The sequence below is a fragment of the Vibrio sp. 10N.247.311.51 genome (genome assembly GCF_041467855.1).
Taxonomy (GTDB): domain Bacteria; phylum Pseudomonadota; class Gammaproteobacteria; order Enterobacterales; family Vibrionaceae; genus Vibrio; species Vibrio coralliirubri.
The window spans coordinates 57,672-107,686 of sequence record NZ_JBFSVK010000022.1 but is presented as its reverse complement, the minus strand read 5'-3'; the positions used below and the strand labels follow the sequence as shown (position 1 = coordinate 107,686).

Genomic DNA, 50,015 nt, shown 5'->3' with positions numbered 1-50,015 from the left:
CTACAACGTACGTCCATTCGCCATCATCGGTTATGGTCAACATACCTAACGCGGTCTCATTGGTTGAGCCTTCTGGATTAAACGTTCCGTTGGGTTCAAAAGCAGCGACATCGTTAGCATCAACATCAGTAATCGTCAGTGTTCCCGTCGCCATCAAGTCGTTGCTTTCTGGATCGACATCGACATCTTCCGTCACATCACCCATATCAGAGTCACCTTCACCAACGGTAATCTCGGATGGATCATCGGCACCGTTGATGGTTATGGTTACTTCACTTGTGGTTCCGTCAATAGCAGTAACCGTGTAAACCTCAGTGACGACCTCATCGTCGTCAAGGTATTGCACATCATCGTTGTCCACGACGTAAGTCCATGCTCCATCATCGGTTATGGTCAACATACCCAACGCGGTATCATTGGTCGAACCTTCCGGATTAAACGTTCCGTTGGGTTCAAAAGCAGCGACATCATTGGCATCAACATCAGTGATCGTCAATGTTCCTGTCGCCATCAAGTCATTGCTTTCAGGATCGACATCGACATCTTCCGTCACTTCACCCATGTCAGAATCACCTTCACCAACAGTAATCTCTGACGGATCATCGGCACCGTTGATGGTGATGGTCACTTCACTTGTGGTTCCGTCAATCGCAGTAACTGTGTAAACCTCGGTAACGAACTCATCGTCATCAAGATATTGCACATCATCGTTGTCTACGGTGTAAGTCCATTCACCATCGTCGGTAATGGTCAACATGCCTAACGCGGTACCATTGGTTGATCCTTCAGGATTAAATACACCGTTTGGTTGAAAAGCAGCGACATCGTTATCGTCGACATCGGTGATCGTTAGTGTCCCAGAAGTCATTAAGTTGTTGCTCTCTAGGTCTACATCCACATCTTCAGTCACTTCACCAGTATCTGAATCACCTTCACCTACGGTTATATCAGATGGGTCATCGGCACCGTTAATAGTGATGATCACCTCACTCGTAGTACCGTCACTTGCTGTCACAGTATAAACTTCAGTAACGAACTCATCGTCATCCAAGTACTGAACGTCATCGTTGTTAACTACGTAAGTCCAAGCACCATCAGGGGCTATGCTCAATACACCTAGCTGTGATTCGTTTGTTGAACCAACGAGGTTAAACTCACCATCAGCTGAAAAGGTAGGAGTGTCGCTGTCTACATCTGTAATCACAATCTGACCAGACGTCACTAATTGATTGGTGATTTCATCTACATCAATGTCCTCAGTCACACTGCCCGAATCATCAGTAGCCACAGCCGCATCATCAGTACCAATTATCGTTACTGTAATGACTTGTTCGCCTCCATCGGAGGTTTGTACTGTCGTCGTGTCTTGAATTTGCTCGCCATCGGCAAGCTCATCATAAGGACTGTTGGCCACGAAAGTCCAAGTACCATCTTCGTTTACAACAAAGGTACCGAGATCATTATCTCCAGCGACCTCTTTGCCAATAAAGGTAACGTCCGGATCATCGCTGATTAAGGCGCCGCCTGTCTCAATTGGTTCATCCTGCTCAAACTCAATAACGTTAGTGTCACCTGAAATAAGCGCAAAAGCGATGACATCAAAAAGAGCAATACTTTGAGTTTCTGACAATCCTTGAGACTCAAACCCTTCAGTTTCAAAATTTGTGGCGGCTTGAGTTTCAGCTCCAGTACGTTCAATCCTACCGCTGTTGGTCAAACTCGAGCCTTCTTCACCAGCAGCAGTATCAAACTCATCTCCTAGTTCTGTTGGATCAAATCCTTCTTCAATAGCACGCTGAACTTGAGCGATCGCATCATCAGTGTCTAGCACATTTTGTTGGCCCTGGTTATCTACAAAACGTGCAGAAACACTTGGCACACTCTCTTCACTAGTATCAAAACTGATAATTACGTCGCTAGCGGCTGGTTGTTCGCCCGGAGACAAACGTCTAACTTGACCTTGAGCGTCGAGCACTACGCTCCCGCTAACAAGGCCTAGTATATTTAGGTTGATGTTTCCCATATCCATATTCCCACTTCTGCCCAGAACACGCCAAACGCGGAACCAATCCCACCCTGCGCTGTGGCTATTTCCTACAATAAATCTAGTAGTGGCACTATTGATAATCAACTCACTAAAAGTTGGTAAATCTGGTGCTTTTTAAATTAGTCAATAGCAATAGCGACTTACATTCAAAAAAAAACCTACAAACTTCGCATTTTTTTGCAAATGTCCTAAGCTTCGTTTAATACCCTTCTCTCAATTCAGCGATAAACGTAGGTTGGGAAACGGATGAGACATTGAAAGTAGAAGGAGAGCTACTTTGAAATTGTTTAAATTATCCATCTTATGCTGCTTAGTTGCTGCAACACCACTCGCCGCTCAGACTCTGGAACAGTCTGTTGCTATTACCTTGGCAACGAATCCAGAGATAAAAAGCATCTTCAACGAATATGTGAGCGTGCGAAAACGTAACGATGCCTCAGGAGGAGCATACAAGCCAAGTATCGACCTTGACGCCGGTATTGGTTATGAAGGTATAAACCCTGCACCAAACAACGGTCCCGATACGGATCTAACACGAAAGGAAGCTACGATCTCCCTCACTCAATTGCTGTGGGATGGTTCCGCGACTCTGTACGACATTGATCGTACCGCCGCAGAAGCTGAGTCGGTTCGCTTGCAATTGATCGCAGACGCCGAAGACAAAGCCTTGGAGGTGACCCAAATCTATCTAGATGCAGTGAAGGCCACTGAAGTGCTGGCACTGTCTGAAAGTAACCTTTCAATACACAAAAAAATCTATAAAGACATTAAGAAACGGGCTAACTCCGGAATAGGTTCAACTGCGGATGTGTCGCAAGTTGAAGCTAGGATAGCAAAAGCTCACGGTAACTTATTGGCCGCACAGAATAATTTGATCGATACACACACCCAATTTAGACGAGTGGTTGGTCAAGAACCTTTAGGCTTGATTTACCCAAGAGCCGATATTTCTCAAATTCCTTTGTCGTTAACGGACGCCATTGTTGATGCATTAGACCAACACCCAGTGATCAAAGTTGCAAACGCAGATGTCGATTCAGCCCACTTCCAATACAAACAGTCAAAGGGCGTGAACTACCCTACCTTCTCTATTGAAGCATCTCAGTCATGGCGTGATGATGCAGGTGGCGATGAAGGCTCTAGTCAAGAGACCCTCGCGATGCTTCGCATGAGATATAACTTGTACAACGGCGGAACAGACAGTGCTAATTCAGAAGCTGCGGCATACCAACTGAACAAAGCAAAAGATCTGAGAGATCGAGCTTATCGTCAGGTGGAAGAAGGTCTTCGCCTCTCGTGGAGTGCATTGGATCTAACGTTACAACAAAAGAACTTTCTATCCGACCATGTTGACTCAGCTTCGGAAACTGTTATCGCATATGAAAAACAATACCGAATAGGCAAACGTACTTTGCTTGACTTACTCAACACTGAGAACGAACTATTTGAAGCCCGTAAAGATTACCTAGATGCCCACTATTCAGAGCAGTACGCTAAGTACCGTGTGATGAACGCTACAGGTTCTTTATTGAACGCTCTACTGGTCGACATTCCAGAAGAGTGGACTACGCCCGTGGAGTATTAATGATGAAAATACCTTACTTATTACTTCCCGTGTTAACGATGACTTTATTTGCCTGTTCAAACCAGCAGGAAGAGGCTTATATCGAGACACCTGAAGCAGAACAGATTGCAGACCTGCAAGACGATGATAGAGATGGTGTGGTGAACGCTCGTGATATATGTCCAGGTACGCCTGAGACATCACAAGTCGACAATGATGGTTGTGGAGAAACGATTCGTGCGGAAGAAGTCAGACAGCTAAAAATACTCTTTGCTCATGACTCATTTGAAGTGAACCCGATCTTCTCAGACCAGATCAGCACCATGGCAGAGTTTCTTGAAACCTACAAAAGTGCCTCGATTGAAATACAAGGCTATGCGAGTAAAGTGGGTTCTAACGAGTACAACTTAGACCTATCAAAGAAACGAGCAAACAATGTTCAAGACGAGTTACTGTCGAATGGTATCGAACCAGAGCGAGTGCGAATTGTCGGCTATGGTGAAGAGCGCCTAGAAAGCGATGGCGACGACCCTACTTCACACGCATTGAACCGTAAGGTAACAGCGACTGTGGTAGGGTTAAGTGAACAAATCGTCGAGGAGTGGACCATATTTACCACGCTTGAAAAATAGCGTGACATTGTCACTGTGGTTCTAGGTGTGACGTAGAGCGAGTGTCGAAAAACAGCAGCTTAGTTATATGATCAGTAAAGCCGTGATAGGGTTGCCCATCACGGCTTTTTTGTTCTTTGTCGTCACATGAGTCGAGGGAGACTCTGTGACTCTTCTTGCTACTCAGAAGTTGACTTGTTACTCAGTGAGTAGACTCCCTATTAAACGAGCCTACTACCGATTATAGTTTTACTTCTTGATGCTTAGTTTTCGGTAGAGAAATACTTAGCAGGAAGTAACCTAAGATAGCTGCCGTCGTTGAGCCCATCAGGATACCTAATCGAGCAAGCGTATCAAAATCTGCGTTCGTTGGACCAAATGCCAATGACGAGATAAAAATAGACATCGTAAAGCCAATACCACACAACACAGATACCGCGAAGATGTTCATGAAGTTCACACCTTCAGGAAGCTTAGCTACGCCGGTTTTCACAGCACCCCAGCTGAATAGGAAGATACCTAGTGGCTTACCAACCAATAGACCCATAGCAATACCAAGCGGTAGCATACCTGTAAGGTTTGAAATTGAGATGCCTTCTAGTGAGATACCTGCGTTTGCAAATGCGAAGATTGGCAAAATTGCAAAAGCGACGTATGGGTGCAGAGCATGCTCTAGGTGTTTCAGCGGAGAACGCTCCCCTTTATTGCCTTTCAGTGGGATAGCAAAACCGATTACTACACCTGCTAATGTTGCGTGAACACCAGACTTCAATACTGCGAACCACAGAATTGCACCAACAATGAGATAAACGCTCAGCTTAGTCACATGCTTGTTGTTTAGCATGAACAACACACCAGTCGCGATGAAGCCAACTGTAAGTGCAAGCGTTGATAGGTCGCCTGAGTAGAACAGTGCAATGATAACAACAACACCTAGGTCATCGATAATTGCCAGTGCTAGCAGGAATACCTTCAAGCTTACCGGTACACGGTTACCAAGAAGAGCCATGATACCCAATGCGAATGCGATATCAGTCGCAGCTGGGATAGCCCAACCTTGAAGCGCTTCAGGGTTACTTGAGTTAAATAGCACGTAAATAAGTGCAGGAGCTAGCATACCACCCACAGCTGCGATAGCTGGGAAGATTGCTGTCTCTTTAGACTTTAATGCGCCTTCTAAAAGTTCGCGCTTAACTTCTAAGCCGATTAGAAGGAAGAAGACAGCCATTAAGCCATCGTTAATCCAGTGAGACACAGACATACCAAGAACGTAACTATGTAGTACACCTTGGTACATTTCGTTCAGTGGTGAGTTTGCTACAAACATTGCGATCGCCGCAGCGATGACTAGTATGATGCCGCCAGCAGATTCCATTTTAAAGAAGTCACGGATGACGTCGGTCATGATTTCGCCCTTATATTTATTATTTAAATAAACGAATAACAAAGAATAACCACGAGTTTATATCCAAGTTTAATTGATAGATAATCACTTCTTCGGATGTTTAACTTCGGTTTTTCCTACAAATACTAAACAATACGTCGTATATTCCATAATGTTGTTATGCACCATAAATTAAGTATAGATGAGATCATCGAACCTGTATGCACAATTCATTGGGGTGGCTAAAAGTCGCAGGCATAAAAAAAGGCTATCAAATGATAGCCTTAGGTGTTTTTTAGTAGCCAGTTAACTGCATAAAGCCTGTCGCTTCATGACTCCCGCTCGCCTTAATCGGCCCTTCCCAATATGGTATGACAAAAGGAAGCCACATATCCCTGCGTATAATACGCGTTGTGAGGTTGATATCATGCTTAGGGACGTTAATGATCCACTGTAAAGGCATCCGTCTTCCATTCATCAACGTTGTATTTTGCAACGGTTGAATAGAAATGTCGGATTCCGTTAACTGGTAAACTTTGCCTGAGCGCGTTGCCAAGGTACCGAATACGTAAGGCAGCTGTTGGTTATGACGGTAACGGTTAATGCTCAACGCTGTGCCGTCATCGAGGTTAAACACAAACCAATCCCAACCTTGTTGACCCACTCCAAGTAAGCCACTGCCCCACTCTTTATGTACCCACGCTGTTCCTTCCACTTCCTTGGTAATGCCGTCTAGGTTCAACACACCACTCAACGATAAAAATGGAGCGCTGAAGTTATAAGACGCGACAGGCAATAAGTCGTGCTTTTTCTGATAGCCGTTATCGCCGTTGAGTACATAGGGCCCTTTTGCAATGGTGTCTAGCTCAAGTCCAAACGTATCAGTTTGCACTTGAAGGCGCCCTGGGAATGGGGTGTTGCCGAGTGCACGCCAGTTCCAGTTATCAATCCAAAGCCTGAATGGACGATTAGTCATTCCCGCTTGGCCAATGCCACCACGAGCCATGCGCTGTTCTTTCCATACTTTGGATTTAGAAGAGACCACTACATTTGAGATATAGACTTGAGGGCTTTGCCACCCTGGTGTTTCTCGTTCGTCCGTTGCTATACGGAAAAAGCTCCACTGAACAGAATAGTCTTTACCATCATCACCTTTCAAAGACGCGAAGTAATGCCACCACTCGTGCTGAAACTCTGGGTGGAACTTAAAATCTTGTGGTAGCGAAACATTACGGTCTGGCAAAACAGGTTCGAACACATTGAAGTGTTCATTAACCAATATTGAGTTAACTTCATTCACGCCCTTTTCACCAGGATCGATGAAATAGGAGTAATAACCCCAAACACTTAAAAAGATGCCAAAGAAACTTATTAAGAGAAGAGAAGACAGGATTCGTTGTCTTAACTTAGTTGAAATATTCCTTAAAAACATACTAAAGCGCATCCCTCAGTGACTTCATCGGAGTGTTCCGAATCATTCTCATCACTGGTAAAGCACCAGCTAGCATCAATGCTGCCATGGCCCATGCAAATGTCTGCAAATAATCCCATGGAATCACTTGTAACTCGAGTGACCACCCAAAAGACTGCTTTATCACGATATCAACAATTAGGCTCGCTAGCGCTAATCCGAGCGGAATCGCAATTAAGGAGGAAATAAGCCCAAACACAAACAGCTGCAAACTACCTGTCAAGATCAGTTCTTTCGCCGATACACCCAAACAGCGTTGCAAGGAAATATGCCTTTGGCGAGATACTTCACCCGCAACCGTCGCAAAGAAGATACCGAAGACGGCGATAACCAAGGTGATGTTACCGAGTGTATCTGCAATCGCGAACGTCCTATCGAACACCCGCATCGCTTGACTGTGAATATTGTTGTTATCGAACACACGCTCAGAGCCAAGCCTGAATACACTTTCTAATCGGCTGCGAAGCCCTTGTGAATTCACATCGTCTTTGAGTATTACCCCAAGACCGACATTACCCCGCCCTGCAAACCCATACAGCCAATTTCGATGCGACATCATGACTTGATGGTAAGGGTTACCATAATCGTAATACACACCGACAACCTGCCAACCAGAGCCGAGACTGTCATAGAGGTCGATGTAGTCGCCAGGGCGAATCCCCAGCTTGAGAGACATCGATTCACTGATCAACACACCTTTAGAGTGATGTAAGTGATACCAGTAATTCGGAATACCTAATTTAATTGTCAGCGCTTCTAGTTCGCCTTCAGAAGGGCCTGTACTGACCACCTGAATACTACCGACTGGAGACGCAACATCTTTCTCCCAACGCCACCAAACCGAATCCACTTCAGGTTGGTCAGATAACCAATTACTCATACGAGCAGCGGCATTGTTGGTTGGGTAGATATACAGGTCGGCAGCCAAACGCTGTGTTAGCCATTTATCAGTGGTATCTCTAAAGCTGCCCACCATGGTTTCTACACCAATATTGGCTGTTAAGGCCAACATAAAGGCCATGGTCGCTACGCCACGGTAACTCATACTTGACGCTGCATCAGCAAAGAACCAGCGAGCACGAACCCAGCGCAATGAATAAGAGAGGCTATTAAATAACTTCCACATCAAAACCGGGGTAAATAGCGCCACACTGATCAGCATTAGCGCAATAATCGCAAAACCCGTTTCTTGAGTCTGAGGGGCTTGATACACTGCGACAGCGGCAACCAAGAAGCCACAGCCAATCAATGCTTGCCAAGTAAACTCTGTACCCGCAAAGCGCATCAAAGATAAGCGAGAGGTTAAACGAATCGGTTGCGATCTAAGCAAGCGCACCAATGGCCAAGCACACGCTAAGAACGCGCCAAGTAACGCCATCAATAAGCTGTAGCCGCTCCATCGCCAATTCCAGTCGATCGTTAAGCCAACGTTGGCATCGTATAAGTCGCCTAAGCTTGAAGATACCGCTGGTAATAATTGGTTGGCTAACATGACCCCAAATACATTACCGCAGATCCAGCTCAGTACGACCAATATCAGCAATTCTAAACACAGCGCTTTAGCCAATTGCCAGCCCGATACACCTGTTTGTCTTAAGATTCCGACTAACGGTTGGCGCTGAATAAACGACAACGACATCGCTTGATAGAAAATGAATAAGCCGACCACAAACGACAGCATACCCATCGCTTTTAGATTTAAATGGAACGCACTGGTTAGCGACTCAAGTTCTGCCTTAGAGCTACGAGAGATCGTCAAACCATTGGGTAACATGTTTTTAAGACGTTCAAACTTCTCGGTGGGCATGTCTGAACAAGCAATCACTGAAAGCCCCGCACTGCGTTTAAGCATTCGGAGCAAGGAGATATCCGCAATCAACCTTGTACCATTAATCATATTATTTTGATCAACAACCACAGGACCAAGTTCAGAACCATCCATCAAAGGGATGTAATCACCGTTGTGCCATTCCATGTGTTCAGCAAGATCATCACTGACAAGGATTGGATATGGTGGCTTCATGAGGTTCAAAGCGGTGAGATCTTTTAACGCAATACCAGGTTGTAGCTGAAGCATAGAGACAGGGTCTATGCCGACAACCATGAAGTTTGCGCCATTTTCATCAGTGATACGATGGTGATCAAGAGGAGAACACTGTTGAAAGCCTTCACGGCGAAGCTGGATATAAAAGCCTTGCGGGATTTTATTGGCGTTGTGTTTTGGTCGAATACGGTAAGGAAGAGGATTCGAAAAGAGTTTTTCACCATGCGCATAGCTTTGCTTGGCGTGTTGGTTGATAGCAGTAACACCAACCAAAAGTGATACGCCGAGGGTTAAACCAAGCCATACCAAAATAATCTGCAGTGGGTAACGTCGATAGTGACCGAGTAGCGCCTTAACTACGGGCCATAACATGCAGTTGCCCTCCTTGTAGACGGATCCTGCCATCCATGTGCAGAGCTACTTTTTCACTGTGCGTTACCAACAGCAACGTACATTCTAATTGACGAGCCAAAGAGGTCAGCAAACGCATTACCGCTTCTGCATTACGCTCATCTAAACTTCCGGTCGGCTCATCGGCCAACAAGATTTTCGGTTCCATATACAACGCACGCGCAATGGCCGCACGTTGTTGTTGGCCACCAGACGCTTCTTCAGGGTAACGGCCAAGCAAAGGCATAAGATCTAAAGCAGAGAGAATCTGCCTCCAGAGACCTTTGTCTTCAGGTAAGCCTTTTAACTGACGGCAAAAGCGGATGTTATCGGCAATATTTAGCGTTGGCAGTAAGTTGAACTGCTGAAAAATATGGCCAATGTTGTTTCTGCGATAAGCGGTGCGGTCACGCTCGGTTGAGTCGTGCATATTGAAGTGAGGGAAAGCAATTTCACCTGAATCCGCTAGGTCTAAACCCGCGATAAGATTCAGTAACGTACTTTTACCTGAACCGCTTTCTCCCATTAATGCCAGCTGGTCACCTTGGTTTAATGTTAATTCAGCACCTTGCAAAACAGGGTGAAACTCCCCCCCATCGACATAGCCTTTACATAGGTCTGACAGCTTTAACATTAAACAGCTCGCATTAGTTAGAATTTGGAAGGAGAATCTACACTAATTCCCTGTTAGGAGAAAGTATTTTGAAAGATAGATCACACGCCAAAGATAAAGTGATGCGATTGGTGCGCCCTACTTCAACTTCCTATCAAGTTTTTAATCCATTTTCTTGTTTTCATGCGATAGAGCGACCCGCCCCACTTGAGAACTTCTTCCGTGAGGAAAAGCAGATATACCCACTCAGGTGGAAACTTAAAATAGATAGCCGCGATGGCTGCCAATGGGATACCGATCACCCACTGAGCAATCAAATCTTGATAGAGGCAGAACTTCACATCACCACCCGCTCTTAACACCCCAACGATCACAGTCAATGGCACCGAGCGAATGACAATACCCACACTGAGGATCAGAATGAACTTCTCTGAGAGGGCTCTTGTTTCTTCCGTCAAGGCGCTGAAGGCACTGAGTATTGGCGTTTGAACGAAGTAGAGAAAAACGGCCACAACGATACTGGTTAAGAAACACAGAATGGTTAAGCCAAGTGCTTGATAGTAAACCGCTTCATTGTTTTTCGCGCCAAGCTGGTTACCCACTAGAACCGCTGCCGCGTTCGAAAGGCCAATCAATAAACTCAATGAGATAGACTCAACCGGCGTCATGACCGATAGCGCAGCCAGACCTTGAACGCCCGATTGTCCCATGATCGCGTGGTAAGCAAACAAACCACCCGCCCATGCTAAGAAGTTAAACGTGGTCGGCAGAGAAAGCTTCAAGAAGCGAATCACCTTATCGATCGAAGCTGCCGCTTTAATATCGCAGAACTTAAAAGCTAACAAATGCTTAGAGAAATAGAGATAACCAAACAAAGTCGCCACTTCAATCGCGCCACTCAGTACCGTCGCAATCGCCGCACCTTTGATTCCAAGCGCAGGAAAGCCTAGGTTACCGAAGATCAGTACCCAGTTTAAGAACACATTAGACAGGATGCCGATACCGCTAAAGAAGGTACTTAGCCCAGGTTTATGCATCGCTCTCAAACCTACAGCCATACTGCTGACACACGATACCGCTAGCATGCTAAATGAGGTAATGACGATGTATTCAACGCCTAGGTTGATGACCTCTTGAGAGTCGGTTGTCACGCCCATGATTTGTGCAGGAAATGAAACGAAAAATGCAATGGTCAGTAACGCAAACAGTGTCGAAACCAGCCAAGTCAGCGCGGTACTTTCTCTCACACCTTGTCTGTTACCCGCGCCCCAATATTGAGCAGTAAGAAGAGCACCGCCCGTGGTAACACCCACCAGCATAATGGTCGTCACGAACATCGCTCGGCTCGCCACACCCACAGCTGCAATGTCTGCTTCGCCAAGTTGCCCCAACATCAATACATCCACCAAGCCTCGGCTTGAAAACATAATGCTCTGCAAGGTGATAGGCAGTGCAATCGCAATAAGCCTGCGAACAAAATCACCTCGTGTGTGATGAATAATTGAAGAGAGCAACATAGAGAAAGACCTAAACGGAACGTATTGATGAATAAAGATAAATATCGCGCTATTATATCAATGTTCGGTTTTTAACCACAGATATAAATGGAGTAACAATGAAGAAAGTACTGGTTTTAGGCGCTTCTGGATATGTTGGTTCGCAACTCCTCCCTCTCCTGCTTGAGCAAGGCTATCAAGTCACGGCAGCAGCAAGGCATATCGACTATTTAAAGGCACGAACCGAGCCTCACGAAAACTTATCGCTTGAGTATCTTGATCTGGCCGATCAAGCTGCGACACAAGCCTTAGTCCCCGACTTTGATCTTATCTTCTTTCTCGTCCATGGCATGGCAGAAGGCCACGACTTTATCGATTATGAGCTGAACTTAGCCCGTAACTTTGTTTCGGCTCTTGGCCCAAAGAATCAACACGTCATCTACCTGAGCTCTTTACAGCCTCAGACAGGTGATTCAGAGCATCTTCAAGCGAGAAAGAAAACTGGCGAACTGCTTCGTAAAGGACCTGTACCGGTAACCGAGCTCCAAGCAGGCGTCATCATAGGCCCCGGCTCTGCGGCATTCGAGATCATGCGAGATTTCGTGTACAACTTGCCTATCATGATTGCGCCAAAGTGGGTCGACTCTAAAGCCAACCCGATTGCCTTGCAGAACCTGAACCATTACCTGTTGAAACTTGCACAAGACACGCCTAGCGAAAGCCAAACCTTTGAGGTTGGCGGCCCGGATATTGTCTCTTACCGAAACCAGTTTGCTCATATTGCCAAAACTGCCGATCGTCCACTCAGGCTATGGGCGACATCGCTACTGACACCAAAGATTGCTTCATATTGGTTAGGCGTGGTGACTTCTGTACCGTCCAACATAGGCAGAGCACTGCTTGCAGGCTTAAAGCACGACTTCATCGCCAGTTCGACCACCATCAGAGAAAAGTACCCTCAGAAGCTTATCTCGTTCGAAAATATGGTTGAACAAGCCATTCACGCTGAAGGAAACTTTGTCAAAAGCAATGTGTGGGGCTTTGATAAAACCGCATTCAAACGCTGGCAAGCTGGGTATGGCTATTACCCGAAGAAAACAGGCGCAAGTATCACCTCAAGCGCTTCATTGGAATCGCTTTGGCATGTTGCTCAGCAAATCGGAAGCCCGAAGCAAGGTTACTTCTTTGCTAACACTTTATGGCGCACACGCGAATGGTTGGATGTTCTTTTCGGTGGCGGTGTACCGGTTCGACAAATGCCAGAAGGGCCCAACCTAAAAGTCGGTGACAAAATCGATTCATGGAAGGTCATTCGCTGTGAAGAGAATCAGTTTTTATCCCTGCTTTTCGGTATGAAAGGCCCCGGTTTAGGGCGACTCGAGATTACCGTCTCTGACCTCGGAGACTCTCGCGAGCTGAACATTTCAGCGTGGTGGCACCCTAAAGGCTTTCTAGGGTTACTGTATTGGTTTGCGATGATGCCTGCTCACCTATTTATCTTTAAAGGCATGGTAAAGGCGATTGAGAAGCAAGCGAGAGAATAGATAAGAGATACGAGTAACGAGATGCGAAGAGAATAAAAGCAGATGCGGGATTCGGGTAACGGGATGCGAAAAGATTAAAAGCAGATGCGAGATTCGGGTAACGGGATGCGAAAAGATTAAAAGCAAATGCGGGATTCGAGTGTCGAGATGCGAAAAGGTTAAAAGCGGATACGGCATTAGAGTCACGGGATGCGAAAAACTAAAAGCAGATGCGGGATTCGAGTGTCGAGATGCAAAAGATTAAAAGCAGATGCAAGATTAGGGTGACGGGATGCGGAAAGATTAAAAGTGAATTCGGGTAACGTGATGCGAAAAGACTTAACAGCAAATTAGCGACACGCGCTATGAGAGGCAAAAAAAGAGCGGATAATTCCGCTCTTCGTATCTCTCATCTCGCATCTCGAATCCGCTATTAGCCGATAACGCTAATTGGGATCTCAGCCAGTTGGTTGCCTTGGTTAGCAGGGTAAACGATGTATTCACCGTGATACTTCACCGCAGACTTATAGTCCGTTACTTTGTGAAGCATGAAACCCGCTTCCATCGCCGCTTGGATGAACTCTGCGTGGTTACCACGAACAAACCAGTTCATTGGCTTAACCATCAACTCACCGTCGAAAGAGTCGTCACATTGTTTGCCACACAAAGCAAAAGAGTGCTCGCCATCGGTGAAGAATTGAATCTTGCCGCCAGTCGTTAGCTCGTCTTCACTCGATACGCTCCAACCCATCTCGTACATTTTGTCCATGAACGCTTCAACATCACTGTCTTTTAGCACTTTAGGCTCTTCGCCTTCAGGGAAAAAACGTCCGTAAAATGCAGAAATGCGTTTAAAGGTAAAAGTTAAATCAGAGTTATTGCCTTTTGAGCGACCCTGTTTCTGCCAGCGAACTAAGTCAGGCACAATCACGCGATCATAAGCTTGAGATTTAATCGCTTTTGTTACCCAACGAACAAGATAAAGGTTGTTCGCGATAGGCGCGTCGATCGCTTTGCCAGACTTATGCAGAGCATACAGCTCGCCCAGCGCATCGTTCACTAACTTCTGAATTTCAATATAGTATTTTGACATTATGCCTTCTTTCCTAATGTCCAATATAGTAATGCTGACAGTATTGCACATGCTGCCATCACCATAGCCATTGGCCCTGCAGTGTCACTTGGTAGCATGGCAACAATTGCCCCCACCACAGAACCAGTACCAAATCTTAATGTGCCCGCAAGCGAAGAAGCTGTGCCGGCCATATTCGGGTATCCGCTTAAAAGCAGCGCCATTGAGTTACTACCAATGGTAGACAGTGTGCCGATAAACAGCATCACGAATGGCACAATACCCCACAAACCAATATCTAACATCCATCCGACTAACAGACCTAAGCCCGCAAACAGTTGAATGGTTAAACCGACTCTGAGCATAGCGTGAGAGCCCACTTTCTTAACGATTCGACCGTTGATGCTCGTCATCAAGATCATAGCAACAATATTCAAGCCGAACAGATAGCCAAACAGATCAGGGCGAACGCCATAGATATCGATGTAAACGAATGAACCTGCCGTTAAGAACGCAAACATCCCTGAAAATGAGAATGCACCAGAGAAAATCAGGCCCATCGCCGTTGGGTTCTTACACAGGCGAGCGTAGTTACGAATCGTTGTTTTAAAGCGCAATGGTTGTCGGTTTTCTGCAGGAAGCGTTTCTGGGATCTTCATCGATACCGCTAGAATCACGATCACAGCAAAAATAGCCAGTACCCAGAAAATTGAACGCCAACCGAACCACAACGCTAAGTAGCCGCCAATCATCGGAGCAACCAATGGCGCAACTGTCATCACCAAAGTAACGAAAGACATGGTTCTTGCGAAATCTTCACGATCGAACATGTCTCTTACCACCGCTTGGATGATAACAGCCGCCGCAGCACCAGCAAAACCTTGAGCGGTACGGATGTAAGTCAGCGCTTCAATACCGTGTGTTGTCGCACTCACCATCGACGCGATAGCAAACAAGAACACACCAATAAGCAATATAGGCTTACGACCGTAGCTATCTGCCAACGGGCCATGCAGTAACTGCCCCAACGCAAAACCTGCGGTATAAGCTGTTAGCGTGATTTGTACTTCACCCGCCGTCACACCAAGATCTTTAGCAATGGTCGGCATCGCTGGCAGATACATATCAATGGCTAGCGGAGTAAGTGCACCAATCGCGCCAAGAATCAAAAACAGCATTAAGCCTAATTGAGGGGTTTCTGGTTGGGAGCTTGGGCTCTGTGAGGTCGATGTTTGCATGGTTCTCCGAATGTTCAACTGATAGAGCTAGGGACTAGCGTGAGTACGCGAGTCAAAGATTGGCTGAGACTTTCCTAGTACCAGTCAACATCATCAGCCGACGCTATCCATGGTCGGCTTTACAACGAAAGGGTTATTTCCAGCAAAAGTTGTTTCTTGCTAAGAACAATTTCTTGTTAAGAGCAACTTCTAGCTAAGGACTACTTCCAGATTGAATCGACTTCTTCTTGCGTTAGGTAACGGTATTCACCTAACTCTAAAGATTCGTCCATCTCAATTTCGCCAATACGTTCACGGTGTAGTGCTTCTACCTTGTTACCAAGAGCAGCAAACATACGTTTAACTTGGTGGTATTTGCCTTCGTGAATCGTTAGCAGCACTTCACGCTCTGCACGAACTTCTAGGTGTGCAGGAAGTGTTAGGCCATCTTCGCTCTTAAGCTGGATGCCCTCTTTGAATTTTTCAACGTAATCGTCTTCAACAGGTTCAACCAACCACACACGGTACGTCTTCTCGCACTTGTGCTTTGGCGAAGTGATACGGTGAGACCACTTACCATCGTCGGTAATCAACACAAGACCTGTTGTATCAATATCTAGACGGCCAGCAAAGTGCAGCTTGTCCATTTTGATTTCATCAAGTAATTCAAACGCGATACGATTTGCGCCATCTTCATGCGAACAAACAAAGCCTTCTGGCTTATAAAGCATGATGTAACGTGGGCCGTGAACATTCAGTTCATTGCCTTGCCATTCCACAACGCACTCTTCAGTTACCTTGAGTGAACCGCTTTTTTGAATGACATCATTTACTGTCACTGCCTTGGATTTTAATAAGTGTGTTGCTTCTCTTCGAGTGACGCCTAATGCATCGCACAGAAATTTATCTAAACGCATGAATACCTCAACTAATCTAAGTCGGGTATTATAGTCACCTTTGCTCAATTAGTTGAGCTATTTCACACTATTTGTTTTCCTTCTTACAAGACGCGATATGTATACACTCCGCCCGTACCAAGCTGATTCAGTAAAATCAGTGATTCATTACTTCAGAAAACACCAAACTCCGGCTGTTCTCGTGCTTCCGACAGGTGCAGGAAAAAGCCTTGTGATTGCAGAGTTGGCAAGGCTTGCGAAAGGTCGAGTGTTGGTACTTGCTCACGTAAAAGAGTTGGTTGAACAGAACCATGAAAAGTATGAAGGTTACGGGCTGAAAGGCTCGATTTTCTCTGCGGGTTTAGGACGCAAAGAGACCGACCAACAAGTCGTATTTGCTTCGGTGCAATCTGTGGTGCGAAATCTCGATTCATTCTCTAACCAATTTTCGCTGTTGGTTATCGACGAATGCCACCGTGTTCCCGATGAAAAGACCAGTAGTTATCAGAAAGTCATTACTCACTTACGCGAGAATAATTCTGGTATCAAGGTACTTGGATTAACAGCGACCCCATATCGTCTTGGGATGGGTTGGATTTATCAATACCACACTCGCGGTCAAGTGCGTTCAGATGAGCCACGCTTCTTCCGCGACTGTATTTTTGAGCTGCCGATTCGTTACCTGCTCGACGAAGGCTTCTTAACTCCTGCACGTATGATCGATGCACCCGTGTTGAGCTACGACTTCTCCCAGTTAAAGCCAGCGAGCACTGGCCGCTACAAAGAAGCAGAACTCGACATGGTGATCGAGCAATCGAAACGAGCGACCCCGCAGATTGTCGACCAAATCATTCACCTAGCCCAAGACAAACTCGGCATCATGGTATTCGCTGCGACCGTTCGACACGCGCAAGAGATCCTCGGCTTATTGCCAGAAGGTGAAGCTTCAATTGTGATTGGTGATACACCAACTCTCGAGCGTGACCAAATAATCAGCGACTTCAAAGAACGTAAAATCAAATTCTTGGTTAACGTATCGGTATTAACCACAGGTTTTGATGCGCCACATGTCGATTTAATCGCGATTTTACGCCCGACAGAATCAATCAGTTTGTATCAACAAATCGTTGGCCGTGGTTTACGCCTATCCCCAGGTAAGAAAGAGTGTTTGGTGCTCGACTATGCGGGCAACAGTTACGACCTTTACCAACCTGAAGTGGGCGACCCTAAACCCGATTCAGACAGTGAAATCATCACCATCCCCTGCCCGGCGTGCGGCTTCAATAATAACTTTTGGGGCAAGCTAGACAGCAATGGCTTCTTACTTGAGCACTTTGGGCGCAAATGCCAAGGCTACTTTACCGATGAAGACACGGGCGAACGCGAGCACTGCAACTATCGTTTCCGAGCGAAATATTGCGGTGAATGTGGTGCGGACAACGACATTGCCGCGCGCATTTGCCATGAGTGCGATGCAACCTTAGTCGACCCAGACAAAAAGCTGAAAGAAGCACTGAACCTAAAAGATGCCTTGGTATTTGAATGTTTGGAAATGGACCTCAACGTGCTTAAAGACGAGAAAGGTAAATCACAACTTAAGGTCACCTATCGTGGTGAAAACCAAGCGCAAGTGCATGAGTTCTGGTCATTAACCACCAAAAAGCAGAAGCAGAACTTCAAAGACCAGTTTGTTCGCCCTCACCTTGCAGACAGGCACCGCCCTTTTGAAGAAGCGTCACCAACGAAAGTGGTTGCTCACCAACATAGATTCCGCCCACCTCAATTCGTGATTGCACGTAAGGTCGGACGCTTTTGGAAAATGAGAGACAAGATATTCGAAGACGAACTACAGCAGCGTTAAGGTTAAGAATTAAGGTAAGTCTTACGTTCTTAACACTCGGCGGTTAGTGTTATGTATTAAGGCCTTCGCCATTTGAGCGTTAAGTTTTTCGGTATCAAATTCTCATTATTAATCAGGTTCACTTTCTGTTCAGAATTACTTTTTTATACTGAACGCTATCAACCTTCTCTAGGATTCGCTATGTTTAGTAAAGCTATGATTTCTTTGTTTTCTATAAGCTTAGGCTTATTTGTTTCTGCTGGCGCATGGGCTGACTCACATCATAATGGTCATGAATTAGTGCAGGACGTTCATAAAGCAGGAACCAGCATCGAATTTGAAGAAGACCAAGACGAAGTCTACGAAGCCGTACGAGAAGGCTACATTCGCCCTTTCTCAGAAATGTATGCCGCGGTTGAAAACGATCTTCATGGCAGAATCATAAAAGTAGAACTAGAAGAAGATGACGACATTTGGGTGTATGAACTAAAAATCAATTACCAAAACAACATCATCAAAGTCGAATACAACGCTGAGACGTTAGAAATGCTTATGATTAAAGGCCGCAACTTTAAAAACGCAATTAAACACGGCGACTAGTTACGTACGACGAAGAGCTAAGCACAACGAATAGTTAAGCACGACGAACCGTCATTACAAGAATTAAGAAGAACAATTATGAAAATTTTAGTCGTTGAAGATGAGCCTCGTTTGGGCCAACAAATTATTGAAACACTTGAGGGAGCCGACTGGGTTCCAGAGCTTTCTCAAGACGGTATTGACGCACTCTACCGTGCAACGTCAGAAGAATGGGACGCGATTGTCCTCGATTTAGGTTTACCTAAGCTTGACGGCCTAACGGTATTAAAAGGCATTCGAGACGAAAATATCAACACACCTGTGATTATCTTAAGTGCTCGTGACACACTAACTCAACGTGTTGAGGGCTTGAACGCGGGTGCTGATGACTACCTAACTAAGCCATTTGAGATGGTCGAACTGATTGCCCGTATCCGTGCTCAACTGCGCCGCGCATCAGGCAGTGCTGCACCAATACTTCAAATCGGCGACCTAAGCCTAGACACACGCAGTTCTAAAGTGTTGTGGCAAGGCCAAGCGGTTAGCCTTACCGCGCTAGAATATAAAGTCGTTGCGTACTTCATGCATAACCAAAACAAGGTTATCTCGCGCACAGAGCTGGTTGAACACATCTATAAACAAGACTTCGACCGCGACTCAAACACGGTTGAGGTGTTCATTGGTCGTATTCGCAAAAAAATCGCACCAAAGATCATCAAAACCGTTCGTGGCCTTGGCTACCAACTGAATGCCGAATAACTCAGTCGTCAATCACATCAAGACTAACCATCAATTAAGTGGACAGCCTGTTCTGATCATCTCAATACGATAAGTTACGATGAGCAAAGGTAGGCTGGAAATGCATGAATCTAAAGAAACGAACACTTAAAAACATCAGTCTAAAAAGCCGCTTGCTCCTTGCTGCGGCTTTTTGGCTAGGTGCGATGATATTAGCGGCAGGTGTCGGGATTCCGAAACTGGTTAACGACTACCTCGTCGACGACATGAAGCAGCAACTCGGCTTAACCATGGACGAGTTAACTGCCAATATCGAAACCAATGACAGTGGTAACCTGATCATGGCTGAACGCCTGTCTGATCCTAGGTTCAACCAGCCCTACAGTGGTATTTATTGGCGCGCCGCTACCCAAGAGCAGATCATTCGATCTCGCTCGCTATGGGATAAAGACCTCACCATCAAGCGTTCGCCAATTCACACATCAGTCAAAGGGCCTGAGAAAGAAAAGCTGATTTACATCGAGCAAGATATCTACCTGCCTGAACTGAGCGACCCTGTCACGATCACCATTGGTATTGACGAAGATCCGCTAGAGTCGACTCTGACAGAGCTTACTGGCCAAGTCTGGTTGATCCTAATGCTGCTGTTTGTTGGTGTGCTGATGTTGATCGGTATTCAAGTCAGTTGGTCGTTATTACCGCTCAGCAAGATGCAACGCGAACTGGTGATGCTAAGAAACGGCGAGCAACAAGGGTTAAGCGATAACTACCCAAAAGAAGTTTCTCCATTAGTCTCTGATCTCAATGCCCTGCTCTTCCACTATCAAGAGCTATTAGAGCGAGCTCGTAACCACGCGGGCAACTTATCTCATGCGTTGAAAACACCGCTTTCAGTTCTAAAAAATGAGATAGAGCGACTTCCAGAGGATGACAAGGCACTGCTGCAACAGCCCATTCATCAGATTCAAAGCCAAATCGATTATCACCTTGGCCGCGCTCGTATGGCAGGTGCAATGAACATTCTTTCGGTGAAGTCTTCACCTTGTGAGCGTGTCGAAGCGATCTCAATGGCGTTTGATAAAGTTTATGCCGCCAATGAAGTCACCATGATTAACGAGCTAGACTCTGAGATTGAAGTGGCGGTAGAAAAAACTGACCTTGATGAAATGGTCGGTAACCTACTCGAGAACAGTTACAAGTGGGCGGGCAGCATTATTCGTGTCCATGCAAATGAACTCGACGATGGCAACATAGAATTGGTGATCGAAGATGATGGCCAAGGCATTCCTGAAGAGAAGCTTGAGCAAGTGACCAAACGTGGCGTTCGACTTGATGAAACCACACCAGGAACAGGCTTAGGGCTTAATATCGTGAATGAAATGGCGCACAGCTACCGAGGCAGCCTAACGCTCAGCAAGAGCTCAATGGGCGGCTTAAAAGCTTCTCTGGTGCTTAAAGTAAGTAAAGGCTGAACAAGCTAAGTAAAAGTGAAACCAATAAGCCCTAGCGTAATACTAGGGCTTAGTTTTATCTCGGTTCAACGAAACACTGCTCACTTCAACATAATTAGCCCATCGAATGTAGCCCAATCATATTGCCTTCTGTATCGCTAACTACACTAATAAAACCATGCTCACCAATGTCCATTTTTGGCACTTGTAACGTGCCGCCATTGGCCGCAGCCAAACTTGCTTCTGTCGCACAGTCTTCACAAGAGAAATAAACCATGGTGCTGTTGCCTCCCGCTTTTACATCGGACATCTTACATAAAGCACCGGTGGCACCATAACTCTCCATCTCGCAAGGGAATACCCACATCTCAACATCGATTCCGGTTTCATTCTTCAACTTTTCCAGCGTCACTTTAAATACTGACTCGTAGAAAGCTTTTGCTCTCGACATATCATCAACATAAATTTCAAACCAACCAATCGGATTCATTTGCATAACGTTGTCCTTAGCTTTCGCCGCTTACTCGCCCTTAATGAGCATAGTCAAAGTAGAACAAGTTATAGCCGGGGCATTGCGTGGGAGAAGGTGATGTTTGGATAAACATGGCAAGCAGATAGTGCAAAGCCTTGTTTGATTGAGGGTTCAAACAAGGCTTGAGTTTGTTGATATCTAAGAAAAACCAGAGCACTACGCAGAAAGGTTTCGTTGATTCGACCTTATATATCACTCTGGATATCGTTCACCGCGACATCTAAAGTTTGTGAATTACCACTAAGGGTCGTTGCTCCAATCATTAATACCCGACCATCCGTATAATAGTCATGATCGTCATTGATCACTTCCACCGTTGCCAATGGGTACTTGTCTAACTCGATGTCTGGTAGTGACGTTCGTATCTGATTAGCGAGCCTATCTCGCTCTTCATCAACGTTAGGGTCAATGTTATGAAGTACGGTCACAATGCCTGAATAAGGGGTGACCTTAAGGCCATCATCATAGCTAATTGCACCTAACCACTGAGGCTGGTTAGTTTTAATATCAACACCTGCGCGCCACCAGCGAATATGGCTGCGCTTCATCAAATTACCCGGCAATTGAAACGCCATATCTTGTGGCTTGTCTCGCCAATATAAATCGGACACAGGTGGCGTTTTGTCTCTGAGCAATGCGAGATAGCCAGCCCATTCAATCTCATTTCGAGAGAAGGTTTGATTCTCTATCCAGCCTAATTGCTTCATTAAATCTCTTGGGGTCGCTCCAACATAAATGACGTTGATCGCTTGCGCTGAGTAGAATGACGATTTCCCTGGGAATGCTTTATAGGTAACCGAGTTCCAGTCTACTTTGTTTATTTGAGCCGTCTCTTGTTGATTCTGAAAATCATCCGCTTTCCAAAAAAAGTGGGCGTAGTTCGCAAACAATACCCACGCTAACATCAGCGCACTCGACTTAAGAACCAAGCGTCGCCACTTCATTCGGTAACCGATAATGGTGAAGACTAATACCGCGAACACACCGACGATCAAGCTATTATGCTCAGAGATAAATATCTTAAGACTATTAAGCCACGGAAAGTTTTCAACGCCGTGCGCCAGCAACATACCCCAAGCAATGAACTGCCCTCCACCAAGAGCCAAACCGATAAGCGCCAACACACTAAAATTGCGCCACGCTACACGATGCGAACCCGCTATAAATGGCACAACCCAGGCAATAGGCCCTAATAAGCGAGCAAAAAGAATGATGTATGTGCCTTTGCGAGCAACCAGATAGCGGCAGCGCGCGATTAATCTTTTGGTTTTAGGACGAAACTTAATGAGCCTTCGTTGCGCCTTAGCACCGTATCTATAACCAATGAAATAACTGAGTTGGTCACCAAGTAAACCACCTAGCATTACCAAAACCAACGCCATCCATGCACCTGAATACAGTTGAAAGCCCGCTGCGATAAAAAAGGGCTCTCCCGGTACAAATAGGTTTGGGCCAATGAGAGCATCACCCAATGCTCCCAGAAATAGCCCTAGTCCATCAAACATAACAACCTCAATGCTTACTGTTCTTTGTAGTGACCAAACTTGTAGTTCATCTCGTTGTTACGCATTTCGCCTTTAAAGAAGCGTCTTACATTGGCTTTAAGATAAGTAGAGCCTGTCTTCACAACGCCATCTTGGTCTAAACGACGTGGGTCAAAGCCAAAAGTCATATTAAGGAATCTAAATCGCCATGTTTTGCTCGCACGTTTTACGTAGTCACAGTCTTCACACAGTACGATCTCTTCATCGAAACCGCCTATCTCATCATGCGCTCGTTTAGTCGAGAAAATACATGCGCCAATCACCGTCGGGAAAAAGAACTGAGTAGTAAACAAGCCTGCGTTAAATAGCCCGTAACCAAACTTGTGTACAAGCGGCAAACCTTTCGAGCTCATGTACACACCCGCCACTTCAAGCTTCTTCTCTTCTAGTTCATAAAGCGCTTTCGCAAGGAAGTTTCGAGGCAAGCTCACATCGGCATCTAGGAAAAGGATCCTGTTGTATTGCGCCAATGACGCACCTGTATTTCGTCCAAGGCTCACACCACGGTTTTCCATATGATGAACTGTTAATTTTGGCAACGCGTTTTCATAAGCTTGTGCCACTTCTCTTGTGTTGTCTTCACTGTTCGAGTCGACAACAATCACTTCAAACTCTTGGTGGGTTTGCACGCTCAACTCTTCCATTAAGCGGCTAATGCGTTTCTCTTCATTTAGCGTAATTACGACAATGCTTACCGGTTCCATATTTTCACCTATTCATTCTGCTGTTTAATTAACACTAAGATTAACGAACTAAGCCTTAACCAAGTCTTAGGCAAACATTCATTTTCCGTTCATTAACTTGATGATTTAGCGGTGATATAAATAGATAAGAATGGCGATGTAAAAGAGGTTAAAATGCGCTAAACAAGCGTTAGCGAACGTTTTATCTCCAAACGAACCCATTATCGAAGGAAATTCACTTTGAGATGGGCTTCTGACTTGCTCATATTGGAATGTGATGTTAGTATCCGCGCTCGCTTAAGCATGAACTTTTATGTTTAAGCATTACCACACACTCAAGGTCGCATTGAGGTGTGAAGTTAATTTTTACTAATTTGAGAGTAAAACTATGAAATTTGAAGCAGTAGTACGTACTGAACTAGGTAAAGGTGCGAGCCGCCGCCTACGTCACGCTGGTAAATTCCCAGCTGTAATCTACGGTGGCGAAGCTGAAGCTGTAGCTATCGAACTTGTTCACGCTGACGTGATCAACCAAATGGATAAGCCTGAATTCTACGAAGCAATCACTCTACTGATTGACGGCGCAGAAGTTAAGGTTAAGCCACAAGACGTTCAACGTCACGCGTTCAAGCCAAAAGTTGAGCATATGGACTTCATCCGTATCTAATTCCCTACCAAGGAATAAGATTGGATTAATCCAGCCTTCTGCATAGAAAAGATAATCGATCTTACCAGTCGAGAAATCTAGAAATTCGAAACCCCGATGCTACCAACATCGGGGTTTCACCGTTTCTGGGGTTTAGAAAATCGAGTAATATTATTATTTTTCATAACCTTAGACGGTAAATGAGTAAATAGTGAAAACACGAAAGATCACTATGGTGACACTATCGTGACGGTATACAGTGCTAACATGGCGTGTTATTCACTCTTATAAGTCCTCACGACACCTCTCCCCGAGCTTGGTCTTTAAGCAACAAGCGACTTGTGACTTTGGCCCAAATAGCACTTGTTCGATTATTCGAAAAAACAATTAACCACGCAAAATTGCGTCCTTATTTGTCAAATTCGTTGTTGTTACTGATTACATTGATATCAGGTGAACGATCACCTGACTTCAAACCAATATAATTAGGCGGAGAGCAATTATGAGCGTGCGAACACTAACACCTAAAAAGTACCTTGAAGAAAAGTACCCAGGTTCAGGGATTACAACAGCAACAGTGCATAACTGGTGCCGAAAAGGCTACTTGCCCTATGTACTAACACCAAGCGGTAATCTGCTCGTGTTAGTAGACGAGAATCGTAATCTTCAGTTAAGTAACTGGCAATGACCGCCGGATATTAGGTCACTACTCGATTCTTAGGGTAGTGATCTAACCTTCTGCTATCGAACTATGGGTAGAAACCGCTCAATCAACAATATCGACTTACCGCCTTACCTTTATCGATATCGACATAAAGACGGCAAGGTTCGTTATCGCCTAAAGCTTGAATCTGGGCGTTATTTCAATTTTCCTAAAGATACAAAAAAGCTCCACGCTATCAATGAAGCAGTTAACTATAATATCCAATACCGCTCAATGGCACAGCGCATTAAGCAAGCTCACCTTTCTACAGAGCAAACTGAAAGTAAATTCAATATTCCTTTAGGCAAAGCGCTAAAAAAAATCTTTCCAATGATTGAAAGAGAAGAGCTTTCACCAGGTTCACTGAAGAAGTATCAATCAATAATGCAGAAACTCTATGATGATTTGGGAACAATACTCACACATGACTTGAATTTAGAAATGTTGAATGCATTCTTAAAAACACATTATGGTGAGTCTTCATCTCAGAACTACAACAATAACCTCAGCCATATCAAAAAAGCATTCAGTTACCTAGCTGATCAATCATTTATACCAGACAACTTCATGCGCAATAAAAAGCGTTTAAAAGTCATGAAGTCAGAACGTGTTAAAAAGCGCCAAAGACTGACGTTAGAAGAATTTGAGTTAATTTATAGTAACGCACCAACCTTTCTTAAAGTCGCTATGGCGTTGACGTTAGAGACGACACACTCTGTCAACGAAGTATGTCGTATCAAATACAACATAAGAGAACCCAAAGATAACCGCTGTGGGATTGTATGGAATCAAGATAAGAAACCAAATATGCTCCATGGTGAAAAAGTTTATGGATACCTTTATATTCATAGACAGAAAGTCCAAAGCTCAGCAGCATCTAGAGTGAAGATCCCTGTCACTCAGTCCATCTACGACATTGTACAGCTAAGCTATTCAGATCGGGTATCCTGCCCTTATATCGTCCATAAGAAGCCTATACAACAGCAACGAGGCATAGCTCAAGATTGTGACCATATCTATCAAGTGCAAAGTCATTACCTAAGTAAGCAGTTCAGTAAAATCCGCGACAAAGTGGGAGTTAAGTCTGACTTACCGAGCAACCAAAGACCTACGTATCACGAGATTCGCTCCTTAGCTGCTCGGTTGATTGAACAAAAAGGCTTAAGTGCCACCAGCAGGATGGCTCATAACGACGCCAAAACCACTGAGATTTATACGAAACCTGACGAAACAGTATGGAATGAGTGTGAGCCCATTTCACTGAGGACTTATTCGAACGACAACTAAAGTAGTGTACTAATCTTTGGCGAAGATTAGGCTGGCAGCGAACATATTTAGTACTTCCAGTTACTGGCCAAATAATGTCGCTGTTCTCCCCATAACTAACAGAACGAATTGTCAACGTTTTCCACTTTTTACTATAACTCAATGCCAAGCATTGGCACCGACTCTTTCACATAACTGACACGAAAGCTAAAGTATTAAGTCCTTAATTATGAAAACACTCCATTCTCTAAACGACCAATAAAATCTAGAACGACTTTGGTGTCTTCTACTGTCGAAAGCATATCAATTGGCCTTTTGTTACCAAGTCCTCGAGCTGGTTCTTTAAGCCAACGTTCAGCAGTTTCTTCACTTCCAAACAGTACTAGGGCTGCCTGAAAAATTTCATCATAATTCTTTTTAGTTTCTTTACTCACCTTAACCATCTACTGAGCATATATAACAAATCTCATTCGCCATACCGACATTGAGAATAGTAAACTTAATCAATTCATTAAGTTATCGTCTATAAACCGCTTGGCCAAGTACTCTTTCTTTTCATTCGGAGTAAAATCTGATGGAACCGCTTTCAGCTCTTGGGGTAAGAACACTTGGCCATATAGCATCGCATTGTAAACAAGGTCAATCAGTTGGCTTTCTGCCATGAAAACACCTGCTTCTGCTGTATCTTTTGTGTGAGACGGGCTTGTGCAGCGAACTAAATTGTTTTGTCTGGGTGGTAGTTCAATGTTTGTACCACTATAAATTAGGTCCTTAGCCAGCTCGGAATCAATATATCTAGATAACGTGCGCTGGCTAAAATCAAGGATCTTGGGGGCAATATTGTCTTGCCAAAGATCTCTACCTATAAAATCAACCAGTGATATATCCCATTCCAATAGCAGAGTTTTCAATGTAGTCAGTAAAGTGCTTTGTTTATACTTTGACAATAAAACCGGAGCCGATGGCTTGGTCAGCTTACGTTTCAAGTTTCGATTGAATGCCTTTGCTAATGCTTTGTTTGCTTCTACTAATTCAGGTGCTGTATCCCAGTATTGGTATATACCTTCGTACTTTTGTAACTCAGGGTATTTTTTCAAGTTACTCACTACGGATTCAATATCTAAGAGTGACGCTGAACACAAGCGGCCAACATCAATGTTATCTTCCCAATTGGTTAAGTGTTCATCAAAGTTATCCACCATCGATGTGTGAAGTTGGATGGACTTACAATCGAGGTTGGCTAATTTGGTGAACCGACACAATAAGTCGATTTGACTCCAAACGCTATCATCTTTAAGCAGCAGCTTAAACTGCTCTCTTAAGGTCTTTAATGTATCTAATTTGTTTGCATGGGTAATGGTCACATTGTTCAGCGTAAGAGTAAAAATTGCACCTTGACGTTGAAAATACAAGCTCCCATCAGAGTAAGCAATGTTACTAGTACTTAAAAGTTTTAACTCACCACTTTCCTTTATTTCTGGTCTAAGGAAACCATTATTTAGTAAGTGTCCGAGTACCTGAAGTTCAGTTTTCTCACCCATTGGATTGCAAAAATCTCTGTTCATGAAAAGCAATAAAGGGTCAGTTCGCAAGTATTTGTCAGATAACGAGGGACGCAAATTCATTGACTTTACATGGTACTTCTCTGAGTTAAGGAAAGTGTAAAGACAAAGAATGTCGTAACAAGATAGTTGAGTTGGTTGAGGGGAAGCTACAAACGGCTCACCCTCTAGAATCGTTTTTTCATAACAACAATTCTGACAGTAGCAAACTTCATGTTGTCCATTTAAATATTCAATTTCACTGTGCTTACATAAGGGGCAAATTTTATGCTGTTCTTTAAAAGTACGCCTATGCCCTTTTAAATTAATGAATTCGACCATCGGCACGTCACAATAGAGGCATAGCGTCTTAGTAAAGAGCGGTGGGAAATTACGATAGAAAGGTTGAAGCAATTGAATTTTTGGGAAAAGTTGCTTAAGTTCATTCGTTACTTTCGTAACTGTAGAGGACTTGTAAGTTTTGTAGATTCTAGCAACCTCTTCAGGAGGTAGAACGTGAAAAGGTCCAGCATGCTTGAGCTGCCCACCTTCATACTTAGTGTTATCCACCAATGTATTTATGTCTGGTTCACCTTTAACTACAAGTTGAGTATTATTATGCTTGGAAATTAACATGGTTTCTTTGTGCTTCTACCTAGTTTAGAGTTGGTATATACCGCTTACTATATAACTCAAAAACATTAATTTAAAAAACACAATGAACAACTTATCGTTGATCCACTAAAACTCTTTTTAATACTTGGACAAGACATAGCTTAGACAAGCCAACCGCGAACCATAGAATATATGACTTTAAGCTCTGCGGACTTAGATTTTATTTGAGTACACCCACTCTAACTATAGCTTCTGTCGCAGCTTTGAGCTTAACAACTTTATCAGTAGTCATATTGAAGCTCATTTGATATTTTTCCGTTGAAGCAATTCGAAGTTGGCGCTCTATAGACATCAGATCATCAATAGCTTTTCGTAGTTTAGCCGTTGCCCTTCGAATCTGACGCATCGCTTGCATCACTGAAGCTTCTGAAACTAAATTACGGCGTTTCATATCGTGATGTTGTGCATTGAGAATCATCTCAAAGCCTCGGATACAACCGTTAGCAACAAACAGTTCACCGATGACTAAGTTACCAAAGTAACTATCAACATTTTCTGATTGCTCAATCTCAGAATAAGCATCTCTAAGCTTTTTAGTTTGAGCATCTAGCTGACCAATAATAACTATCGCTAAGTCATAGTTCTCATCTGATAGATAAAACTCGTCATTTTCACACTCAAAGTATTCCAGACGAAATGCCATAGCTTGAGCAATAATGCTACTTATAGAATCACTGGCACTACCACCGAAAGCAGCTAGAATATTTTCACTCATAACTTGTCTCTTATTAATTGCAATCTAAAATCATTATAAGGGTATGCAAGTAAAATGATAAGCCTAGACAGTGCCTGTTAATCAATGGTTATCGGTACACTATACTCGCCGACCACTTCACTCCTAGCGAAAAGATTCGGTAGATACGCTCGGTATGATTTGACAGTTTCTGGGAAAATATTGGACATTTCCAAGTTAGTGAAAAGTCCGCTACAAAACAAAAAGAGGTCATATTAACCTCTTGCCTCTCATAAGTTCGTACTCTCGATACTTAGAGCTACGCTTTTACGATCACATACAGCGATGTGACGTATACAAGGTATAGGTCAATGACTAAACCTTTGCTAATTGATATGCTGTTACTAATTACTTGTAACTATTTAAATATCAATGGAAAAATTAGTAACTGCACTGTCTCCATACCTACAGGACTTAGACCCTAATACCCTAACTATAATTAGCATCGTAGTATCTGCTGTTGGTGTACTGCTAAGTCTAGTAGTAGCTTTGATGGGGGTATGGTTCGCGGTTGCTCAATATAGATTGAAACGTTCAATCAAAATTAATACCTCAGTGACATTCTCTCAAAACATATATTATACAGATACCTATCCAGCTCAGATTATTCTTCAAAATCTCAAGGATAAATCAGAAGCAATCTTCGGTATCCACATTCAATTAAGTAACAACACGTACATTACTTTGGAAGATTTAGAAGATTCACCACTTGTAATTCAACCATTCGAAACTATTGTGCGGAACTACAAGCCACTATCTTTCTATGGCTGTAACGGTCACAAAGTGGACATTAACCGACTAATAAAAACTAGAAGAAAGATAGTAGTGGTGCTCACTACCAACAAGGGGAAGTATGTTACAAAACAGCGAAAGCACTGCTGGAGTCCAATCCTTGCAAGCCTCAATAATGATGCGATAGCTGCGCTACAATCAGAACGACTTAGCATAACTTTTCCAAACAAGTATGAGTACACCGTACCATCTGATGCGAAATTCATCATAAAGTATGTACAGGACGGCAAGCCAATAGCTAACTTTATTTATAAAGAAAAATTGAGGTTCAAGGATAATCCCAAGGTATTCGAGTTCACACTTGAATCACTGGCAAGCAAACGCACTATCCAAAAACACATTGCCGACCTTCATGAATCACTTCAGTCTCATAAAATTGACCTAGAATCACTAGACATTACCGCTGTCGATGAAATGCCTGAATATAAAAGACTTGAAAGCTTTTATACAAAATCAACTAAACTAGATGCTAACTCATGGCTAGTCGTCAATGTACTGGGGAAAGTTGACACTTTCTATAGGCGACACAAAATGAAACAAGGTAATCACGACCGTTACAGCAAGAGTTTCACGTACAATGAAAAGCTTGTAACGAAGTGGGTGCTTGTCCTTGCTTTTGGCGCTTTAATTACAGTTGTACTAGGTCATCAAGCTATGGACTGGTTGGGATAAATCTTGTCCAAAACCCGTCAGAGCAACATAAAGAAGCTGATGACTTAGCCTCTTTGTTGTTGCGCTAGCAAACTTTGGGGCACTTTCGAGCTAAAAAGTTCCACGGGTAAAAAATCAACCTGAGAAGCTTTTGGACAGAAGTGTGTCATCGCTTCCCCTAAATTAGCAATTCATGGATAACTAAAGGTATGGAAAGTCGTTAACTTTATGTCCAGCATCAATGGTGCAGATCATTATTTAGGGAGTAGAAAGGTGTTTCACTAATTTATACTAGCCTTTTGATGCTAGGGCTTTGGGGGAAGCTACCTTTATACACCCAAAAACCAATACTAAATTGGTGCAATAAGGTATAGGAGGATCTGAACATTTGTTCGGGTCCTTTTTTTAATTTTTCTTTTTGCTTAGTCTCGACAACCGAGTGAACTAAATAAGAATCGTACGATCACGTGGAATTAACCCCTGTGATGTATCACTCGGAATAACTGTTAAAAGCGCCTTGAGGATGGATAACTTCAAGTATTGTATGTGAGCTTAGGAGAACTATTGCGAGGAGTATAATTATACTTAAAAAAGGTTATTAGGCACTCACTGCAGACGGTTATTTTAAAACATCAGAAAATGTTATATGATAGATTTTTAAATTAATTGTATTAATAACAGGATGTTAACCGATGTTTGATAGAAAGTTTTTGGTGGTAATTGTTGCAGCAACCGTCATATCTGGATGTAGTGCTGTAAGCGATAATAAGACATTTGATTCGTTACCAGTTGACCTAGAAGGAAACAACTTCGCTAAAACTGAATCTGGCGGACCTATTAATGACAGATATGCCTATAACATTAATAAAATAAATGGCGAAATGCGACCGTTCTTTGCTAGAACTTATGCTCTTCCTGCTGACAAAGAGTTATTATTTTCAGTTAGCTGCTACGACAAGCAAAGCAAAGACACCGTAAGTACCTTCAATTTTAATCAAACATTACAAGCTAACCAATGCTACAGGGTAATTGGTGATTCTACTAAGCATAAACTAGTGCATAATTTCATCTACACCGATAAAGCCACAGGTGAAACAAAGACTAAAACATCATACAACACCTATTCTCGAGGTCCGGATTTCTGTAAGGCGGTTAAACTCAAAGCGGTCGAATGCTCTTCAAATTGGTTTGTGAACCCATTGTAAAGACATAGATTTCACTAATTGAGTCTAAGTGGTTTAAGCCGGCATGGTTAATCCTCGTGACTTAACAAGAAAGCCGCTAATACAGCGGCCTTTTCTCTTTAATTATACTGTTCTAAATCAGCTGGATAGTTAAGTCGAATTTAATCTCCGCGATACAACACTTAGATTTATAACGAACTGCATTAGAACAATACGGATAACTGTTGGTAAGGGAAAGTCGCTTAGTGAGATGTCTAATTTCCAGAAGCTGATCGGACTATGTAGACCACCCATTTAAATCACCATTGCAACTAAGCCTCTGTTATCTATCCTTGCATGTAGCTATTACACCCATACCGGATGCTTTAAAAAAAATGATGCCATCGCCATAGTACTGTCCACCGCTTATTTTAAAGTTTCCGGATTGCTCAAGATTAGAGTCAAATGCAAATTCTAAATTCTCGCTGTAGCTAATTATCGCATTGAAACCACCTTCTTTGGCTTCCTCTTCCATATCAATCTCGATTCTGTTAGAAATTGCATCAACTTGATCCGCAAAAGAATTATCATTGAAGTCAATTGCTTTACCAAAACGCCATCGAGAGATCATAACTGCATCTGTTATGACACAATCTTTATCGATAATTTTGTCCGTAGTGTAAGCACCATACCACTGAACATTATTTTCCTTGGCCACTATGAGAGGTGAAGCAAGAATTAATAATAAAATGATTTTGTTCATACCTACATTCCCTTTGATTAACTAAACACAAAACCCACACACTCATCCATGTAACTTATTCGAATTCATATTAAGTCTAAGTTTTATCCCTTTTCTATGAAAGTCAACGCATAAGGTGTTTTATGAGTTGGAAAGGGGGGGGCGGAGGCCTTAATTTGACCTGCATGTGCCTCTTTCAAGCTTACCATAACGGTATGACCACTAAAATTTGATCTTTTTGAGGCGCGTTGCTAGCAAAAAGGTATTTATAAAGATTGATCAATTTCTGAAACGTTTTTGGACAATTCCGTGTCAGGGGATCTACTAATTTAGATTAATACGGATAACTTTAGGTATTGTGAATCTCAGAACGCCCCCGCTTGATAAGGTGCAACCCATGCCCCAAATTGCTCACTTAAATCTATTACTATCCACCAATTTCCGTTTCATAAAATCAATAAAACAACGAACTTTGAGTGGAACATAACGAGTCTGCGGATAGATGGCATTAAACGGTAGGTTTTGCCCAGAGTATTCACCTAACACTTGTTGTAATCTACCTGTGTTAATATGTTCGTCAACCATCCAATTGGGTAATTGTACAAGCCCACCTCCTGAGAGTGCCACTTCCAACAGTACGTCACCGTTATCGCTTTGAAAGTTACCCTTAACAGGGACTGTAAACTCTTTCCCGTCACGGCTAAATTGCCAAACGTTAATCGATTTTAGGTTGGAAAATACAAGGCAGTTGTGGCGTTTTAGATCCGTTGGCTCTTGGGGTTCACCGTGTTGGACGAGGTAACCGGGTGAGGCCAGCAGGATCATTGGATTATTAAAAAGGTGCCGTGCGACCAGTGTTGAGTCTTCGAGCTTTCTCGCGCGAATGGCGAGATCGATGCCATCACTGATCAAGTCCACGTGTCGATCACTTAATGATAAGTCGACTTTAATTTCTGGATAGAGGGCAAAAAACTCCGACATCATTGGTGCGATCACTAAGCGACCGAACGCTACGGGAGCTGCAATCCGAATCACACCTCGTGGCGACGCCACTTCTGAACGTGCTCTGGCCTCTGCTTCATCCAGCTCACCAAGAATAGCAACACACTGCTCGTAGTACTCCGCACCGACCGGAGTTAAAGCATGGTCGCGGCTACTGCGAGTTAATAGCTTAACCCCAAGCTTGCTCTCTAGAGCCGCAACCTTTTTGCTGATGGTCGTTTGGGTGGTATTCATTTCTCGGCCCGTTGCAGAAAAACTTCCGGTTTGGACGACTCGAACAAACGCTCGCATTGCACTAAGTTGATCCATGAATAGCCTTAATTATTCTTAATTCGCATAGTTGGAAGTCATACTAGCATGGTTTTAGTCGTATTTATCAGTAGCTATTATTTCTCCTTTGCTATCTACAGCATGACTACATTGCACATTTCTTGTGCCCGAGGAGAGAAAATATGACTTTTATTAAATCAACCCGAAAACTGTTTGGAACCGCACTGAATGCAGCGCTACTTTCCGCTTTCTGACTTAATCAAACCAATGCAGCGCGACCCAAACCGAAGCTAGCTCTTTCTGGGCTACGGTTTCCATGAATTACCTGATAGGTATCATTATTTCTTTAACGGGAAACTACAGCTACCTTTGCTTGGTATTGGATCCGGCTCAGACGGTAAGTTCAAATAATCGTAACTTGGATCGTTGCGACCAGTATCGCTGCCATCGTGCCACTCACCCGAACGACCATCTTGGTTGGTATCACGTGTACCTTTGAATTTATCCATGTAGCCTTCAGCAAACTTGCCAGACGCAGGCACATTGGTGAACCAGTCAAATATGGTGTGTCGTCGCAACACACGCCACTCATCACCACGTTTTTCAAATTTAAACATCATTCGACCGTACAAGGTCACTTCGCGCGCTTTCTCGCCTTCACCCGCTAAGTGAAATGCCCAGACGTAACTTTCGGCGGTTGCTGAATGCTCGTCAACTAAATCGATAATAACGTTGCTAACACGGTGTTGGGTAGAGCGTAAGGTCGCAAAGCCTTTCATTGCCTGACATGGGAATTCATTGTAGGTCGCAGGTGCTGGGTTGTTTTTTTCATCTGAGAAAAATACCGGAAATTCTGGATCTTGATGTTCTTCAATCGCCTCAGGCCAGTAAACAGAGCGCATCAGGCCACGGTCCATTCGATCTAAAGAACGCATAAGATGGTTAATCACATCTCGGATTGCTTCTTTATCCAATAGATCTTGAATTCGACTTTCAGCGCTTTTCTGCCAATTTGCACTTGCTACGTGTTCAACTGCAGCGCTGCGTTCAATCCCCGAGCCATTTGCGGTTTCTCCTGCTAAAGCGTATGGCATTGATATAGCGCTAGCACTGAGAAGCATTAGCCCAAATAGGCGGTGAAGTTTGGTTTTTTTGGTCTTTAGTTTCATACGGTCACTCGTAGTCAGTAGGTTTGTGAGTGGCAGAATCATAGCAACCTGAAATCTCGCCTCACACTGTGCAAAAAGGCATACCAACAAGTCAAGTTTGGAATAATCAAGCCCCCGAGTAGCCGCTCGAGCATGCCTACTGGCACTTAATCCACATAAAAAAACCTGATAACCATCAACAGAAGGGCGGATTTCTCTTCTGTTCGTGCCCTTTTCAGTCCCGAACAGCTTTGATTTGTTAAATTATTCCAAAAACGAATACTTGGTAGTCATTTCCCCTTAGTTTTAAACCTTTTTGATAGCACCTATTATTTATCTCAAGCCAAGGGGCGAACCAATTTAAACGAAAGATTTGGAGAAACATGATGTCAAAGGACCTTGTATTTACCGTTGAATTCAACATTAAACCGGAATCGCGTGAAGCGTTTCTGTCTAGCCTAACTCAACTTGTTGAGGAGATGGCTAAGGAAGAGACATTCGTTTCTACCTACTTACACCAAGATAGCGAAAATCCTAATAAGTTTCTTATCTATGAACGTTGGGCAGAGCCGAGTATGGAAGCGTTTATGGAAAACCAACTACGCGGTAAGAGCTACCGAGATGATTATGAAGAGCGTCTACCTAGTTGGTCTGCAGAACCACGAAAAATCAGCATTTTAGAGCCAATTGGCCAATGGCTAAGCAAGCAACAAACGAATCATCAAAAAAATAAACCAAATTACGGCGACCTGCCACAGGAGAGAATCATGGATATGCAACAGAAACTTCAAGTACTGCTAGACAAACAAGACATCACTGAAGTTATTCATCGTCACGCGCGCTCTTTGGACCGCATGGATGGCGAATTGATGAAGTCGACCTACTGGGAAGACGCGATTGAAGAGCACCAAGATCCAATCTTTCCGGACCTGTTCTTCTACAACGACAACGCGCATAAGTTTGTTGACCCAGCAATGGAAGGCTTTAAAGCGCTAAAACTGACTCAACACCGAATCAGCAACATTCTGATTGAAGTTGATGGCGATACCGCGACAGCTGAAAGTTATGTTTGGGCTTACCACGTACACGAAGAAGACGGCGTTGATAAAGAAGGCATCTTAGGTGGTCGTCACTTCTACAAAATGGAACGCCGTGATGGTGTATGGAAGATGGTGCACCGTTTGACCGCTTTTGACTGGAACCAGAACCAAGACGCATCGGCAGTTTGGTCTCCAGATTTCGAGCAAAAGTACTTCGGTCAGCGCGATAAAACAGATGCGAGCTACGGCTACCTCAAAGACTAACTTACCGTAGTCGCCAAACATCCACTGCTGTGTGGGCAGTGCCCTAAAGTGAAAACATCCTTTGGATTGTGATGACTTTATTCGCTGCCCCCCTAAACCAAAAAACACATGCAAAACAGAGACAATAATGAGGATTCAATAATGACCACCCATAAATTCACCGCTGGCGACCAATTTCCAGCTATCGAACTACCAACGCTAGACGGTACCACCATCGATTTAGGTACTCCACAAAATGGAGCCGATTGGCGTTTGGTGGTGGTCTACCGAGGCAAACACTGTCCTTTATGTACTCGTTACTTGAATGAATTGGAAGCGCTGAAAGACAAGTTTCTACAGCTTGGCATCGATATAGCTGCCGTGTCTGCGGATAGTAAAGAACAGGCAGCCGCTCATTACGAAGAAATATCCGCCAGCTTCCCAATCGCCTATGGAATGACCATAGAGCAAATGCAACAACTGGGGCTGTATATCTCCCACCCGCGCTCAGTCACCGAAACTGACCACCCATTTGCCGAACCTGGCTTGTTCGTTATTAACGACAAGGGACAGACACAGCTCATCGACATCTCGAATGGACCGTTTGTCCGTCCTGAACTGAACGTTCTGCTCTCAGGGATGACGTTTATTCGAGACCCGCGAAACAACTACCCGATCCGTGGAACTTTTGAATAAGCGAATTCGATGAAGGGTGGAATGAATATGAAATGTTCAATAGCTATTGTTTACCTGTTGCAGCAGATTGACCAAACGGATCTGACGCTGACGTAGCATCAGGTGAGCATGCTCACCGTCAACCGATTCCACGAAGGTCGCTATTGCATGGCGGAACATACGCGCTACGCCGAAGCCCAAGGGATAAATATGGAAGTGGTCAACGCCATCCGTGATGATTTGCCTCTGGATAGCCAAAAATTAACGGCGTTGCGCAGTCTTACAATGAAGATGGTCGAGCAGCGAGGAGTGATTTCCCAAACCTTGTTCAGCGCGTTTTTCGATGCTGGGTACAGTCAGCAAAATGCCTTGGAAGTCATTACCTTGATCACCTTTAAAACCATGAGCAACTATACCAACCACCTAATTGGTACAGAGCTAGATGGCCTGTCAATGACTAAGCAATGGCTACCCGCTGACGAACGATAACTTGGGCATAAATTACCCCTCAGCTTTCCGCTAATGGCTGAAAGCTGAGGGGCCAAAATATAAGAAAAAATGGTATGAACACAGACGTTTTATTTAACACAATCGACCTTAGCCAAGAGCTAAACCTAAGCAATCGCATTGTCATGGCGCCAATGACACGCTCGATGGCGAGTGATGAACTGGTTCCAACTGAGGCGATGGCAGAGTACTACGGTCGCCGCGCTGACACTGGGCTGATCATTGCTGAAGCGACAATCATTTCGCCAATGGCGCAGGGCTATCCTAATACGCCGGGGCTGTATAATCAGGCTCAAGTTGAAGGCTGGAAGAAAGTGACCGATAAGGTTCACCAGAATGGCGGTAAGATCTTCGCTCAGCTCTGGCACTGTGGTCGAGTGTCTCACCCTTATTATCTCAATGGCGAAAAACCGATGGCGCCTTCAGCTGTTGAGCTGCATGGTCGTGTGCCTCGCGGTAACGGCTTGCAATATGGTATGCCACGTGAAATGACTGAAGCCGAGATTTTAGAGGTGATTCAGCAATTTGCACAGGCTGCGGCCAATGCGCGCAAGGCTGGGTTTGATGGGGTGGAACTGCACGGTGCAAATGGCTATCTGTTGGATCAATTCCTTCACTGGGAAACCAACCAACGTAACGACGCTTGGGGGGGAACCCCTGAAAAAATGTCGCGCTTCTTCTTTGAAGTGATTGAGGCGGTCAAAAAAGAAATCGAGCATGTTGCAGTTCGCATCTCTCCGGTTGGCCATCAGCACTTAGAACTTAATGGAGAAGATAAAGTCATCTCAGACTACTTCTTACAACGACTGAACGACTTCGACCTGACTTATGTTCATACGGGTTCACACGATGATGTTGCGTTTGACTATGTCGCTGGCACAGTTACGCAATATATTCGCAGTCTATACCAAGGAACTTTGATTGCTTGTGGTGGCTACACGACCGAAGCCGCACGTGAAGCACTCAATAGTGGCTATGCGGATTTGATTGCGATCGGACGCCCGTTGATTGCAAATTCGGATTACATCGAAAAAGTACGTACCAACCAGCCACTGACTGAGTACAACGCTGAAATGTTGAAAGAGCTTATATAGGGAAGAGCCGCTGTTGAGGTGTGACGTCTAGGTGCTTATTTTAACGGGTTGACCGGTGAACAATGCCTTGAGATTGAAAACCAATCAAACTATATTGCCAATTTACGCATTAGGCGTCACACACAACTGCCAGAAAAATGTTTGAGGGTGAACTATGGAAAGTTGCTTTATAAACACCAGAATTATGAATTAGATTGATTTAGTCTATTGTAGTACTGGATGGGTGGTCAGCTCTAAGGGTCTGAGAAGCTTTGGGGCAATTATGTGTTAATAAAATTCACGATTACTACTGCCAGTATGAGAAGCAATATTGGTAGCTTTAAGGCGGCATTGTTTTTCTTGGACTCCTTAGGTGGCGTCTCCACAACATTTAAAGTAGATACGATGTTTGTAGCACTTGAAGGGGTTCCTTTTTATTCTAAGTATCTCTTATCTCATCATCATCTTCTTCTTTGAGTTCATCTTTGTAACGGTTAATCACCGTATCTAATGACACATTCAACAATGTACAATAGGTCTTTGCTGTATTGGTGCCTTTAACCAATTCATAAACTTCGCTTGGCTCAGTAGCTGGTCAATCAACATGTATTGCGTCCTGCCGATTCTATGCTCCTATTAGTAACCGTTAATAGATCGCTCACGCCCATAGCCAGTGACCAAAAGCCCAGCTACCAACTCTTCCAAAGGTGTTTTATCTTGGCTTTGTTCTCTTTGTACTTGCCTCAGCATAGACTCATAGGCCAAATAGGCTAGATCCCAATCTTGCTTTTCGGTCGCTTCAGCTAGGTTAGTATGAGACTCTCTCCATCTAGCATCTGCAATTGATACATTAACTTCATCAACATTCAATTCTTTCGCTAAATTTTTACGTGCATTTAATACGCCCTTATTAGCTTCATACCAGTCATGCCACCATCCATCCGCTAGCGCTTTCAGTTCTTCCAACAGAAACAAATCGCCCTCACGATAGAGGCGTTGATCACCAGACAATGGCTCTTTTCTTGGGTAAATGGGCTTCTTACAAGATTTATACTTTGCTTTACGTTTGGGTAACCGCTCTAAACGTTAACGCAAATACACATGACTTTGCCAAAAGGGAGGTTCAAGTTTATGCAGATAAAAGTTCCCACTCATTCATCCTCACAAATCGAAACGATCTCAAAGCTAACTTTTCAGTAACTATCGACAATATTAGAGTCTGCATCGTTGAAAACTTAGATAAAGATGAGTCCGTTCCTATCACCTTAGAGCCGGAAAGCACCGAGTCAAAGCGCATTTGCACATTAATGCAGTCGTACACACCACATCAAACGAGAGTTTGCTCCCTCATCTATTTCAAGGCTTTAGCGCATGAATAAAATAGTTACAGTGTTACTTATTCCCTCTACGGCTAAAGCCGCCTACATTCCTAGCATTCAAAACCCAAGTGGAAACGATCGATACAGAGCGCAAAGCGGAGCTTCTTGTGAGCTAGCCGTTGCGACAAGAAAATTTAAAAGTAAAAAACTCCTAACTTTTGCGATTAATCGCGAGTCAGAATTAAATCATAAGTACGTACAATAATCGCAGCACCTATAGAGAACAGCGCATTGACATCTTGCGCAGTTGTAGCATGACCAACCATTTGGTTTTGCTGAACCGTGTTAGTCATGTTGTGAGCAGAGTTCGAACGAGCTTGAGACGTTGCCACAAATAAATTGCCTGTTGCCATTGCTGGGATGTCACCAAGACCTTTAGTGTTCACCTGCGTCAGCGAATCAGTTACTGGCATTGTTATAAACTCAACATATGAGATTTTGTGTAGTCATTTGACTAACACTAGGAAAACATTACAGAACGGAAAACCCCGCATCTATTCGAAAGTCCAAGAAATCAACAGCCAGACAGCCTAATATTAATTCATTTTTGTGACTTACTACCAAGAAAACTGTCATTTAATCGCAATGCGAAAAGGGATTAAATATCATGCCTACAATTATTAAATGGGTAAGACCGAATAATCGGCAAGCTGAAAAAACAGCGCTCATAATAATTCGCGGGTACAAATATTGAACTTACTCAGTACCACCCGCTTGTTTTGATGGCGAACTGACTATCATCTGTACCGATGGAACCGTTACACATTTCCACGATCACTTTGATCTATAGGTGATGACATTGGATAACTATTTAACCCTCGAAGTGACATTGAAAGCTCTTCAAGAGTTTGATTTCAACACGCCTGAAATAGTCATAAATATGAAGTACGGCTTTGTAATTCGAGCTACTGCAGAGTCCCTACACCTTACAGTAAGTTACTTTCAAGATGGTCCCTATCAGACTCTTGAGATTGAATTTGGCGCACCTCAAATGCAGCCTCAAAAATACAACTACATGGGTAGATACAACAACATTGAATCCTTGAGCATAGAAAGTTGGCTCAAAGAGAAATTGAACAAAGCTCATAGCGTTGCCCATAACCCTAAAGACCTCCCCCTTTACACACTGAAACTCAGTCAAATAGATCTAAAGGTTTAACATGAGAAACACAACACTAACGCAGAAGCTTTTTTTCTTCATTGCGTCCCTCTTGCTCATCACGAATATCATTGAATCATATTGGAGCGCCACATCATCTTTGCAGACACGAAGTGAATCTGCGCAGGAACTAAGCACTGCATTAAATAAGTCGCTATCCAAGGCCACTAAAACATGGGTGGATTCGTTCAAAGCAGCTCTTGAATCAACAACTGAACAACTAAATAACGGACAAGATATTGAGTCAGTTACGAAATTCATCCAAGGTGCAACTAAAGCAGATTTAGCATACGTAGCGCTAGATAACGGTGATTTTGTTACTAGCCAAGACGTAAATCTACCTAGTGATTTCGATGCCAGGACTCGAGGTTGGTTCAAGCAGGCAAGGAGCACTCAAAGCAGTATCATTACAGCGCCATACATTGACTCAGTAACAGGCAGCTTAGTTGTAACTGTCGCTTCACCTATATCGTTCTCAGGCAGAGTTGGTGCTGTCGGTTTAGATCTAAAAATCAATGACGTAACAGCCGACATCGTTAACATAAACACTCCTAACGTTACAGCTCTAATTATGGGAGAGGATGGCTCAATCATTGCTCACAATGACAACGGTTTAATCCTTAAAAACATCAGCTCTCTTTCGCGTGAACTAAGCTCCAATTTGGTTAAAGACATTGCGCTAAAAAATACTCTTCATGAGGTGACGCTCTCAGGTTCGCCCTTTATTTTCTCAGCAAGCAAGATTGAAAGCACAAACTGGTACTTCGTTAGCTATATCGACAAGAATCAATTTTTTGAGGCTGTTTACAGCGACATAAAGCTAGACCTTTTCATCAAGGCTTTTTCTCTTACATTCCTAATTTTGGTGTTTAAGTATTTCATTTACTCATCATTCAAGCCTTTCTCTGAGCTTAATGGGATGATCGAGTCCCTTTCGAATGGGAATAGTGACCTAACCAAGCAATTGCCCGTGAAACGACTTGATGAAATTGGAATGCTTAGCCAAAGCCTAAACAATTTCATTAGCAAGCTAAGGACCATTGTTCAAAGCATCAACCAATCTAGTGAGCAATTAAACTCAGAAGCAAAAGTCAGCAATAGAGTGGCAACCAACTCTATTGAGTCCATTGGCTCTCAAACTCATGAGCTGTCATTAATTACCGTTGCTGTGCAAGAGATGGCTCATACAGCAGTAGAGGTAGCTAACAATGCTGAACTTGCCGCAGGAGCAGCTCAGCTTTCATCAGAGAGCTGTATTGTAGGCAAGCAAATCATCGAGGCTAATCAGGGATCTATATTCAATCTATCTGAGCACATTCAAAACAGCGCACAAAGAATTAAGGATGTTGAAAATAACGCATTAGAGATCAAATCAATCGTCTCAACTATCACAGACATCGCAGAACAAACAAACTTACTCGCACTTAACGCAGCCATTGAAGCTGCGAGAGCGGGCGAGCAAGGCCGTGGCTTTGCCGTTGTAGCAGATGAAGTGAGGGTTTTATCGCAAAGAACTCGCAGCTCAACTAACGAAATTAGAGAGATGATAGAGCGCCTACAAGAAAGCAGCGTAACTGCGGTTGAGTCAATGGTGGAAAGCGAGTCTTTAGCTATGAGCAGCGTAGAAGAGGCAACGCAAGCGACTAAAGCTCTGGAAGATATAGCAATCAAAACAGACCAAATATCTGACATGTCGATGCAGATATCCAGCGCCGCTAATGAGCAAAAGATAGTGACCAATGAGGTTAGTAAAAACATCCAATCGGTTAACGACACTGCTCTTGAGATGGAAAGAGAGATAGAAGCGACTGAGGTTCAATCAAAATCAATATACAGAATCTCAAGCGAAATTGGCGATCAAGTCAAAAACTTTAAATGCTCTTAGTAAGGCCAATACAATGAACCTAGAAAACAAAAAAATAACACCAACTGACATTAGCTTTGCCACTGCAGCGGCAGAACTTGAGAGAAGTAAGCTCTACGTAGAAGCTGCTGAATTTTGGAGAAAAGCTTGCTTATGCTCATCTACAACTCAAACCCAAGAGTGGTCCATGAACAGACGCGACCTTTGCACAAACCTATCAAGGAAGTCCTTGGTGCGATCCTCATTGAGACGATAATTCTGGGAAGCGCCTCTATTGTGGCGCTCTTAATGGCAGCATTTATAGGTTAAGCATGACAACAAAAACATCACCGCGCTTATTGATGATTGTTCCTGTAGCCGTATTAATTTTAGGTTACTCATTAAGCTCTGATGAGCCATTTAACAGTGCTCATTCGATTGAGCAAGGGAGTAACGAATATGGCTCTTGGCTGAAGTATGAAGATGCCTACTTCAACTATAGCAACGGATATGACATTTCGATTTACAACAAAAAAAACGAACTTGGCATGGCAATAGTTCAACTCGACAAATCATGCAGGCGACCTAGTGTAACGTCCGCTGAGCGAACGATTTCATTCAATGAAATCCCTATCAACTTCAAGCACTCATGCATTGAGAAAAACACTGCGTCTTTGTTCCCTCTTACAGAAACTGACGAAGAACGTTTATTTGATGTGTTCACATATAAGTACGGAGTGATCTTGAACGCAGGGCAAGGAGAGCAAGCTTTCTTTAAGACCGAAGGAGTGAATGACGTTATAACTTTTTTAAACAACAAATACCTCTAAAAATCATTATGAGTTAGATCCTCACGACTTCGAAGGAGACATTTAGTGATACCGACAATAGTAATTATTTTAGTCGGCGCAATCATCGCATTTGCGTTTGACAAGAATAGACAGTCAAAACTGATTAGGAACGACTCTATCAGGAGAGAAAACATCTCTCAGCTAATTGATGAGCTGTGCGGAGGCGTTAAAGAAATGCTGATAGAAGGGACTTTTAAACGCGCTGATGAACGGTTTGTAGCGTCAGGAATGTTCAGCTACTTGCAATGTGATCAAGGTAAAAAAAACAGAATCTCGCATAAAAGCCGAGTCATATTGAGCAATCAAGCTTTGATCGTATTGGAATGGGACTTTGAAAATAGATGGGAGTGGAGCGCTATAGAAAAGATAGAAATGTATTCCGATGGATTCACAGTGTATCCGAGAAATGACAGCATTTTAAAATTTAAAACCACTTCGATTTCTAAGCCTGAAATGGAAGTAATCACAATGCTTGGAATGGAGGGTTGCCATCGAGGAACTATTGAAAATCTTCCAATAATTCCGACAGAAATAAAACTAGGCGCCTAGCTTCACTGCTCACAATAAAAAACAAAGGTTACATATGAAAAGTAAAATTTTATTACCTCTAGCATTATCCATAGCATCAGCAAGCGCGGTTGCTAATGAGTTTGGAGGTAGCAGATTTGGGGTGGGATATGCTTGGACAGGTGTCGATTACGACACTTCAAGCACCTGGTACGACGGGGATACAGGCAATGGTCTTGCTTTGACATACGGCTACGACTTTAACAGGGTTGTTGGGATGAACCTCAACTATTACCAAAACGAAGGAAGCGTTGATAAGTCTGAGTTTTCAGGGTCTACATTCTCCATGGACTTAGATATTGGTTGGGCGTTTAACTTAGGGCATTGGTCTCTAAAGCCATATGGCGCGATTGGCTTTGGCAGTCACAATCAAGATATCAAAGAGTTCACAGGCACATCATGCTCACTTGGTGTCTGTAACGATCACTTTAAAGAATCATCTGTCGATGGTAGCGGCCTATCAATTGGCCTAGGTATTAGAGCTCAAATGAACAATGGAATCTTCTTTGAGCTTCGAGACGATGCTTTGTTTGTCGACTCATACTCTTTAGCGGGAAGAACCTCTTTAATTGCAGGCTATAAATTTTAACTAACGCTACTCAACGTACACATAGGCTTCACATGAATATAAATACACCTAAGTCGACAAAGGTAACTTTGGCCCTATCTCTTACTCTTTTATTTTCTAGCAATGCGCTGCATCAAAATTTACCCATGCAAATAAATACGGCACATGCGCAGGATTGGCTGCTGCTGCATTGGAATATTCATCAGGCCTTGGTGATTACATTTCTTGGAAAATGAAAGCTAGCTCAGTCGAAGGAAAAGCTGACGCCGCAGGACTAGATAAATACGACCTTGCCCACTCAAAGAAAGTTGCTTTCCAAGCTGTTGAAGTCAACGATGAGCAGTATCGCTTTGAAGCGGCATCTACTCGGTTCCACAACGCAAACTGTGACGATTAAGAGCGCTCCATAACTTCATCGTTATTCTCGCAAGTAAGATAAACAGCGCCTCTCAACCAGAGAGGTGCAAACCAACCTCAGATAAATTATCAAGTAGGATTTATGACAGACTCCATCATTATAGTATTTGCCGGACTTGCTATTTTAGTAACCCTGATTTTCATGGCATCCTCCCAAAAAGATAAGGAAGACGCTGAAAACTCGAAATTGGCAGAAAAAGCAATGCAAAGTCTTATTGTCGACCAACTAGAGGTAATTGAACAAGGTGTAAGTGAGTGCGAAGTGCAAGGTATTCGAAAAAAAAAGAATGAGATCTTTTTGGGAGCCAGTACATTCATTATGTATAAATACAAGCGGAATGGTAGCTATAAATATCACGGTTTGAGGTATCGAGTAAAAATAGCAAAAGGGCTATCGTACAGCATCGGACAGGGGCAAGTTAAGGCTAGTAGTTCTTGGCAATCTGAGGGAGTCGGCACTCTTATAATATCCAATCAAGCTATCACATATTATAACGGTGTTAATGCCAAACGAATGACATGGGGATCGATACTGTCCATCGATGTCGCATTAGACGGCGTTACTATAGCCCCATCAAGGGGGGCTGCTTTAAGGTTTGCCTCGAGCAACATACAAGATCCCGAAGTCAATGTAATTGCCCTAGCTGTAATAGAGTCACAATCGCAAGGTTCATTGGATAACTTAACTGCGCTTAAAATAAATTCTGAACGAGAATAAGCCATGTTGATGATGCAACTTGGCGTGATACCCACTCTTGAGTATCTTCCAATTCAACGCCAACCGATTCAGTTAACGAGATGTTTTCAAAGCCAACAACCGGAGTTTGGTCTTCTGTACCAACGCGCTCAACAACCTCAGCACCGCGATAGTGGAATCCAAATTAAGGACCCAGTTTGGCGCGTATTGTTCAAGCCGTCTTCTGCTCTCTGTCCGTAGCCATCGCCGTATTAGATCATCAGCATGCTTTGGCTAGTTTGAAATGATGAATTTTGACTGAGTAAGTCAGCGTGAGGTATTGACATAAAAGCCCCTATTGATTGCATTTACTGACATGTATAAAAACGGTAGTGAGTGTTGGGGGGCATGGTGCTGTTAAGCTTTCTTAATAACAGAAAGCCAATAACGGGGAGTTATTGGCTTTCTGGGAGTTACTGCTTTAAGTGGTTACTTAAATGTTTCGGCTATCTCATTCATTTGCTGAACTTGCTCGGGAGGCGTCGTCCCCCCACTAGAGCACCGACTGCCCATGACATTACACCACCATACCCAAGTTCCTGCTGTTGGAGGGCTTTAGCTTTGATGTCATCCATTGATTCAACAAAACTACCACTAGGTCCCCACTGCAGACCAATAGAAACACCCAAAATGATGTCTTCTTTAGGAAGGTATTCTGCAATATTTTCTAGAGCAATAGTCCAGTCGTAATCAATACCTTGGCGGCCTGCATCGTACGCCATCACTTGGTACTTACTTAACGCAACATTGTTTTCTTGAATACCCTCTAACACCAAAGTTAAGCTTCCTGCATACGCACTACCTGCTGGGTAGCTACAACCATCTTCGAATGAACCTCCAAATTGACAAGAAGGATCATCCCCTGCGGTGTGCATACCTGTGATCATCATGATTTTGTTTGGATTTTCTTTTGTAAATCCATCAATCATAGAAACAATATTATCAGACCAAACAGGATCGGATTCCATGCCTGATGATTCAATATCTAAGTCAATACCGTCAATTTGAACATATCCAATTTTTCTATATTGACTAGGCTGAACAAGTTCGTAAACAGGAAATACATCATTAACAATATCAGTTAATGACTGAATGTAAGGAGCTACTTTGTCTGGGTTCTTCAACAACTCCCATGTTGAGGTTTCGTGGGCTCCACCCATAGCTATTGCCATATTTGTTTCTGGCTGCTCGTATTTTCTGGTTGTCCAGTTCATGTAAGTAGGGTCGACGCTAGTAACTATATCTGGAGTATTTGAACCTCTAAACTGCAATAAACCGTCAGTACCAATTAACTCGAAGTTTGGACTCATGCCAACAAAAGCTAAATTGATAGTAGACATCTTATCCGACAGTTCAGACATGTCAGCGTTGTTTGTTCCCCACGATGTCCAATAAGGATTAAATTCTTCGCCATACTCACTTGGAACAAAAACTAGAACGTTTGCGATATTGCTATCATTTGATTTTTCTAACTCAGTGTGAACACGACTCGTTAATCCGTAAGAACCCTCAGCTAACCCGTCCTCTAGAACGAAGGTGAATGGTGGCTCAATCGCTTCACCGACAACAGCATTATCAACAAGGAACTCAACTTTAGTTACCCAATCGTCAGGGTTCAAAGTTCCCGCAACAGCTTCAAAAGTGATAGGAGTATCTTCTTGAATCCTCTCACCATTTAGAGGGGATGTTAATAAGGTAGCGGGCTCTGCAAGATCGATGGCGATTAGATTAGATTGCACTGCGTCTGCAGAGTTACCATCGTTGTCGGTAGCTTTAACAACAATGCTGTGTAGGCCAATTGATAAACCTGGGTACATAATTTCATATGGCGCTTCGGTAACGCGACCAATTAGCGTTTCTTGCTCATCTGTAACTAAGAAAAACTCCGCCTGCTCAATACCAACCTCATTTGGGTCAGTGATTGTTGCTGATACTTCAAACGGTTGATCGATAGCGACAATTTGAGGAGCATCAATTTCAATTACAGGCAAGTTGACTTGATCACACTCACCTAGATAATCCCAAGCATCCTCCCCCCACTCTGAGCTAGGCTCATATGATGATGATCTGCACCACCCCGAAGCAGGAAAGGGCTTACATTGATAAAGCCCTCCAAAGTGTTGGACTAAATCACCTTCATTTGCTGAGGGTAATAATCGATCCACTCAGGAACATTTGCACACTCATTTGCGACAGCATACGACGATGCTAAGGCTAACGTTACTGCTACAGCTGTTTTTTTAAACATAACAAACTCCACTTTCGTTACAAACAATTGAAACACTTAGGCTTGCATGTGCCTCACAAGCCATATGCACCATTATTAATATTAAGTTGGAGGTAAAGAAAACCCCTTTTTAAAGAGGAGTGAAGCCACTTCTAAAAAGACACACAAAAAGAAAGGTTTTAATTACTGTAATAATCATTAAACATTTTTAGTGTGGACCTCAGTTTTATGCCTTAATGGGGTGGATTGCCTTGGGCGGAATATTACTTATCGAAACCACAGAGATAAAAAAAGCCTATTGATAGATTCAATAGGCTTTGTCTTAAAACTTTGATTTTCTACTTTTTACCGAATGATCGGAGCAGGCTTAGAACCCCTAGGTTCACCACCTGCCCCAATCTGTCATCGAGAAAGAAACCATAAAATCATCCATGATTTAACGATGACATTTGCCAAATAAGCTAGCTATACTCACTTGACGGCAGGGATAATAACCACTTACTTTTGGTAAGGCTACTGCAAAAAACACTTAGTTTTTAGTCGTTGGATCAAAGTCGTGTAAATGTCGATTTTCTATATATATTTTATATATTTACATCCGATGCGTACCCAATGATGGATTAAATATACCGCCATATTTAGACTCTTTGGCTAACGTATCTTTGACAATGCCATTAAGCGCACCGTAAACGCCCTCTTGAGCCGAGTTTTTCATACCTACTGTATCAGTATTACCTTGAACGCTTATTGATACTGTTCCAACGGAAACTCCGCCAAAGCTTGAAACTCCACCACTAGCAACACCCACCGCCAATTCCCCATAAACCGCCACCACTGCCAAGAGCTGAAAATCCATCAAGCAACTGTAATGCACAAATTAGGGAATCAATAGAGTCATAAAGGTTCGCTAAGTCATCATCGATAAGAGATAAAGCTGAACTGGTAGCGTTACTCATTTCTGTTGTTGCTTTCTCAGCCACTTTGATTGCATCAGCATTTGCCTTTTCTTGCACAGCAAGAGCCTCGACTTGATATTTCTTAACAACTTCAATTCTTAATTTTTCAGTTTGTAGCGCGTTTAGTTCACCCGCTTCTTTTCTAGTAACTAGTGCGTCGACTTCCATTTGGTGCCTTGCCCTTAATTGCTCTACACCCACCATGTTTGCGACTTCTGCTGTCTTAATCTCATTCTCAATCGAAGCCTGTCTAGCCGTTTCCGCTAAGCGTTCCTGTTCAGAGATATAACCATTGCAGGACGTACACCTGAATCTAATGAGCTATGGAAGTCGTAACCACGTTGAGCTTGAGTTTCTACCGCACTAGCTAAATTATCAGCAGTATAAGCCGCGGTCATGGCAGCGACTATAGCCCCCGCAGCAACACCCGCTTTGGCAAACCCAGCAGGAAGTTTAGCCCCTGCAGTTTCAGGCATATCCTCGGCTTTACCCTTAGCAGCATCCAGGGCGCCAGAATCAACAGCAATTTTTACAGTAGTAACGATATTAGACATTATTCCTAGCTCCTATTTTGTCGCTCTTATCTTAAATACAAGTTCAACTTCCCAAGGCATTAAGCTAACGCTGTACAAGCGACAGGGTGTTTCAACGTCCACGGCTGAAACGTTGAATAATCGATTCGAGATAAATAGGACATCATCAAGGATTGGCAGGGATTTGAATTGCTGCTCTTGTAATAGTTCTTTG

50 protein-coding genes and 1 pseudogene (1 of these 51 only partly in view) are annotated in these 50,015 nt (G+C 43.5%); 25 read left to right on the top strand and 26 right to left on the bottom strand.

Features of this window, described 5'->3' with window-relative positions; translation table 11 throughout:
- Positions 1–2,023 (bottom strand): VCBS domain-containing protein (locus AB6E85_RS18390; RefSeq protein ID WP_372143555.1); only part of this gene is annotated, 2,023 nt, incomplete at its 3' end.
- Positions 2,024–2,324: 301 nt separating this feature from the next.
- Between AB6E85_RS18390 and AB6E85_RS18385 the strand changes: the two genes are divergently transcribed.
- Together AB6E85_RS18385 and AB6E85_RS18380 are read left to right on the top strand one after the other, a co-directional pair.
- The gene (locus AB6E85_RS18385; RefSeq protein WP_048609222.1) at positions 2,325–3,632 is read left to right on the top strand and encodes a TolC family outer membrane protein; all 1,308 of its coding nucleotides are present in this window, start codon (positions 2,325–2,327) and stop codon (positions 3,630–3,632) included.
- Positions 3,632–4,243, top strand: coding sequence for an OmpA family protein (locus tag AB6E85_RS18380; protein WP_048609223.1), 612 nt, complete (start codon positions 3,632–3,634; stop codon positions 4,241–4,243). Before AB6E85_RS18385 ends, AB6E85_RS18380 begins: the two co-directional genes overlap by 1 nt.
- Positions 4,244–4,463: 220 nt before the next feature.
- On the opposite strand, the gene nhaA is transcribed toward AB6E85_RS18380, so the two are convergent.
- The 5 genes from nhaA to AB6E85_RS18355 all read right to left on the bottom strand — a co-directional run bounded on the left by nhaA (position 4,464) and on the right by AB6E85_RS18355 (position 11,641).
- Positions 4,464–5,627 (bottom strand): Na+/H+ antiporter NhaA, encoded by a 1,164-nt coding sequence (nhaA, locus tag AB6E85_RS18375; protein WP_048609224.1) that lies wholly within the window; start codon positions 5,625–5,627, stop codon positions 4,464–4,466.
- Between the two features lie 274 nt (positions 5,628–5,901).
- A complete protein-coding gene (locus tag AB6E85_RS18370; RefSeq protein WP_372143552.1) occupies positions 5,902–7,050 on the bottom strand; it encodes a lipocalin-like domain-containing protein in 1,149 nt (382 codons plus the stop codon).
- Complete coding sequence (locus AB6E85_RS18365; RefSeq protein ID WP_372143550.1) at positions 7,040–9,493, bottom strand: ABC transporter permease; 2,454 nt, start codon at positions 9,491–9,493, stop codon at positions 7,040–7,042. The genes AB6E85_RS18370 and AB6E85_RS18365 overlap by 11 nt, the downstream gene beginning before the upstream one ends.
- Positions 9,474–10,145 carry an ABC transporter ATP-binding protein gene (locus tag AB6E85_RS18360; protein ID WP_017060385.1) on the bottom strand — a complete coding sequence of 224 codons (672 nt, stop codon included), beginning with the start codon at positions 10,143–10,145 and terminating at the stop codon, positions 9,474–9,476. The genes AB6E85_RS18365 and AB6E85_RS18360 overlap by 20 nt, the downstream gene beginning before the upstream one ends.
- Before the next feature lie 122 nt (positions 10,146–10,267).
- A complete protein-coding gene (locus AB6E85_RS18355; protein ID WP_372143548.1) occupies positions 10,268–11,641 on the bottom strand; it encodes an MATE family efflux transporter in 1,374 nt (457 codons plus the stop codon).
- 98 nt (positions 11,642–11,739) lie between these two features.
- Between AB6E85_RS18355 and AB6E85_RS18350 the strand changes: the two genes are divergently transcribed.
- Positions 11,740–13,164 carry a DUF2867 domain-containing protein gene (locus AB6E85_RS18350; protein ID WP_372143546.1) on the top strand — a complete coding sequence of 475 codons (1,425 nt, stop codon included), beginning with the start codon at positions 11,740–11,742 and terminating at the stop codon, positions 13,162–13,164.
- Between the two features lie 412 nt (positions 13,165–13,576).
- Here AB6E85_RS18350 and AB6E85_RS18345 read toward each other — a convergent pair whose 3' ends face one another.
- The 3 genes from AB6E85_RS18345 to rsuA form a co-directional block, all read right to left on the bottom strand.
- Positions 13,577–14,236 carry a DUF2913 family protein gene (locus tag AB6E85_RS18345; protein ID WP_017091686.1) on the bottom strand — a complete coding sequence of 220 codons (660 nt, stop codon included), beginning with the start codon at positions 14,234–14,236 and terminating at the stop codon, positions 13,577–13,579.
- Complete coding sequence (locus AB6E85_RS18340) at positions 14,236–15,453, bottom strand: Bcr/CflA family multidrug efflux MFS transporter (RefSeq protein WP_372143544.1); 1,218 nt, start codon at positions 15,451–15,453, stop codon at positions 14,236–14,238. Before AB6E85_RS18340 ends, AB6E85_RS18345 begins: the two co-directional genes overlap by 1 nt.
- Before the next feature lie 200 nt (positions 15,454–15,653).
- Positions 15,654–16,349 carry a 16S rRNA pseudouridine(516) synthase RsuA gene (gene rsuA, locus AB6E85_RS18335; protein WP_017060380.1) on the bottom strand — a complete coding sequence of 232 codons (696 nt, stop codon included), beginning with the start codon at positions 16,347–16,349 and terminating at the stop codon, positions 15,654–15,656.
- 97 nt (positions 16,350–16,446) lie between these two features.
- Between rsuA and AB6E85_RS18330 the strand changes: the two genes are divergently transcribed.
- From AB6E85_RS18330 to AB6E85_RS18315, 4 genes are all read left to right on the top strand, one after another.
- Entirely contained in the window at positions 16,447–18,189 is a 1,743-nt protein-coding gene (locus AB6E85_RS18330) for a DEAD/DEAH box helicase (RefSeq protein WP_019821311.1), read from the top strand.
- A gap of 180 nt (positions 18,190–18,369) precedes the next feature.
- The gene (locus tag AB6E85_RS18325) at positions 18,370–18,768 is read left to right on the top strand and encodes a PepSY domain-containing protein (RefSeq protein ID WP_248402593.1); all 399 of its coding nucleotides are present in this window, start codon (positions 18,370–18,372) and stop codon (positions 18,766–18,768) included.
- A gap of 78 nt (positions 18,769–18,846) precedes the next feature.
- Positions 18,847–19,506 carry a response regulator transcription factor gene (locus tag AB6E85_RS18320; RefSeq protein ID WP_017060377.1) on the top strand — a complete coding sequence of 220 codons (660 nt, stop codon included), beginning with the start codon at positions 18,847–18,849 and terminating at the stop codon, positions 19,504–19,506.
- A gap of 104 nt (positions 19,507–19,610) precedes the next feature.
- On the top strand, positions 19,611–20,957 hold the full coding sequence (locus AB6E85_RS18315; protein ID WP_017068035.1) for an ATP-binding protein: 1,347 nt from the start codon (positions 19,611–19,613) through the stop codon (positions 20,955–20,957).
- Between the two features lie 94 nt (positions 20,958–21,051).
- On the opposite strand, the gene AB6E85_RS18310 is transcribed toward AB6E85_RS18315, so the two are convergent.
- The 3 genes from AB6E85_RS18310 to AB6E85_RS18300 form a co-directional block, all read right to left on the bottom strand.
- Positions 21,052–21,432 carry a VOC family protein gene (locus AB6E85_RS18310; protein WP_048617534.1) on the bottom strand — a complete coding sequence of 127 codons (381 nt, stop codon included), beginning with the start codon at positions 21,430–21,432 and terminating at the stop codon, positions 21,052–21,054.
- Positions 21,433–21,653: 221 nt separating this feature from the next.
- Complete coding sequence (locus AB6E85_RS18305) at positions 21,654–22,973, bottom strand: LssY C-terminal domain-containing protein (RefSeq protein ID WP_372143542.1); 1,320 nt, start codon at positions 22,971–22,973, stop codon at positions 21,654–21,656.
- A gap of 14 nt (positions 22,974–22,987) precedes the next feature.
- Positions 22,988–23,716, bottom strand: coding sequence for a glycosyltransferase family 2 protein (locus AB6E85_RS18300; RefSeq protein ID WP_372143540.1), 729 nt, complete (start codon positions 23,714–23,716; stop codon positions 22,988–22,990).
- Positions 23,717–24,083: 367 nt separating this feature from the next.
- On the opposite strand from AB6E85_RS18300, the gene rplY reads away from it, so the two are divergent.
- The 4 genes and pseudogenes from rplY (at position 24,084) to AB6E85_RS18280 (ending at position 26,331) form a co-directional block, all read left to right on the top strand.
- Complete coding sequence (gene rplY, locus AB6E85_RS18295; RefSeq protein WP_017060373.1) at positions 24,084–24,362, top strand: 50S ribosomal protein L25; 279 nt, start codon at positions 24,084–24,086, stop codon at positions 24,360–24,362.
- A gap of 481 nt (positions 24,363–24,843) precedes the next feature.
- Positions 24,844–25,029: a hypothetical protein gene (locus tag AB6E85_RS18290; RefSeq protein ID WP_102570986.1), complete on the top strand. Its 186-nt coding sequence runs from the start codon at positions 24,844–24,846 to the stop codon at positions 25,027–25,029.
- Between the two features lie 63 nt (positions 25,030–25,092).
- A pseudogene (locus AB6E85_RS18285) lies at positions 25,093–25,266 on the top strand (phage integrase Arm DNA-binding domain-containing protein); the annotation flags it as partial.
- Between the two features lie 12 nt (positions 25,267–25,278).
- Complete coding sequence (locus tag AB6E85_RS18280) at positions 25,279–26,331, top strand: integrase (protein WP_372143561.1); 1,053 nt, start codon at positions 25,279–25,281, stop codon at positions 26,329–26,331.
- A gap of 206 nt (positions 26,332–26,537) precedes the next feature.
- On the opposite strand, the gene AB6E85_RS18275 is transcribed toward AB6E85_RS18280, so the two are convergent.
- The 3 genes from AB6E85_RS18275 to AB6E85_RS18265 all read right to left on the bottom strand — a co-directional run bounded on the left by AB6E85_RS18275 (position 26,538) and on the right by AB6E85_RS18265 (position 29,241).
- A complete protein-coding gene (locus tag AB6E85_RS18275) occupies positions 26,538–26,753 on the bottom strand; it encodes an antitoxin Xre/MbcA/ParS toxin-binding domain-containing protein (RefSeq protein ID WP_372143538.1) in 216 nt (71 codons plus the stop codon).
- Positions 26,754–26,813: 60 nt separating this feature from the next.
- On the bottom strand, positions 26,814–28,487 hold the full coding sequence (locus tag AB6E85_RS18270; protein WP_372143536.1) for a hypothetical protein: 1,674 nt from the start codon (positions 28,485–28,487) through the stop codon (positions 26,814–26,816).
- A gap of 199 nt (positions 28,488–28,686) precedes the next feature.
- On the bottom strand, positions 28,687–29,241 hold the full coding sequence (locus AB6E85_RS18265; RefSeq protein ID WP_372143534.1) for a hypothetical protein: 555 nt from the start codon (positions 29,239–29,241) through the stop codon (positions 28,687–28,689).
- Between the two features lie 390 nt (positions 29,242–29,631).
- Here AB6E85_RS18265 and AB6E85_RS18260 point away from each other — a divergent pair, with 390 nt between their 5' ends.
- Positions 29,632–30,723 (top strand): hypothetical protein, encoded by a 1,092-nt coding sequence (locus AB6E85_RS18260; protein WP_372143531.1) that lies wholly within the window; start codon positions 29,632–29,634, stop codon positions 30,721–30,723.
- A gap of 671 nt (positions 30,724–31,394) precedes the next feature.
- Positions 31,395–31,907 carry a hypothetical protein gene (locus AB6E85_RS18255; protein WP_372143529.1) on the top strand — a complete coding sequence of 171 codons (513 nt, stop codon included), beginning with the start codon at positions 31,395–31,397 and terminating at the stop codon, positions 31,905–31,907.
- A gap of 301 nt (positions 31,908–32,208) precedes the next feature.
- Here AB6E85_RS18255 and AB6E85_RS18250 read toward each other — a convergent pair whose 3' ends face one another.
- The 3 genes from AB6E85_RS18250 to AB6E85_RS18240 all read right to left on the bottom strand — a co-directional run bounded on the left by AB6E85_RS18250 (position 32,209) and on the right by AB6E85_RS18240 (position 35,048).
- Complete coding sequence (locus AB6E85_RS18250) at positions 32,209–32,628, bottom strand: hypothetical protein (protein ID WP_372143527.1); 420 nt, start codon at positions 32,626–32,628, stop codon at positions 32,209–32,211.
- A gap of 390 nt (positions 32,629–33,018) precedes the next feature.
- Entirely contained in the window at positions 33,019–33,918 is a 900-nt protein-coding gene (locus tag AB6E85_RS18245; RefSeq protein WP_372143525.1) for a LysR substrate-binding domain-containing protein, read from the bottom strand.
- A gap of 299 nt (positions 33,919–34,217) precedes the next feature.
- Positions 34,218–35,048 carry a nuclear transport factor 2 family protein gene (locus AB6E85_RS18240; RefSeq protein ID WP_372143524.1) on the bottom strand — a complete coding sequence of 277 codons (831 nt, stop codon included), beginning with the start codon at positions 35,046–35,048 and terminating at the stop codon, positions 34,218–34,220.
- A 362-nt stretch (positions 35,049–35,410) separates the two neighbouring features.
- On the opposite strand from AB6E85_RS18240, the gene AB6E85_RS18235 reads away from it, so the two are divergent.
- From AB6E85_RS18235 to AB6E85_RS18220, 4 genes are all read left to right on the top strand, one after another.
- Positions 35,411–36,331: a nuclear transport factor 2 family protein gene (locus AB6E85_RS18235; protein ID WP_372143522.1), complete on the top strand. Its 921-nt coding sequence runs from the start codon at positions 35,411–35,413 to the stop codon at positions 36,329–36,331.
- 141 nt (positions 36,332–36,472) lie between these two features.
- Entirely contained in the window at positions 36,473–37,006 is a 534-nt protein-coding gene (locus AB6E85_RS18230) for a peroxiredoxin-like family protein (protein WP_372143520.1), read from the top strand.
- Between the two features lie 147 nt (positions 37,007–37,153).
- Entirely contained in the window at positions 37,154–37,474 is a 321-nt protein-coding gene (locus AB6E85_RS18225) for a carboxymuconolactone decarboxylase family protein (RefSeq protein WP_372143518.1), read from the top strand.
- Positions 37,475–37,548: 74 nt separating this feature from the next.
- Positions 37,549–38,586 (top strand): alkene reductase, encoded by a 1,038-nt coding sequence (locus AB6E85_RS18220; protein ID WP_372143516.1) that lies wholly within the window; start codon positions 37,549–37,551, stop codon positions 38,584–38,586.
- Positions 38,587–39,201: 615 nt separating this feature from the next.
- Here AB6E85_RS18220 and AB6E85_RS18215 read toward each other — a convergent pair.
- Both AB6E85_RS18215 and AB6E85_RS18210 read right to left on the bottom strand, forming a co-directional pair.
- Positions 39,202–39,576 carry a hypothetical protein gene (locus tag AB6E85_RS18215; protein WP_372143514.1) on the bottom strand — a complete coding sequence of 125 codons (375 nt, stop codon included), beginning with the start codon at positions 39,574–39,576 and terminating at the stop codon, positions 39,202–39,204.
- Positions 39,577–40,108: 532 nt separating this feature from the next.
- The gene (locus AB6E85_RS18210) at positions 40,109–40,357 is read right to left on the bottom strand and encodes a RebB family R body protein (protein WP_372143512.1); all 249 of its coding nucleotides are present in this window, start codon (positions 40,355–40,357) and stop codon (positions 40,109–40,111) included.
- 386 nt (positions 40,358–40,743) lie between these two features.
- On the opposite strand from AB6E85_RS18210, the gene AB6E85_RS18205 reads away from it, so the two are divergent.
- From AB6E85_RS18205 to AB6E85_RS18170, 8 genes are all read left to right on the top strand, one after another.
- Positions 40,744–41,103, top strand: coding sequence for a hypothetical protein (locus AB6E85_RS18205; RefSeq protein ID WP_372143510.1), 360 nt, complete (start codon positions 40,744–40,746; stop codon positions 41,101–41,103).
- 1 nt (position 41,104) lies between these two features.
- Positions 41,105–42,988, top strand: coding sequence for a methyl-accepting chemotaxis protein (locus AB6E85_RS18200; RefSeq protein ID WP_372143508.1), 1,884 nt, complete (start codon positions 41,105–41,107; stop codon positions 42,986–42,988).
- Between the two features lie 13 nt (positions 42,989–43,001).
- Positions 43,002–43,223 (top strand): ANR family transcriptional regulator, encoded by a 222-nt coding sequence (locus AB6E85_RS18195; protein WP_372143506.1) that lies wholly within the window; start codon positions 43,002–43,004, stop codon positions 43,221–43,223.
- Between the two features lie 55 nt (positions 43,224–43,278).
- Positions 43,279–43,776, top strand: coding sequence for a hypothetical protein (locus AB6E85_RS18190; protein WP_372143504.1), 498 nt, complete (start codon positions 43,279–43,281; stop codon positions 43,774–43,776).
- 45 nt (positions 43,777–43,821) lie between these two features.
- Positions 43,822–44,346, top strand: coding sequence for a hypothetical protein (locus tag AB6E85_RS18185; protein ID WP_372143502.1), 525 nt, complete (start codon positions 43,822–43,824; stop codon positions 44,344–44,346).
- A gap of 34 nt (positions 44,347–44,380) precedes the next feature.
- The gene (locus AB6E85_RS18180) at positions 44,381–44,953 is read left to right on the top strand and encodes a porin family protein (protein ID WP_372143500.1); all 573 of its coding nucleotides are present in this window, start codon (positions 44,381–44,383) and stop codon (positions 44,951–44,953) included.
- 154 nt (positions 44,954–45,107) lie between these two features.
- Positions 45,108–45,329 (top strand): hypothetical protein, encoded by a 222-nt coding sequence (locus AB6E85_RS18175; protein WP_372143498.1) that lies wholly within the window; start codon positions 45,108–45,110, stop codon positions 45,327–45,329.
- Between the two features lie 102 nt (positions 45,330–45,431).
- Positions 45,432–46,067 (top strand): hypothetical protein, encoded by a 636-nt coding sequence (locus tag AB6E85_RS18170; RefSeq protein WP_372143496.1) that lies wholly within the window; start codon positions 45,432–45,434, stop codon positions 46,065–46,067.
- A gap of 473 nt (positions 46,068–46,540) precedes the next feature.
- Here AB6E85_RS18170 and AB6E85_RS18165 read toward each other — a convergent pair whose 3' ends face one another.
- From AB6E85_RS18165 to AB6E85_RS18140, 6 genes are all read right to left on the bottom strand, one after another.
- On the bottom strand, positions 46,541–48,076 hold the full coding sequence (locus AB6E85_RS18165; protein ID WP_372143494.1) for an Ig-like domain-containing protein: 1,536 nt from the start codon (positions 48,074–48,076) through the stop codon (positions 46,541–46,543).
- A gap of 134 nt (positions 48,077–48,210) precedes the next feature.
- Positions 48,211–48,333: a hypothetical protein gene (locus tag AB6E85_RS18160; RefSeq protein ID WP_372143492.1), complete on the bottom strand. Its 123-nt coding sequence runs from the start codon at positions 48,331–48,333 to the stop codon at positions 48,211–48,213.
- A 571-nt stretch (positions 48,334–48,904) separates the two neighbouring features.
- Entirely contained in the window at positions 48,905–49,120 is a 216-nt protein-coding gene (locus AB6E85_RS18155) for a hypothetical protein (RefSeq protein ID WP_372143490.1), read from the bottom strand.
- Positions 49,107–49,436 carry a hypothetical protein gene (locus AB6E85_RS18150; protein WP_372143488.1) on the bottom strand — a complete coding sequence of 110 codons (330 nt, stop codon included), beginning with the start codon at positions 49,434–49,436 and terminating at the stop codon, positions 49,107–49,109. Before AB6E85_RS18150 ends, AB6E85_RS18155 begins: the two co-directional genes overlap by 14 nt.
- A gap of 95 nt (positions 49,437–49,531) precedes the next feature.
- Positions 49,532–49,822 (bottom strand): hypothetical protein, encoded by a 291-nt coding sequence (locus AB6E85_RS18145; protein WP_372143486.1) that lies wholly within the window; start codon positions 49,820–49,822, stop codon positions 49,532–49,534.
- 12 nt (positions 49,823–49,834) lie between these two features.
- Positions 49,835–50,015, bottom strand: the 3' portion of a protein-coding gene (locus tag AB6E85_RS18140; RefSeq protein WP_372143484.1) for a hypothetical protein. 137 nt of this gene lie beyond the right edge of the window; 181 of the gene's 318 nt are visible here — the last part of the coding sequence; its start codon lies off the right edge, out of view — the gene reads right to left on this strand; it ends in the stop codon at positions 49,835–49,837.

What these genes read in the sequence shown, in the direction of transcription:
- AB6E85_RS18220 (WP_372143516.1), top strand. Translation starts at nt 37,549, where the DNA reads ATGAACACAGACGTTTTATTTAACACAATCGACCTTAGCCAAGAGCTA.
- AB6E85_RS18305 (WP_372143542.1), bottom strand. Translation starts at nt 22,973, where the DNA reads ATGTTTGATGGACTAGGGCTATTTCTGGGAGCATTGGGTGATGCTCTC.
- AB6E85_RS18325 (WP_248402593.1), top strand. Translation starts at nt 18,370, where the DNA reads ATGTTTAGTAAAGCTATGATTTCTTTGTTTTCTATAAGCTTAGGCTTA.
- AB6E85_RS18340 (WP_372143544.1), bottom strand. Translation starts at nt 15,453, where the DNA reads ATGCAAACATCGACCTCACAGAGCCCAAGCTCCCAACCAGAAACCCCT.
- AB6E85_RS18145 (WP_372143486.1), bottom strand. Translation starts at nt 49,822, where the DNA reads ATGTCTAATATCGTTACTACTGTAAAAATTGCTGTTGATTCTGGCGCC.
- nhaA (WP_048609224.1), bottom strand. Translation starts at nt 5,627, where the DNA reads ATGACCGACGTCATCCGTGACTTCTTTAAAATGGAATCTGCTGGCGGC.
- AB6E85_RS18360 (WP_017060385.1), bottom strand. Translation starts at nt 10,145, where the DNA reads ATGTTAAAGCTGTCAGACCTATGTAAAGGCTATGTCGATGGGGGGGAG.
- AB6E85_RS18320 (WP_017060377.1), top strand. Translation starts at nt 18,847, where the DNA reads ATGAAAATTTTAGTCGTTGAAGATGAGCCTCGTTTGGGCCAACAAATT.
- AB6E85_RS18245 (WP_372143525.1), bottom strand. Translation starts at nt 33,918, where the DNA reads ATGGATCAACTTAGTGCAATGCGAGCGTTTGTTCGAGTCGTCCAAACC.
- rsuA (WP_017060380.1), bottom strand. Translation starts at nt 16,349, where the DNA reads ATGCGTTTAGATAAATTTCTGTGCGATGCATTAGGCGTCACTCGAAGA.
- AB6E85_RS18180 (WP_372143500.1), top strand. Translation starts at nt 44,381, where the DNA reads ATGAAAAGTAAAATTTTATTACCTCTAGCATTATCCATAGCATCAGCA.
- AB6E85_RS18235 (WP_372143522.1), top strand. Translation starts at nt 35,411, where the DNA reads ATGATGTCAAAGGACCTTGTATTTACCGTTGAATTCAACATTAAACCG.
- AB6E85_RS18210 (WP_372143512.1), bottom strand. Translation starts at nt 40,357, where the DNA reads ATGCCAGTAACTGATTCGCTGACGCAGGTGAACACTAAAGGTCTTGGT.
- AB6E85_RS18170 (WP_372143496.1), top strand. Translation starts at nt 45,432, where the DNA reads ATGACAGACTCCATCATTATAGTATTTGCCGGACTTGCTATTTTAGTA.
- AB6E85_RS18200 (WP_372143508.1), top strand. Translation starts at nt 41,105, where the DNA reads ATGAGAAACACAACACTAACGCAGAAGCTTTTTTTCTTCATTGCGTCC.
- AB6E85_RS18300 (WP_372143540.1), bottom strand. Translation starts at nt 23,716, where the DNA reads ATGGAACCGGTAAGCATTGTCGTAATTACGCTAAATGAAGAGAAACGC.
- AB6E85_RS18315 (WP_017068035.1), top strand. Translation starts at nt 19,611, where the DNA reads ATGAATCTAAAGAAACGAACACTTAAAAACATCAGTCTAAAAAGCCGC.
- AB6E85_RS18150 (WP_372143488.1), bottom strand. Translation starts at nt 49,436, where the DNA reads ATGGAAGTCGACGCACTAGTTACTAGAAAAGAAGCGGGTGAACTAAAC.
- AB6E85_RS18370 (WP_372143552.1), bottom strand. Translation starts at nt 7,050, where the DNA reads ATGCGCTTTAGTATGTTTTTAAGGAATATTTCAACTAAGTTAAGACAA.
- AB6E85_RS18260 (WP_372143531.1), top strand. Translation starts at nt 29,632, where the DNA reads ATGGAAAAATTAGTAACTGCACTGTCTCCATACCTACAGGACTTAGAC.
- AB6E85_RS18345 (WP_017091686.1), bottom strand. Translation starts at nt 14,236, where the DNA reads ATGTCAAAATACTATATTGAAATTCAGAAGTTAGTGAACGATGCGCTG.
- AB6E85_RS18225 (WP_372143518.1), top strand. Translation starts at nt 37,154, where the DNA reads ATGGCGGAACATACGCGCTACGCCGAAGCCCAAGGGATAAATATGGAA.
- AB6E85_RS18160 (WP_372143492.1), bottom strand. Translation starts at nt 48,333, where the DNA reads ATGTTTAAAAAAACAGCTGTAGCAGTAACGTTAGCCTTAGCATCGTCG.
- AB6E85_RS18190 (WP_372143504.1), top strand. Translation starts at nt 43,279, where the DNA reads ATGACAACAAAAACATCACCGCGCTTATTGATGATTGTTCCTGTAGCC.
- AB6E85_RS18365 (WP_372143550.1), bottom strand. Translation starts at nt 9,493, where the DNA reads ATGTTATGGCCCGTAGTTAAGGCGCTACTCGGTCACTATCGACGTTAC.
- AB6E85_RS18275 (WP_372143538.1), bottom strand. Translation starts at nt 26,753, where the DNA reads ATGGTTAAGGTGAGTAAAGAAACTAAAAAGAATTATGATGAAATTTTT.
- AB6E85_RS18255 (WP_372143529.1), top strand. Translation starts at nt 31,395, where the DNA reads ATGTTTGATAGAAAGTTTTTGGTGGTAATTGTTGCAGCAACCGTCATA.
- AB6E85_RS18280 (WP_372143561.1), top strand. Translation starts at nt 25,279, where the DNA reads ATGGCACAGCGCATTAAGCAAGCTCACCTTTCTACAGAGCAAACTGAA.
- AB6E85_RS18310 (WP_048617534.1), bottom strand. Translation starts at nt 21,432, where the DNA reads ATGCAAATGAATCCGATTGGTTGGTTTGAAATTTATGTTGATGATATG.
- AB6E85_RS18355 (WP_372143548.1), bottom strand. Translation starts at nt 11,641, where the DNA reads ATGTTGCTCTCTTCAATTATTCATCACACACGAGGTGATTTTGTTCGC.
- AB6E85_RS18230 (WP_372143520.1), top strand. Translation starts at nt 36,473, where the DNA reads ATGACCACCCATAAATTCACCGCTGGCGACCAATTTCCAGCTATCGAA.
- AB6E85_RS18350 (WP_372143546.1), top strand. Translation starts at nt 11,740, where the DNA reads ATGAAGAAAGTACTGGTTTTAGGCGCTTCTGGATATGTTGGTTCGCAA.
- AB6E85_RS18330 (WP_019821311.1), top strand. Translation starts at nt 16,447, where the DNA reads ATGTATACACTCCGCCCGTACCAAGCTGATTCAGTAAAATCAGTGATT.
- AB6E85_RS18265 (WP_372143534.1), bottom strand. Translation starts at nt 29,241, where the DNA reads ATGAGTGAAAATATTCTAGCTGCTTTCGGTGGTAGTGCCAGTGATTCT.
- AB6E85_RS18195 (WP_372143506.1), top strand. Translation starts at nt 43,002, where the DNA reads ATGAACCTAGAAAACAAAAAAATAACACCAACTGACATTAGCTTTGCC.
- AB6E85_RS18270 (WP_372143536.1), bottom strand. Translation starts at nt 28,487, where the DNA reads ATGTTAATTTCCAAGCATAATAATACTCAACTTGTAGTTAAAGGTGAA.
- AB6E85_RS18250 (WP_372143527.1), bottom strand. Translation starts at nt 32,628, where the DNA reads ATGAACAAAATCATTTTATTATTAATTCTTGCTTCACCTCTCATAGTG.
- AB6E85_RS18240 (WP_372143524.1), bottom strand. Translation starts at nt 35,048, where the DNA reads ATGAAACTAAAGACCAAAAAAACCAAACTTCACCGCCTATTTGGGCTA.
- AB6E85_RS18380 (WP_048609223.1), top strand. Translation starts at nt 3,632, where the DNA reads ATGATGAAAATACCTTACTTATTACTTCCCGTGTTAACGATGACTTTA.
- rplY (WP_017060373.1), top strand. Translation starts at nt 24,084, where the DNA reads ATGAAATTTGAAGCAGTAGTACGTACTGAACTAGGTAAAGGTGCGAGC.
- AB6E85_RS18290 (WP_102570986.1), top strand. Translation starts at nt 24,844, where the DNA reads ATGAGCGTGCGAACACTAACACCTAAAAAGTACCTTGAAGAAAAGTAC.